Raw genomic sequence first — 55,348 nt, 5'->3', positions numbered from 1 at the left:
GTGAGGCCGTCCTCCCCGAGGAACTCCACCTCCCAGCCGCTGATCTCCTGGGCGAGCCGCGCGAAGGAGAGCTTCATGCCGCTGCCTTCGGGGCCCGGCTGGCCCTTCGTGAGCTGCTGGCGCAGCCGCTCGCCGGTGAGGCGGGCCACCTCGGAGTCGACCCACAGCCGCAGCAGCCGCTGGTGCATGTCGTGCGTGCGCAGTTCGGGCCGCTCGCGCCAGTCGGCGGCGGCGACGCCGATCATGCCGCCCTCACGGGGGATGCGGGCGCCGCCGATCGCCACGCGCTCGTTCATGAGGGTGGTCCGGGCAACCTTCCAGCCCTCCCCCACCGCGCCGAGCCGGTGCGCGTCGGGGATGCGGACGTCGGTCAGGAAGACCTCGTTGAACTCGGCCTCGCCGGTGATCTGGCGCAGCGGCCGGACGTCCACACCGGGGTCGGTCATGTCGCACACGAAGTACGTGATGCCGCGGTGCTTCGGGGCCTCGGGATCGGTACGGGCGATGAGGATCGCCCAGCGGGACTTGTGCGCGCCGGAGGTCCACACCTTCTGGCCGTTGACCACCCAGGAGTCGCCTTCCCGCACGGCACGGGTGGCGAGCGCCGCGAGGTCGGAGCCGGCGCCGGGCTCGCTGAAGAGCTGGCACCACACCTCCTCGCCGGTCCACAGGGGCTTGAGGAACCGCCGCTTCTGCTCCTCGGTGCCGAAGCCCAGGATGGTCGGCGCCGCCATGCCCAGGCCGATGCCGATCCGGCGCGGGTCGTTGTCGGGCGCGCCGGCCGCGGCCAGTTCGGCGTCGACGACGGCCTGGAGGGCACGGGGGGCGTCGAGACCGCCGAGCCCTTCGGGGAAGTGCACCCAGGCGAGCCCGGCGTCGAAGCGGGCGCGCAGGAAGTCCATGCGGTCGGTGGTGGCGGGCGGGTGTGCGGCGAGCAGCTCGGCGGTGCGCCGGCGCAGGTCATCGGCTCCCGTGCTCATCGACCCGCCGCCTCTCCGGGGACGACGACCAGGCGCCCTGTGGTGACGCCGTCGGCGACCCTCTGTACCGCGTCGGCCGCGCCCTCCAGAGGGACGCGGTCGCCGATGAGCGGCTTGATGACGCCCTGGGCCGCGAGCTTGGTCAGCTCTTCGTGGCAGGCGCCGATGGAGGCCGGGTCCTTGGTGTTGTACAGGCCCCAATGGAGGCCGACGATCGAGTAGTTCTTGACCAGCGCGTGGTTGAGGGCGGGGCTCGGGATGGTGCCGCCGGCGAAGCCGACGACGATGATGCGGCCCTCGAAGGCCACGCACTTGGCGGACTGGGCGTACGCGTCGCCGCCCACCGGGTCGTAGATCACGTCGGCGCCGCGGCCGCCGGTGGCTTCCTTCACGGTCTTGATGACGTCCTCGCTGCGCCGGTCGACGACCACGTCGCAGCCGAGTTCGCGGGCGACCGCCGCCTTCTCGGGGCCGCCGACGACGCCGATGACGCGGGCCCCGGCCGCCCGGCCGAGCTGGACGGCGGCGCTGCCGACGCCGCCCGCCGCCGCGTGCACCAGCAGCGTCTCGCCGGCCTGGAGGTGTGCGCGGCGGTGCAGCGCGAACCAGCCGGTCTGGTAGCCGATGTGCAGCGCTGCGGCCTCGGCGTCGTCCAGCGCGTCCGGCGCCGGCAGGACGGTCTTGGCGTCCACCACGGCCAGTTCCGCGAAGCCGCCGTCGGGCAGCGGCGGCTGGGCCAGTACCCGGGTGCCCTCGGCCACGCCGGCGCCCTCACCGGCGGCGAGCACCTCGCCGCAGATCTCCACACCGGGCGTGAAGGGCAGCGGCGGGCGCACCTGGTACTGGCCGCGGCACAGCAGGGCGTCGGGGAAGTTGACGTTCGCGGCCTTCACCTTGAGGAGCAGCTGCCCCGGCCCGGGCTGCGGGTCGGGGACCTCGTCCAGCCGCATCGCCTCTCGTGGCTCGCCGTTCGCGTGTACCCGCCATGCCTTCACTGAGCTTCCCCTCACCACGTCGGTCGGCCTCGGTGCCATCGGCATACTAAGCGGTCGGTATGGCTGAGGGAACAGGTGCCGGGGAGGCAATCGGGGCGGGCGGACCGCCCGCCCCGTAAGTGGCGCACCGGGCCGGTCAGCCCTTCAGGCGCCGCGCCTTGACCGTGTTGTCGGTGCGGACGGCCGGCTGCCCGTCCGGGGCGGTCTGGATGCGCTCGTGCTCCGCGCAGACCAGCACCTCCCACTCCCCCTCGGCCAGCCGGAGGTCGGCGAGCACCTCCTCGGGGCCGGGCAGGTGCACATCCGGATGGGCGTCGGTCTCCCACGGGGGCATGCCGGAGTGGCCGACCACGAGGAGCGTCCCGCCCGGCGCCACCGCGCCGGCGGCGGTCCGCAGCACCTCAGCACGCGGCAGCGGGCCGTAGGTGTGCAGGAAGTGGGAGGAGACCAGGTCGTAGCTGCCCTCGGGGAAGGTCTCGCCCAGGGTGTGGCGCTGCCAGTCGATCCGGTCCGCGACGCCGGCGGTGGCCGCGTGCCCGGCCGCGCGCTCCAGGGCGACGCCGGAGACGTCGACCGCCGTGACCTGCCAGCCCTGCCGGGCGAGCCAGATCGCGTCGCCGCCCTCGCCGCAGCCCACGTCCAGGGCCCGGCCCGGCGTCAACCCGGCCACCTCACGGACCAGCGCGGCGTTGGGCTCGCCGCTCCAGATCCGCTCGCTCTCGCCGTACCGGGCGTCCCAGAACTCCTCGTCCGAGATCTGCATTTCGGTCATCTGCGCATTCCTCCGTGATCGTGCCGGTGTGTCACTCACCGCTGCCGATCGTCCGGCGCCCGGCGCCGCTTGACAAAGTTTCTTGCCGAGGCAGCAAATAGCCGTATGCCGGACCACGACCTCGCACGCGTCCTGGCCGCCGTGGGCCCCGCCTACGGGCGCTGCGCCGGGAACGGGACACCGCCCTGGCCGCGCTGAGCGAGCGCACCGGCATCTCGCCCAGCACCCTCTCGCGCCTGGAGTCCGGGCAGCGCAAGCCCACCCTGGAGCTGGTGCTGCCGCTGGCGAGGGAGTACGGCGTGCGGCTGCACGAGCTGGTCGGCGCGCCGGCCACCGGCGACCCGCGCGTCCACCCGAGCCCCGTCACCCGGGACGGCCACGTCTTCGTGCCGCTCACCGGCCGGCTCGGCGGGCTGCGCACGTACAAGCGGATCCTGCCCGCCGGACGGTCCGGCACCGGGCGGCCGGCGCAGCGCGCCCATGAGTGCTACGGCTGGCTCTACGTGCTCTCCGGCACGCTGCGCCTGGCCCTGGCCGAGCACGACCTGCTCCTCGAGGCGGGCGAGGCGGCCGAGTTCGACACCCGCACACCGCACGGCTTCGAGAACGCGGGCCCGGTCCCGGTGGAGCTGCTGCACCTCTACGGCCCCCAGAGCGAGCGCATACGTACCCGCAACGAGCCCGCCGACGGCCCCTGAGCGGGCCGCCGCGCGCTCCTGGCCCCGTGCCGCGCGGACATGGCCGCAAGGCGCCCGGAGGGCCGTCGGCGCCGTGCCCATAATGCGCAGCAGGCCGGTCCGCGCACGGCCGGGTCGCCGCGTGCGAGGCCTGCCGCACCCGCGTCGGCCCGCGCTGTCGGAGGTGTCCGACCATGACGGCGAACAGCACCCTCCGTACGGCCCCGGCCGGACTCCGGATGCCCCTGGCACGGCGCGACCCTGCGCCGCGTCGTGATCCCGCAGGCGATGCGCGTCATCGTGCCGCCCACGGGCAACGAGGTCATCACCATGCTGAAGACGACCTCACTGGTGGCGGCGGTGCAGTACTACGAACTGCTGCGGTACGCGCAGGACATCGGGCAGCTCTCCGGCGCCCCCGTGGAGATGCTCTTCCTCGCCGCCGCCTGGTACCTGATCCCGACCTCGGTCCTCTCCGTAGGCCAGTTCTGCCTGGAGCGCCACTACGCGCGCGGCTCGTCGCACCGGCTCCCGGCCACCCCGTGGCAGAAGGTCAGGGCGCACGTCCGCACGCTCCGTCGCTGAATCCGGCCCGCCCCGGGAGCACGCGGCCGCACGGCCTCTCAGGTGCGGCCCTCGCGCTCCTGCGCGTCCTTCAGGGCGGCCGAGCGGGTGGCCCAGTCGGCGCGTACGACCCGGAAGCCGGCGGCCTCGACGGCATTGCAGACCAGTTCGTCGTCGTCCACGACCACGCGGACCTCGCGGCCCCGGGCGAGCTTGCGCAGCAGCTCCAGCTTGGTGTGGCGGGCCGGGCGGCGGTCACCGGAGGGGCGCATCCGGACGCGGCCCTCGGGGAGGCCGTGCCGGGCCAGCCACTCCAGGGTGTCGGCGCGGCACTTCTCGGGCCGCCCGGTGAGGTAGACGATCTCGCACTCGGCGGCGTTCTCCAGGACCAGCGCGATGCCCTCGGGCAGCGGCGGGTCGTCCGGTGCCGCGGCGAAGAAGCCCTCCCAGTCGCGCGGCCGCTGCTCCAGGAAGTGCTGCCGGTGCGCCGTGCCCGCCAGGGTGTTGTCCAGGTCGAAGACCGCCAGGGGCGCCTTACCCACGTGTCGTCCCGTCTTCCCCATGTGTCATCCCGTCACTGTGCTCGCGGGCGCCGCGGTGACGGCCGGCTCGCCGTGGGCCGTCACCCGGACGCGGCCGGTGCCGACGCCCTCGGCGAGTGACAGCCGATCGTAGATCACCTCGGCGCAGGCCGCCGTGTCCAGCTCCAGGACCGCGTCGGGCGCGGGGGCCGGTCCCTCCGCGTAGCCGCAGGCGTCCGTCACGCGTCCCTGTGCGGCCGCCTGCTCGTCCAGGGTGACGTGGAACGTCCCCTCGTCCAGCCGTACCTCCACGACCCGTACGGGCCCGTCCTCCGCCCGCCGGCCGGCGAAGTACCGGGCCAGCCGGGGCATGAGCGGTACGGCGAACCAATGCGCGCGCACCGCGTCGGTCGGCCGCGGCGCGCCGAGCTCGGGCGCGCCCCAGTCGGCCAGTGCGGTGAGGACGGGCAGCAGGGCCCGGCCGCGGTCGGTGAGTTCGTACACGAAGGCGGCGGCGGGCGGGTCGAGTCTGCGGCGGACGGCCAGGCCGTCGCGCTCCATGTCCTTCAGGCGCCCCGCGAGCATGTCCGTGCTGACGCCCGGCAGGTCGGCGTGCAGGTCGGTGTAGCGCCGGGCCCCGGCCAGCAGCTCCCGGACGATCAGCAGGGTCCAGCGGTCGCCCACGGAGTCCAGGGCGCGGGCGACGGAGCAGTACTGGTCATAACTTCGGCGCGGCATGATCCCCAGCATAGACAAGAAGTTGGACTTTCCAAGTGGCAGCTTGGTAAAACCAAGTCACTGCCACAGACGCGCCGCACCGCGGCGAGCGAGGGACCGGGAGGCCGCCGCATGGAGTTCAAGCAGTCGAACAAAATGGCCGACGTCTGCTACGAGATCCGCGGGCCGGTGATCGAGCACGCCGACGCGCTGGAGGAGGCCGGGCACAGCGTGCTGCGGCTGAACACCGGCAACCCCGCACTGTTCGGCTTCGAGGCGCCCGAGGAGATCCTGCAGGACATGCTGCGCAACCTGTCCCGCGCGCACGGCTACACGGAGTCCCGCGGCATCCTCCCGGCGCGCCGGGCCGTCGCCCAGCACTACCAGTCGCTGGGCCTCACCGAGGTCGGCGTGGACGACATCTACCTGGGCAACGGCGTCTCGGAGCTGGTCTCGATGGCGGTCCAGGCGCTGCTGGACGACGGCGACGAGGTGCTGATCCCGGCCCCGGACTTCCCGCTGTGGACCGCGGTGACCTCGCTCGCGGGCGGCAAGCCGGTGCACTACCTGTGCGACGAGTCCGCCGACTGGCTGCCGGACCTGGACGACATGGCCGCGAAGATCACCGACCGGACGCGGGCGCTGGTCATCATCAACCCGAACAACCCGACCGGCGCCGTCTACCCGCGCGAGCTGCTGGAGGGCATGCTCGACCTGGCCCGGCGGCACGGCCTGATGGTCTTCGCGGACGAGATCTACGACCGGATCCTGTACGACGACGAGGTGCACCACAACGCCGCGGCGCTCGCCCCCGACCTGGTCTGCCTCACCTTCAGCGGGCTGTCCAAGGCGTACCGCGTGGCCGGTTTCCGCTCCGGCTGGCTGGTGGTCACCGGCCCCAAGGAGCACGCCGCCGACTACCTGGAGGGGCTGGGCACGCTGGCCTCGATGCGGCTGTGCCCGAACGCCCCGGCGCAGTACGCCATTCAGGCGGCGCTCGGCGGCCGCCAGTCGATCAACGACCTGGTGCTGCCCGGCGGCCGGCTCCGCGAGCAGCGCGACCGGGCCTGGGAGCGGCTGAACGAGATCCCCGGCGTGTCGTGCGTGAAGCCCAAGGGCGCGCTGTACGCCTTCCCGCGCCTGGACCCGGCCGTGCACAAGATCCACGACGACGAGAAATTCGTCCTCGACCTGCTGCTTCGCGAAAAGATCCAGGTGGTGCAGGGCACCGGGTTCAACTGGCCGCGCCCCGACCACTTCCGTATCCTGACACTCCCGTACGCCGACGACCTCGACGCCGCCATCAGCCGCATCGGACGCTTCCTGGCGGGGTACCGGCAGTGAGAGACTCCCGTGCGGGCGCGCCGTCGTACACCGGCGCGACCGCAGGCGGGCCGTGCGCGGCTCGCGCTCCTCGGGCGCTGATGCGCCCTTGAGTGCGCCGCTCGCACCCGCTTAGGTGGGAGGCCTGCGTCCGGTCGTCCGGCCACGGAGGGAGTGAGGTCCATGTCCGCACACCACGCGGTCACGGAACAGGAACTGGCGGCGCATCTGCACGGCATATGTTTCAAGACCGGACCGCCGCGCCGCATCGGGGTCGAGATCGAATATCTCGTCCACGACTCCCGCAACCCCCGATGCCCCCTGCCCCGCGAGCGCGTACGCAGCGCGATGACCGCCCTGCACGCGCTTCCCCTGCACTCCGCCCTCACCTTCGAGCCGGGCGGGCAGCTGGAGCTGAGCTCGCTCCCCGCCGCCTCCCTCACCGAGTGCATCACCGCCGTCTCCGCCGACTTGGCGCTGGTCCGCACGGCCCTGCGCGCCATGGGTCTGAGCCTGGCCGGCCACGGCCACAATCCCTGGCACCCGCCGCACCGCATCCTCGACGAGCCCCGGTACGACGCCATGGAGGCGTACTTCGACCGCTGGGGGCCGGCCGGGCGGTCCATGATGTGCGGCACCGCCTCCGTACAGGTCTGCCTCGACGCCGGCCACGAAGAGCCCGGCCCGCTCGGCCACGGGCGGCGCTGGCGGCTGGCCCACCTCCTCGGCGCCGTGCTCACCGCGGCCTTCGCCAACTCACCCACCAGCGAGGGATGCCCGACCGGCTACCGCTCCACCCGCCAGGCCGTGTGGTCGCAGCTCGACCCGGCCCGCACCCTCGCGCCCACCGACGGCTCCGACCCGCGCGCCGCCTGGACCGCGTACGTCCTCGACGCGCCCGTCATGTGCCTGCGCACCCCGGGCGGCCCCTGGGACGCCCCCGAGGACCTGACCTTCCGCGACTGGGTGCGCACGGGCGTGCCCAGGGTGCCCACCCAGGAGGACTTCGACTACCACGTCACCACGCTCTTTCCCCCGGTCCGGCCGCGGGGCCACCTCGAACTCCGCATGATCGACGCGCAGCCGGGCGACGGCTGGATCGTCCCGCTCGCCGTGACGACGGCCCTGTTCGACGATCCCGAGGCCGCCGAGACCGCGTACCGCGCGGTCAAGCCGCTCGCCGAGACCGCCGGCGAGCGCCCCGCGCCGCGCAACCCCCTGTGGCGGCGCGCGGCCCGGCACGCGCTGACCGATCCGGAGCTGGCCGCCGCCGCGACGGCCTGCTTCGCCGCGGCCCGTGAGGCGCTGCCCCGGCTCGGTGCCGGGCCGGACGTCCTCGCCGCCGTGGAGGAGTTCACCGAGCGCTATGTCGCGCACGGCCGCTGCCCGGCCGACGACGTACTGGATGCGGCGTACGCGGCGCCCGAGTACGCCGCGCCGGACACCGAGAGCGCGGCGGCCCGACGCGCAGCCGACGCGCAGGAAGCGGCGCTCGCCGCGGAGTACGCACGCACCGTCGAGCGCATCCCAGGGAAGGACAGCCAGTGATCCACGATCCCGAAACGCTCCGGGACCGCGCGGCGTCGGCACTGCTCGCCGCGCGCGCCCGTACGCAGACGCTGACCACCTGTGTCGACGAGCCCGACCTGACCGCCCAGCACTCGCCCCTGATGTCGCCCCTGGTGTGGGACCTCGCCCACATAGGCAACCAGGAGGAGCAGTGGCTGATGCGGGCGGTGGGCGGCCTCGAAGCGCTGCGCCCGGAGATCGACTCGGTGTACGACGCGTTCGAGCACCCCCGGGCCGAGCGGCCCTCGCTGCCGCTGCTGGCCCCCGCCGAGGCGCACAGCTACGTCGCCGAGGTGCGCGGCCGGGTGCTGGACGTACTGGAGAAGACCCCGCTGCGCGGCGACCGGCTGGTGGAGCAGGCGTTCGCGTTCGGCATGGTCGCGCAGCACGAGCAGCAGCACGACGAGACGATGCTCATCACCCACCAGCTCCGGCGGGGCCCCGCGGCCCTCACCGCTCCCCCGCCGCCGGACACCTCCGGCGGCGTGACGGAGACCGAAGTGCTGGTGCCGGCCGGGCACTTCACGATGGGCACCTCCAGTGAGCCGTGGGCGCTGGACAACGAACGCCCCGCGCACCACCGCCTGCTGCCCGCCTTCCACCTCGACACGATGCCGGTGAGCAACGCGGCGTATCTGCGGTTCGTCGAGGACGGCGGCTATCGGGAGCCGCGCTGGTGGGCCCCCGAAGGCTGGCGGATGGTGTGCGAGAACAACCTCAAGGCGCCGCTGTTCTGGCGGCACGAGGGCGGCGAGTGGGTCCGCCGTTCCTTCGGTGTCACCGAGCCGGTCGCTCCTGAAGAACCGGTTCTGCATGTCAGCTGGTACGAGGCCGACGCCTACGCGCGCTGGGCCGGGCGGCGGCTGCCCTCGGAGGCCGAGTGGGAGAAGGCCGCCCGCTGGGACCCGCGTACCGGACGCAGCCGCCGCTACCCCTGGGGCAACGAGGACCCGGGCCCCGAGCACGCCAACCTCGGCCAGCGCCACCTGCGCCCCGCGCCCGTCGGCAGCTACCCCGAGGGCCGGTCACCGCTGGGCGTCCGGCAGCTCATCGGGGACGTGTGGGAGTGGACCTCGGGCGACTTCCTGCCCTACCCGGGCTTCCAGGCGTTCCCGTACCCCGAGTACTCCGAGGTGTTCTTCGGCGGCCCGTACAAGGTGCTGCGCGGCGGGTCGTTCGCGGTGGACCAGGTGGCCTGCCGCGGCACGTTCCGCAACTGGGACCACCCCGTCCGGCGGCAGATCTTCGCCGGCTTCCGCACCGCCCGCGACGCAGGCCCGGAGGAGGCGTGAGAGCGCCGGAAGCCGGGCGCGCCCCGGCCGCGCGCCGCGACCGTGCCCGGCGGTGGCGCTGATGTGCCGCCATCTCGCCTACGTCGGCCCCGAGGTGCCGCTCGGCGACGTCCTCACCGCGCCCGAGCACAGCCTGTACCGGCAGTCCTGGGCGCCGCGCCGGCAGCGGTACGGCACGGTCAACGCGGACGGCTTCGGCGTCGGCTGGTACGCCCCGGGAGACCCCGTACCGGCCCGGTACCGCCGCGCCGGGCCGATCTGGGCCGACGCCTGCCTGCCCGACCTCGCCAGGGTCGTCCGCAGCGGCGCCGTGCTCGCCGCCGTACGGGACGCCACGCTCGCCTGCCCGGACGGCGAGGCCGCCGCCGCGCCGTTCGCCGGCGGGCCCTGGCTGTTCAGCCACAACGGCGCGGTCAGCGGCTGGCCCGGCTCGCTGGGGCCGCTCGCTGCCGCGCTGCCCTCCGAAGCGCTGCTCGGCCTGGAGGCGCGCTGCGACGCGGCGTTCCTCTGGGCGCTGGTGAAGCACCGCCTGGAGCAGGGCGCCGACGCGTCCGAGGCGCTGTCCGGGACGGTGACCGAGGTGGCCGCCGCCGCGCCCGGCTCCCGGCTGAACCTGCTGCTCACCGACGGCGCCACGATCACCGCCACCACCTGGGGCGACACGCTCTTCCACCGCGCCCTCCCGGGCCCCGCGCCCGGCATGCTGATCGCCTCCGAACCCTCCGACGACACGGACGACTGGACCGAGGTCCCCGACCGCACCCTGCTGGCCGCCACGGCCGGCGATGTCCTGCTCACCCCGCTCAAGGAGCCCGCCGCGTGAGTCCCCTCGCCGTCACCCGCACGCTGCCCCTCGACGCCACCGCCGCCGCCCTCCGCACCGACGTCGCCCACGGCCTGACCGGCAGCCCGAAGACGCTGCCGCCCAAGTGGTTCTACGACGCCCGGGGCAGCGACCTCTTCGAGGACATCACCGCACTGCCCGAGTACTACCCGACCCGCGCCGAACGGGAGATCCTGGTCGCCCGTGCCGCGGACATCGCCGCCGCCACCGGCGCCCGCACCCTGATCGAGCTGGGCTCCGGCTCCTCGGAGAAGACGCGGGTCCTGCTGGACGCGCTCACCGAGCTGCACACCTACGTCCCCGTGGACGTGAGCGAGAGCGCGCTGGCCGCCGCCGGCGAGGCGCTGCTCTCCGAGCGTCCCGGGCTCACCGTGCACGGCCTCGTGGCCGACTTCCAGCACGGCCTGGGGCTGCCCGAGACCCCCGGCCCCCGGCTGCTGGCGTTCCTCGGCGGCACGATCGGCAACCTGCTGCCCGCCGAGCGGGCCGGCTTCCTGCGCTCCGTACGCGACCTGCTGGAGCCCGGGGACGCGCTGCTGCTCGGCACGGACCTGGTCAAGGACGAGGCGACGCTGGTGGCCGCCTACGACGACGGTCAGGGCGTCACCGCGGAGTTCAACAAGAACGTCCTCGCTGTCGTCAACCGCGAGCTCGCCGCCGACTTCGACCTGACGCAGTTCGCGCACCGGGCGGTGTGGAACGCCGAGCACGAGTGGATCGAGATGCGGCTGCGGTCCCTGAAGGAGCAGACCGTGAAGATCCCGGCGCTGGACCTCGCGGTGCACTTCGACGCGGGCGAGGAGATGCGTACGGAGGTCTCGGCGAAGTTCCGCGAGGAGGGCGTGCGCACGGAGCTGAAGGCCGCCGGGATGGAACTCCGGGAGTGGTGGACGGACGAGGCGGGCCGCTTCGCGCTGTCCCTCGCCGTACGGTGCCGGTAGCGCCGTACGGGGCCGGGTGCGGGCTTACGGGATGAGGCCGAGCTCCGGCACCGGGATGCGCTGCTGGGCGGCCTGGACGGCGGCGGCGTAGCGGGGGTCGGGGCGCAGGCCGTTCTCCCGCAGGCACGCCTCGGTGAACTTGATGACGTGCTCGTCCTTGTGCTCCACGGCGCGGGCGGTCAGCTCGGCGAACGGCGGGGCCTCGGCCCGCAGCGCGGTCTCCCGGGCGGTGGCCTCGCCCCGCCGCCCACCGGTGAAGGAGAGCAGCAGCGCCACGTGGAGCTGCCAGACGGCCGCCACCGTCGGCAGGTGCATGTCGCCCGGCAGGTGCGGCAGGACGAAGCGGACGGCGGCCGGCAGCGTCACGCCGTGCAGCAGCGGAATGGGGTAGATCTCGGTGTGCACGAGGTAGAGCCCGGCGAACTCCGCGGTCATGTCGCTCAGCAGCAGCTGCGGGTCCTTCGGGGCCACCGCCCGCAGCGCCTCGGCGTATCCGGGGATCGCGTCGATCCGGTGGAGCCGCTCCCGTGAGACGACCCGCGCCTCCGGCGGGTGCAGGGAGTCCGCCATCAGCTCACGGGGAAGCTCCGCGACGGCCTGCGCCAGGCCTGTCGTGCCCCGGAACTCGGCGCTCCCCGGAAGGCCGCGGTACCGGGCCGCCCAGTAGGCCAGCCCGCGCGCGAGTTCGGTGAGCTGCGCGGGGCCGGGCTTCGGGGTGCCGGACAGGCTCCGTACGGCGTGGGCCGTGCGGATCGCGCCGTGCGTGATGCCCGCCAGCAGGCCGGAGATGAGCCGCGGCCACCACTGGACGAGCACGTCGCGCCAGGGGGCACCGGCCAGTTCCCGGGCGAACAGCTGCTCCCAGTCCCCGGCGCGGGTGAAATCGCCGAGCGCGGCACGCCAGGAGCCTTCGTCCGACGCGTCCAGCGGGAAACGGGGTGCGGGCCGGTCGTGATGGGGTTTGGCCCGGTAGACCTCGACCCAGTTGCCGATTTCCGCGCCGTGGCCGAGGGTGGCCAGCACCTCCGCCGCCATCGGGCCGTGATTGACCAGTTCGTTGCGGTCGCCGCGCTCGAATCCCAGATCGTCCAGGCGCTCCAGCGCTTCATTCACGGCGTCGAAATAGGTGACCACGGTGCTCTCCGCTTCGTCTCGGGTGTCGGTGGTTTTCGGGTGCGGTCGGAAAAACGGCGGTCACGAGAACAGCGGAACGATTTCCCCGGTGAAGAGCTCCATGTTGCGTACCACCAGGTCGTCGGGCATTCCGGCGATGCTCGCCCAGAAGATGAGGTGTGCCACGGGCAGGTCCCGCGTCATCGTCCGGATTTCCGCCGCGGCCTGTTCCGGCGTCAGGACCCGCAGGAATTCGCGGAGTTCGGGGGACTCGGGGTCCGGCTCCAGCCACGGCAGCTCCGGCCGGTCGCTGCCCTCGGACCAGCCCCGCCGGTACGTGTTCTTCTGGTGGGCCAGGTGCGGCGCGATCCGTACCCAGGCGGCCTCGGGGTCGTCCGCCAGCACGAGGGGCACCAGGCCGCCGACGCGCGCCGTGCCGGCGTCGTGGCCACCCTCTTCGAGCCCGGCCGTGTACTCCGCGAACAGGGAGCGGGAGACGTGCAGATGCCCCATGCCGAGCCGGCCCGCCAGCCGCGCGCCGCGCGGCCCGTAGAACCCGCCCCACACCGGCACGTCCGCCTGGAGCGGCAGCGGTGTCACCGTCCGTTCGCGCCACAGCCGACGCACCTCCGCGACGGCCTCCCCGGCCCGGGTGACGCGACGCTCGTACGGAACGTCGAAGAGCTGGAATTCCGGGACCCGGTAACCGGCGCCGATGCCCAGCTCCAGGCGGCCCCCGCTGATCAGGTCGACGACCGCGGCTTCCTCCGCCAGCAGGGCCGGATGGCGCAGCGCGGGAATGACGACCGAGGTGCCGATCCGGGCCTGCCGGGTACGCGCCGCGGCCGCGGCGGCGAAGGTGAGCGGCTGCGGCAGATAACCGTCCTCGAAGCGGTGGTGCTCGGTGAACCACAGCCCGCCGATACCGAGCCGGTCGGCCTCCTCGCAGAATTCCAGCGTCCGCGCGTAATGGTCGGCCCATGGCCGTTCCCATTGCGCCGGATTACGCAGATCGAAAAGGAGCCCGATCCTCATCGTCGTTCTGTCCTTCCCGGAGACCGGCGCGCGCGGCACGGAATTACCGACAAATAGCCTCGGGTGTCCGGGAGTCGGCGTCAATATTTCCTGTGTCAGCTCTCCGCAGGGTTTGTCACGTCGACGTCAAATCGGCCGGACAAGGGTTACCGGGCCGCCCGTACCGGCAGGTGCTTGAGTCCGTTCTGGAAGTTGGAGACCAGCCGGACCGGCGGCCCGGCGATGTCGAGTCCGGGCAGCCGGTCCAGTACGTGCGTCAGCACGGCCCGCATCTGGACCCGGGCGAGATGCGACCCGAGGCAGAAGTGCGGGCCGAAACCGAAGCTGACGTGGTCGTTGGGGCGGCGGGCGACATCGAAGCGGTCGGGGTCGGTGAAGACGGTCTCGTCGCGGTTGGCGGAGGCGTGGTAGACCACGACCTTCTCACCGGACCTGATGCGCTGCCCGCCCAGTTCCACGTCCCGTACCGCGGTGCGCCGGAAGTTCATCACCGGCGGCCAGTAACGCAGCATCTCCTCGACGGCGGCGGGGATCAACTCCCGCTCCTCCTTCAGCCGTTCGAACTGGTCGCGATGACGCAGCAGTGTGCAGAGCCCGCCCGGAATGCCGTTGCGCAGCGTTTCGTTCCCGGCCACCGCGAAGAGGAAGAACATGTTCTCGAACTCCTCGCGGGTCAGACCGCCCTCCCGCATGTGGGCCATCACCGTGCCGGGGCGCGGGTGCGCGGAGAGCGCGTGCGCGTAGGCGAACATGTCGGCGAGCGCCTCGCGGGAGCGCGGGTTGACCGGCCGCCCGTCGGGGCGTACCGCGGTCCCGGGCCGGTGCCGGAGCGCGGCGCGCCCCATCGGGCTGAGCGTCGCGGGGTCCGCGGTGCTCAGCCCGGCGTACTCGCTGTCCTGGTAGCCGATGACGCGGCTCGACCAGTCGAACAGCAGCCGCCGGTCCTCGTCGGGCACGCCCATGACGTGTGCCAGCGTCCACACCGGCAGGTCGGCCGCGACCTCGACGAAGTCCGCCTCGCCCGCCTCGGCGACCTGCCCCACGAGCTGTGCCGCCCGGGCGTCGATGACGGCCTCCAACTCCCTCACGGCGCGGGGCGTGAAGGCCGCGGCGACGACCTTGCGGATGCGGGAATGGTCGGGCGGGTCCTGGTTGAGCATCATCGCCCGGACGAACGCGAGGTCCCGGGCGCTGTCGGGGTCCCGGATCTGGGTCGCACCCGCGTACGAGGAGAACACGTCCGGGGTACGCAGCACATGCTTCACGTCGGCGTGCCGGAGCACCGCCCAGTAGCCGGGCCCGGCCGGCCAGCCGCCCGTCCCGGGCTCCTCGATCCAGCAGACCGGGCTGGTCAGGCGCAGTTGGCGGAAGAGTGCGTAGGGAACGCCGGTGGCGTAGGTAGCGGGCGTGAACACCTCTGCAGCCGTCACGCACCCGACCGTAGGCTAATTCGCACTATCAGGGGAATCCCCCGTCCGGCAGGCTTGAGGTGCCGCGGGCTGCGCAATCTCCTGGCGTGTACGGATCGCATCGTGCGGGACTGGCCCTGGCCGTCGCCGCGTTCGTGGCAGGGGTGGGCTGGGCGCCGGCGGCGGCAGCGCACGGCGACAACTGTTCCTACGCCGGGACGAAGCCGCCGGTGACGACGCCGACCGGGGTGCCCGGCCTGCCCGACGGCTGGCACTGGCCCTGTACGTCGCCGACGCCCCGGCCGCCCGCGCCGAAGCCACCGCCGCCGAAGCCCGCGCCGCCCCCGCCGCGCCCCGCACCGCGGGAGCCGGCGCCGCCCCCGCCGGTCACCACGCCGCCCGCGCCGCCGCCCCCGAAGCCCGCGCCGCCGAGACCCGCACCACCCCGGCCGGCCCCGTCGAAGCCCCCGCCGACGAGCAAGGCGCCGAAGCCCTCGCCGTCCCTGACACCGCGGTCGTACGCCGTCAGCACCAGACCGCCGGCGAACGGCCGCTCGCTGGTCACCAACATGCTCCTGCTCACCGCTCCGGCCGTGCTCGCCGCCGCCGCGCTGCACCCCCGCGGATCGTCGGGCTCCGGCGGCCGCCGCTCCTGACCACGGGCCCGCCACCACTGTTGTTCCTCTGGAGGTTTTCGATGTCGGACTGGCTCGTGCTGGTCATCGCCATCGCCGCGACGTGCGGCGTGGTCCTGCTCGTCACCGTGCTGCACCAGCGGCGCATCGACGAGGAGGAGGACGATCCGACCGAGACGCCGGACGTCATGGAGTACATGACGATGATGGTCGGCGTGGTCTACGCGATCGTGCTGGGCCTGGCCATCGCGGGGGTGTGGGAGTCGCGCAGCGCCGCGGAGGACACGGTGCGCACGGAGGCGCAGGCGCTGCACGAGGTGAGCGCGCGGGCCCGGGCGTATCCGGAGCCGGTGCGCGACCGGATCCGGTCCGACGTGAGCGCCTACGCCTCGTACGTGGTGCACAAGGAATGGCCGGTGATGACCGAGAAGAGCGAGCTGACGCCCCGCGGGGACGCGCTGATGCTCAAGGTGCGCGCCAGTGTGTCCGACTACCACCCGCGCAGCGACTTCGAGAACCAGACCTACCAGCCGCTGGTGGACCAGGTGGCGGTGGCGGACGGCGCACGGTCGGCCCGGGGCCTGGGCGCCGGGCCGACGCTGCCGCCCGTGGTGTGGTTCGGCCTGCTCGCCGGCGCCGTGGTCACGGTCGGCCTGATGTTCACGCTGCAGATCCGGCGGTCGGGGCGGGAGCTCCTGATGGCGGGGGTCTTCACCGCCCTGATCGCCTTCCTGCTGTTTCTGGTGTGGGACTTCGACGATCCGTGGCTGCGCAGCGCCGACGCGATCCAGCCCCTGAAGGATCTGTTGCCCTCGTCCGGAGGCTGACCCTCAGGTGGCGGAGCCCGCCGCGGCCCCGGTCACCAGATCGGGGCCCCAGCGGCGCAGCGCCTCGTCCAGGTCGAGCGGGAGGACGCGGGCGCCGCCGTGCTCCGGGCCCGGCCAGTCCTCGCGCGGCACCCGCCACATCACCTCGAACTCGATGCCGTCGGGGTCCTTGGCGTACAGGGATTTGGAGACGAGGTGGTCGCTGGCGCCGACGAGCGCGCCGGCGGCCCGCAGCCGCTCGGCGGTCCCGGCCAGCTCGCCGAGGGTGCCGACCTCCCAGGCCAGGTGGTACAGGCCCGCGCGGCCGGACTCGGGGCCCGGTGCCTGGTCGCCGACGGCGAAGAGGCCGAGGTCGTGGTCGTTCCGGGTGTCCTGGGCCCGCAGGAAGGCGGCGCGCCCGGGGATCTCGGTGTCCACGGTGAAGCCGAGGACGTCGGTGTAGAAGGCGACGGAGCGCGGCAGCTCGCGCACGTAGAGGACCGCGTGGTTCAAGCGGCGTACGGGCATGGGGAACCTCCCTGGGATGTCACTTGCGCAGCAGCAGGACGACGAAGGCCACGATCAGGCCGAGGGCGACGGCGGCGATGCCGTAGGCGGCACGGTCGCGGCGCAGACCGGGCAGCAGCCGGTCGACGGCCCAGCGGCCGGGGCCGGTGAGGGTGAGCGCGGCGGCGGCCGCGGTCAGCAGCAGCTCGTACTCGATGCCCTTCGGGGCGAAGAAGCCGCCGCCCCACTTCACGGCGAGCGCGTTGACCATCGTGCCGAGGACGGCGGCGCCGGCGAGCGGGGTGAGCAGGCCGAGCGCGAGGCCCAGGCCGCCGAGGGTCTCGCTGAGCCCGGCGACCACGGCCATGGCCTTGCCGGAGGGGTAGCCGCTCATGGTGAAGAACTGGCCGGTGCCGTCCAGCCCCGGCCCTCCGAACCAGGCGAAGAGCTTCTGCGAGCCGTGCGCCGCCATGGTGAGGCCGACGGCGAGCCGGAGCACCAGCAGGCCCAGGTCGTGGGCGGGCGAGGGCGTGGACGCACCGGTTCGGTCGGCGGTCGCGGCGGGGGACGTCATACAGGCTCTCCCTGTCGGATCGGAAGTACTTGAAAGTTCAAGCCACACTCTGACCATACACAGTGCTTGAAACCTGTACAACGCACAGCCGCCCGCCGCGACGCCCTTCCGTCACATCTCAGCCACGCGGCGTCACCGTGCCGAGCACGCCCGGCAGCGGGTACCAGTCGGCGGTCAGCACACTGGCGTGCGCCTTGGCCAGCAGCGCCACCCGGTCCTTGGCCTGCTGCTCGGTCGGCTCGGTGCCGTCGATCTCCGGGGCCACCTTGTGCGCGTCCGTCATGATCACGAGGTAGTGGCGGGTGTCGTACCAGGCGGTGTCGATGCCACCCGTGTAGGCCGAAGCGTCCCCGTCGAAGACCACGAACCAGGGGCGCAGCGCGGCGTCGGTGTAGCGGGAGCGCGGGTCGCCGGCCTCGGCGCCGTGCACCGCGGGGAAGGCGGTGGCGGAGGCCAGCTTCCCCTGGCCGGCCAGGGTGCGCAGATGGGTGGCGTACTCCCGGTCGGTCCAGAGCTTGTCGGCCGGATTCCCCTCCTCGACCGTGCCGGGTATCAGCTCGATCAGGAACTTGCCGGCGAGCGCCGACCGCTCCGGCCAGCCGTCGGCCCGTACCGCCTCGTCCAGCGTCGCGTGGTCGCCGATCAGGTCGCCCGGCCCGAAGGCGGCGTCCCCCAGCTTCTCGCGCACCAGCGAGTCGAACTCGTCCGGTCCCCGGCCGCCCTTGTCGTTGAAGCCGTCCTTCAGCTCCATCTTGAGCAGCACGGGACGGTGGCCGGGGTGCGCGTCGTGCCAGGCCCGCAGGTCGGCGAGGCAGCCGCCGAGGTCCTGGTTGCGGGACTTGGTGCGCAGCTCAGCCGGCGTCCTGGCGTTCTCGCAGTTGTTGTCGTTGCCGAGCGGGTTGCCGTGCGAGACCCGCCAGGACTTCCCCAGCCCGTTGGTCCACACGTCCAGTTCCAGCAGCCCGGCGCCGGAGTCGAGCGCGTCCGCGAAGTAGGGGTACTTGTCCTTCTCGTACGCGTTGTGCACGCCCACCGATGTGGTCGTGTCGTACGTCGTGTTCGCCGCCTCCGCGGTACCGGTGGCGGCCGGCCAGACCACCGCGGCCGCCACCAGTGCCGCTCCCGCCACACCCGCCACCATCGTCCCCGTACGCCGATGTGCGCCCATGTGCCCCTGCTTTCTCGTTGGTCAGTCGATCAGGCGGCAGCGTACGGGACTTGGGATACGCGGGGGACGCCTCGAACGGACGTCCGTCGCCCCGTTCCCAGGCGTTCCACGGCCGTCTACGATGGCGCCATGGCCGGCAGAAGAGCAGCGGCGGCGCCCACCCTCGCCGCCGGCATTCTCACGGGCACGGTCGCGCTGTACATGGCGCTCGTCGCCTTCGGTAACATCACCGACTTCGGCACCAACCAGGCGTTCGTCCAGCACGTCCTGGCGATGGACACGACCTTCAAGGACCCCGACCTCATGTGGCGGGCCATCACGTCGCCCCGGCTCCAGAACGCCGCCTACCTCGCGATCATCGTGTGGGAGACGGCCGCCGCTGCCGTGCTGGTCCTGGCCACCGTGTTGTGGGCGATGCGCCGTGAGCGGGCCCGACGGCTCAGCACCCTCGGGCTGCTGATGGTCGTGCTGCTCTTCGGCGCCGGTTTCCTCGCCATCGGCGGTGAGTGGTTCGCGATGTGGCAGTCCAAGGACTGGAACGGGCTGGAGGCCGCCACCCGGAACGTCCTCCTCGCGGGCGTGGCCCTGCTGTTCGTGCAGTCCACCTCGCCGGGCGGCGGGCGGAAACCCACCGGCACCTGAAGCCCCCGTGGAATAGCCGCGCCGGCCCTCCGGTTGCCGCCCGTATGCGAGTTATCGGAGTGGAAGAATTCGGCGGGCCCGACGCGCTTCGGGTCCTGGACGCGCCGGAGCCGCAGCCCGGCCCCGGCGAGGTGCGCATCCGGGTGCACGCCGTGGCGGTGAACCCCACGGACACACTGCTGCGGTCCGGCGCGCACGCGCAGCGGCTCACGGACCGCGAGCCGCCCTACGTGCCGGGCATGGACGCGGCCGGGGTGATCGACCTGCTCGGCCCGGACACCGGCGACCGGCTCGCCGTGGGGCAGCGGGTGGTGGCCCTGGTGGTACCCACCGGCCCGCGCGGCGGCACGTACGCGGACAAGATCGTGGTGCCCGCCGCCTCGGTGGTGCCGGCGCCGGAGGGTACGGACTTCGCCGCCGCTGCCACCCTCCTGATGAACGCGCTGACCGCCCGGCTAGCCCTCGACGAGCTGGCGCTCTCGCCCGGTGACACGCTCGCCGTGACCGGCGCGGCGGGCGCCCTCGGCGGGTACGCGATCCAGCTGGCGAAGGCCGACGGCCTGCGGGTGATCGCCGACGCCAAGCCGGCCGACGAGAAGCTGGTACGTGAGCTGGGCGCCGACGAGGTCGTGCCGCGCGGCGACGAGGTGGCACAGCGCATCCGGAAGCTGGTGCCGGACGGTGTGCCGGGGCTCGTGGACGGGTCGTTGCAGGGTGAGAAGCTGTTCGGCGCCGTCGCCGACGGGGGCCGGCTGACGGTGTTCCGCGGCTGGTCGGGCGGCGCGGAGCGGGGCATCGAGGTACGCCCCGTGCTGGTCTCGGACGCCGCCACGGACACCGAGCGCCTGGACCGGCTGCGCCGCCAGGCCGAGGAGGGCGTCCTCACGCTGCGCGTCGCGGAGGTCTTCCCCGCCGAGCAGGCGGCCGACGCACACCGGCTGCTGGAGGCCGGCGGCGTGCGCGGACGCCCGGTGATCGAATTCTCCTGATGCACCGTCAGGGACCCCGCTCGCCGCGCCGGGCGAGCGGGGCTCCGGTCACCACTCGATCCGGTACGACGTGAGCCAGTCGGCGGCGCCGGCCTCGCTGCGGCGGGCGCGGTGCGGGAGCACCGTGTCGCGGACGACACGGCGTACGGGCCCCACCGCGGTCCGCCGGGCCATGTGCGCGCTGGCCGCGACCACCTTCTCCACACGCTCGCGGCGCAGCTCCTCGTACGCCTTGAAGGCACGGCGGTTGCCGGCCTGGTCGCGCAGCGACTTGGCCAGCACGATGCTGTCCTCGATGGCCATCGACGCGCCCTGGGCGGCGTTCGGCGCGGCGGCGTGCGCGGCGTCCCCGATGATCACCATCGTCTCGGTCCACCAGCGCGGAGTGGAGGCGATGTCATAGGAGTTGGAGCCGATGATGGTCTCGCCGGTGGACCGGATGATGTCGGCGGCCGGGGTGTTGTCCTCGTCGAAGAGGCCGGCGAGCCGGTGTCGCCAGTGGTCGGGGGTGGACGCGGCGAGGTCCTCCCGGGAGAGTTCGGGGCCCGGCGCGTTGGCGAACCACCAGGTCTCGCCGTCGGGTGCGCGGGTGCAGCCGAAGAACGCCTTCTTGCCGAAAATCATGTGGTACGTGCCGTGTTCGGGCGCGTTCTTCGCGTCGCGGGTGTAGCCGCAGACGGTGTTCTGGCCGGTGTAGCGGGGCCGGGCGGCGGCCGGATCGATGAGCTTGCGGGTGACGGAGTGGATGCCGTCGGCGCCGATGAGCAGGTCGCCCTCGGCGCGGGTGCCGTCGGAGAAGGTGGCGACGATCCGGCCGTTCTCCACCGTCTCGGCGGCCACCAGCCGCTTCCCGTGCTGGACGGCGATGCCGCGGCGGGTCGCCTCGTCGTGCAGCACCCGGTACAGGGTGGCGCGGCGCATCGTCCGGGGGCCCGCTCCGTCCGGCGCCGCGCTCTCCGCCCCGTCGGCGTCCTGGCGGTCGGCCCCGGTCATCGGGCGCTCGCCCAGCCGCTTGCCCGTGTAACTGAGGAATTCCACCCGGCCGGCCGGGAAGGAGTTCTCGATCACTGGCCCGTCGGCGTCGATGACGCGCAGCGCCGCCAGACCGTTCTCGAAGACGACGAGAAAGGCCCCGACGTCGTCGGCGCCGCTCGCGTACGCCTCGAAGACCTCCGATTCGATGCCGGCTTTCTGCAGGGCCATCGCGGTCACCGCTCCCGCGATGCCACCACCGATGATCAGGGCGTGGGTCATGACGCTCCAAGGTCGGACGGCCGGTCTCCGGGGCGCGGGTCGTGACGCCCCGGCGGCGGGTGCGGCCCCCTCGGCGCCTGTGTCCGAGGGAGCCGCACCCGTCGCACGGGTCCACCTTGGCGCGCCGGGCGCGCCGGGGCCAGAGCGGGAACGGGCATGTCTGCGCACTTCTCGTCGTACGCGTGGCGGTCCCCGCCGTCCCCGTCAGCCCCCGCGCGCCCCCGGGGGGTCAGCCCGCCGCGTACACGTCCTCGATGTAGCGGCCCTCGGTGGTCAGCCCGGTGAGCCAGGCCTCGGCCTCCTCGGCGGTGCCGCCCCCGAACCGCACGTACAGCTCCCGGAAGGCGGTGCGTACGCCCGGTGCCATACGGCTGCCGTCGCCGCAGACGTACACCCGGGCGCCCGACTCCAGCAGCCGCCAGACCTCCTCGCCGTCGGCGGCGATGCGGTGCTGGACGAACCGGCGGCCGTCCTCGGGCCGTTCACTGAAGGCGGGGCGCACCCCGACGGCGCCGGCCGTCTCCGCGGCGCGCAGCTCGTCGGCGTGCAGGAAGTCCGCGTCGGGCGCGTCGCAGCCGAAGAACAGCAGCGCCGGGGCGAGCGGTCCGGCGGCCGCCGTGCGGTCGGCGACGGCGCCGCGGAAGGGCGCCAGGCCGGTGCCGGCCGCCACCATGATCACCGGCGTGGGATCGGCCGGATCGATACGGAAGGCGTCCCGGCACGGCTGCACGCGGGCGAGCACCGTGTCCCCCGCCTTGAGGGTGTGCAGGTGGCTCGAACCGGTACCACCGGGCAGCAGCGAGACCATCAGGTCGGCGTGGCGGCCGTCCGCCGCCGGCGAGGAGGAGACGGAGTAGTGCCGGGTCCGCATGGGCGGCAGCAGGTCCAGCACCACCGGCCACGGCAGCGCGCCGCGCAGCGCCGGGTACGCCTCGATCAGCTCCAGCGTCGTACGGGTGTCGTCGTCGCCGGGCGCTTCGAGGGCCGCGCGCTCGGGCGGGCAGGGGTTGTGCGCGGCGAGCAGCGCGCGCTGCTCGGCCGTGGGGCGGGCGTTCAACTCCAGGTGGTAGGTCAGGAGTTCGTGCACCGTCAGCGGACGGTCGACGGGCAGTGCGTTCCGCCCCGCGCCCGGCTGCCGGATGCTGAGGACGGCCGCCGGGTCCACGCCGAGCGCCTGCGCGGCGCGGGCGACCCGCTCCGGCGCGTTGGCGGGCAGCACGCTCAGGTGGTCGGCGGTGCGGTAGGTGACGCCCTCGGGGAGGGCGAGGCGCAGGAACCGCTTCTTGCGCGGGTAGCCCTCGGCGGTCAGGTCGTACGCCTCGGTGACGGTCATGGCGGTCAGGCCGTGCCGGGCGGCGAGCGCGTCCAGCGGACCGCCGGTGATCTCGGTGACGGTGCACGCGGCCTCTTCGGGCGCCGCGGCGGTGCCGATGCTGGCCGGGTCGCCGTACCGGGTGAGCAGTTCGGTGCGGAGCGCGGTGGTGAAGTCCTTGACCGTGCCGGCCATGTCGCCGGAGGCGTCGGCCTCGGCGCGCGGCAGCAGCCGGTCGCCGCCGAGCGCGGCCAGCCGGTCGTCCAGGAGGGTGGGCACGCGCTGGTAGGTGGCGGCCCAGTTGCGGTCGCCGACGCCGAGGACCGCGTACGGAACGCCGTCGGCGGCGCCCTCGTGCGCGTCCTCCAGCCACGCCACGAAGGCGGCCGCGTCATCGGTCGGGCGGCCGTTGTAGGACGCCGCCACGACGACCACGGGGCGGTCGGCGGGCAGTCCGCCGGCGTACGTGTCCAGCGGCGCGACCTCGGTGGCGCAGCCCAGGGACGCGCCCTCGTCGGCCAGCCGCTCGGCGAAGTCCTTGCAGGTGCCGTAGTTGGTGCCGTGCAGGAGCAGCAGGCCGGTGTCCTGGTGGACGCGGGTGGGCAGCCCGTCGTCGGTGACGGGGCCCTCGTCCGCGGCGCCGGTGCCGGGCAGGACGGCGAGCGCCGCCCGGTCGGCCGCGCGGTCAGCCGCGTTGCGCTCGGCGAGCCGGAGCGTGAACCCGTCCGGCTTCAGCGTCAGCGTCTCCTTGATGCTCAGCGCGTAGTCGCCGTGGTCGTCAAAGCGGTACCGGTGCACCAGGAGGGCCAGCAGCATGGTCGCCTCGTGCAGCGCGAACTGCCGCCCGATACAGGCACGTTCGCCGGTACCGAAGGGCTTGTACGCGTGCGGGGAGCGGGCCGCCTCCGCCTCCGGCGAGAACCGCGCCGGGTCGAACAGCTCGGGGTTGTCGCCCCACACCGGGTCACGGTGGAGCATCGGGGTGAGGACCGTGAAGATCTCCCCCGCCTTGACGGCGTACCGGCCGCCGAGCACGGTGTCGGCCTTCGCGCGCCGGCTGAACGCGGCCGCGGTGGGCCACAGCCGCAGCGCCTCGTTGAGCACCTGGCGGGTGAAGGCCAGCTTGCCGATGTCCTCGAAGGACGGGTCCGGGTCCGCCGCGTCACCGAACAGCTCGTCGGCCTCGCGGCGCGCCAGCCGCAGCGCGACGGGGTCCTTGAGCAGGTGGTACAGCGCGAAGGAGAGCGCGCCGGAGGTGGTCTCGTGGCCGGCGATCAGGAAGGTGATGACCTGGTTGCGGATGTTCGCCGGGTCCAGCGTGGTGCCGTCCTCCGGGTGCGCCGCGCCGAGCATGAGGCCCAGCAGGTCGTCAGCGGTAGGGGTCTCCCCGGCGGAGCCGGGGGAAGTGTCCCCGGAGGCGGTGCGCGCGCTGATCACCTCGTCCACGACGGACGCGAGGTAGTCGGCGTCGGCGCGGAACGCCTCGTCCTTCTCGGAGTAGTCCACACCGGGCTTGCGTGCCAGCCGGGTCATGCTCCATTCGAGGCAGCGCACCATCGCGTCCACGAAGGGGTGCGGCTGCTCCCGCCCGAAGGACTCGAAGTCGAAGCCGAATCCGGCGAGTCCGATGGTGTCCAGCGTCATCCGGGTCATGTCGTCCGGCACGTCCACCGGCGCGCCGTCGGCGATCCGCAGGTCCCAGCTCGCCATCAGCCGGCGGGCGACCGCGAGCATCGCCGGGTGGTAGGTGCGCATCGAGCCCAGCGCGAAGGCGGGCATCAGGATGTCGTGCGCCTTGGCCCAGTTGGGCTCGTCGTTGTAGGCGGTGAAGAGGCCGTCGGCGGCGAACTCCCGTACGTTCTCCAGCGCCGGCCCGATGGCCTTCTCGAAGCGCGTCTCGTCGGCCAGCTCCGTCACCAGGTCGACGGAGGTGACGAAGGTGGCGTCCCGGCCGTGCAGCCGGCGCCGGAAGACCGGTCCGTGCGCGCGGGCGAGGCCCATGGCCCGCTGGAGGGGGGTACGGGAGAGACCGGCGGCCGTGATGTCCACCACGGGGATGCCGTCGTCGCCGAGGGTGACGGTGTCGGCGCTCTGCAGCTGCGTGTCGCTCATGACTCCACAGTGACCGGCCCGGTGTGCCGCGCTCCCCGCGGTAACTGCATGATTGTGCAGTGTTTTCTTCCGTACGGGTCTTGCGGCCCGGGCGAAGATGATCATTGCGGCGCGGCGGCCCGGCCGGCCGCGGAGCGGAACGGGACCGATGGACGCACGAGACGAGAGGGACGGGTGCCACCGGCCGATGGGCGACGACCTCTTCGCGCACCCGGGGGTGCCGGGCCCGGCGGCCGCGCCCTGGCACAACTACTTCCTCATCCTGCTGGACCGGATGCCGCTGCCGGTGGCGGTGTGCCGCGCCGACGGCGAGGTGCTGATCGCCAACCCGGCGATGGCCTCGGTCTGGGGCACCACCCGCGGCCAGCTGCGCGGCCGCAACCTCCTGGACCACTTCCGCCCCCGGGCGATCTCGCAGGTCGGCCGGCTCGTGGAGGCCGTACGGACGGGCCGCCGCTCCCGCTACCCCGTCGAGGTCCGCTGGCGCGAGGGCGCGGCCGGGCCCGAGCGCGAGGGGATGCTCACCCTGGACCCGGTCGGCGACCCCTCCGACGAGCCGCCGGCCCTGCTCGCCATCCTCCGCGTCCACGAATCCCGTCCAGCGCCGCCGCCGTCCGCGCAGGTCAGCCCCGTCGAGTCCCGCATCCTCGCGCTCGCGGCGGCCGGCGCGACCACCGCGGCCATCGGCAAGGACCTCGGCCTGACCGTCGACGGCGTCAACTACCACCTCACCCGCCTGACCCGCCGCTACCGCGTCCCCAACCGCACCGCCCTGATCGCCCGCGCCTACACCCTCGGCCTCCTCTCCCCCACCGCCTGGCCGCCGGCCCCGGCCGAGGACGAGGACGGCTGAGAGCCGCCGGGCGGGCCGCTACGACGACCGCGGCGCCCGCCTCCCGTACGGTTGCCGGACGCCGGGCTGGACGCCGGTGACCGCGCCGGGACCGACGCGCGGCCGCCGCGTCCACCCGCGGCTCGGCCCTCCCGCCGAGCCGGCCCGGGCACCCCGCGCATCGCACCCCGCTGTCCAGCGGCGGCCGGACGGGCGGCGTCGGGCGGCGTGACCGGCCGTGTCGCGGGGCGTCGCGAGCCCGGCGGAATCGACCCGAATCGGACCCTGCCGGGCCGCGCGGGGGCGAGTAGCGTCGGGCGCCCTTCTTCCCGTACGGAGGGTGCGGACCCATGGCCGACACCGTGAGTTACGTGCAGTACGAGACGTACGAAGGCGGCAGCCCCGAAGCGGAGCGACTGGTCTTCGAGAAGCTGGCGCGCGACCTGATGCGCGTCCAGCTGCGCAACAAGGGCAGCGGCGGGACGCACGGCGTCCGGCGTGCCTTTCATGCCAAGGGCGTGCTCGGCGTGGAGAACGCCCGGCTGCGGTTCAACGACGATCTGCCACCCGCGCTGGCCCAGGGATTCGCCCAGCCCGGAGCCGAATACCGCGCGCTCGTACGGCTTTCCAACGCCAGCGGCATACCGCAGTCCGACGTCTCGCCCGACCTGCGCGGCATCGCCGTACGGGTGGAGGTGTCACCGGAGGAGACCCACGACCTGCTGGGGACCAACTTCCCGGTGAGCCATGCCCGCGACGCCCGCGAGTTCGTGGCCTTCGCCAAGGCCATGGCGGGCGCCAGGACACCCCTGCAGAAGGCGTTCGGGCTGCTGGTGAAGCTCCCGCTGGCGGTCGGCTGGGCCACCGCCACCCGGATGCGCCGCAACGTGCAGGCCGCCGCCCGCCACACGGTCGGCTCGCTGGCCCGCGAGACGTACTGGAGCCGCGGCTCGTGCCTGTGGGGCGACGCCGGGCCGGTGCGCTACCAGCTGCGGCCCGCGCCCGGCGGCGCGCCCGCGCCCCGCCCGGACCGGCACGACCCCGACCACCTGCGGCACGAGCTGGCCGAGCGGCTGGCCGCCGCCGACGTCGAATTCGACCTGTGCGTACAGCGGTTCGTGGACGAGAAGCGCACCCCCGTCGAGGACGGCGCCACGGACTGGCGCGAGTCGGACGCGCCCGTCGTCCCGGTGGCCCGGCTCACCGTGCCGCGCCAGGACATCACCACGGCCGAGGCCGCCTCCGCCGCCCGCCGCATCGAGCAGCTGGCGTTCAACCCGTGGCACACCACGGAGGACTTCCGCCCGCTGGGCAACCTGAACCGGGCCAGGAAGGCCGCGTACCAGGCGAGTGCGGCACACCGCCTCGGCACCCGCTTCCGGACCGACGAACCGCTGCGCAACAGCCTGCTCGGCCGGCCCCTGCGGGCGGTGTTCACCGCGCTCAACCGCTACGTGCCCTGGCACCGGCTGCCGCTGAACGCCGGTCTGCTCAACCTGGTCGCGCTGCGCCAGGTGCTGCGCCGCCGCAACCTCATCGACACCGAGATCCCCGAGGCGCCGCCGAAGGCGGTTCCGGTACCGGAGACGGTGGACGAGCGCGCCCGCACGGCCCGCTCGTACGACGGCTCGCACACCGACCTGTCGGCGCCCCGGATGGGCGCGGCGGGCTCGACCTTCGGCCGCAACCTCAAGCCGGTCTACCGCCCCGACCTCTTCGACACCCCGAACCCCGTCACGGTCGCCCGCGAGCTGCTGCACCGCCGCTCGTTCCAGCCCGCCTCCTCGCTGAACATCCTGGCCGCGGCCTGGATCCAGTTCCAGGTGCACGACTGGGTCGACCACCGGCGCTACGCGCTCGCCGAGCGCTCGGTGGAGGTGCCGCTGCCGCCCGGCAGCAGCTGGTACAACACCCCCGGCGGCCCGGCCGAGAACGTCATGCGGATCGCCGAGAACAAGGGGCTGGAGCGCCCCGGCAAGCCGCCGATCCTCTTCACCAACACCACCTCGCCGTGGTGGGACGGCTCCGAGGTCTACGGCGGCGACGAGCGCACCGCGCGCAGCCTGCGCGAGCCCGACGGCGCGAAGCTGCGCCTGGAGGACGGCCATCTGCCGATGGGGTCCAACGGGATCCCGCTGACCGGCTTCGCCGACAACTGGTGGCTGGGCCTGTCGGTCATGCACACGCTCTTCGCGCGCGAGCACAACGCGGTCTGCGACGCGCTGCACAAGGAGTACCCGAAGATGACCGCCGAGCAGGTCTACCAGACCGCCCGGCTCGTCGTCTCCGCGCTCATCGCCAAGATCCACACGGTCGAGTGGACGCCCGCCATCCTGGCGACGAAGTCCATCGACATCGCACTGCGCACCAACTGGGACGGCCCGCCGAACAACTGGCTGCAGAAGCTGGGGCTGTGGCTGGTCGAGTCGCACTCGCTGACCGGCATCCCGAAGACCCTCCCCGAGCACCACGACGTGCCGTACTCGCTGACCGAGGACTTCGTCACCGTCTACCGGATGCACCCGCTGCTCCCGGACGACTACGAGCTGCGCGAGCACCACTTCGGGCAGCGCCTGGAAGCCCTGACCTTCAACGACCTGCAGGGCGGCGCGGCCGAGTCGCTGGCCCGCAAGACAGGGCTGACGGACTCGCTGTACTCGCTCGGCATCGCGCACCCGGGCGCGATCACCCTGCACAACTACCCGCGCGCGCTGACCCACTTCGAGCGGGACGGCGAGATCCTCGACCTGTCGGTCGCGGACATCGTCCGGACGCGGCGGCGCGGGGTGCCGCGGTACAACGACTTCCGGGCCGGGCTGCACAAGCCGCGGGTCACCCGGTTCGACCAGATCTCCGCCGACCCGGACACGGCCGCGCTGCTGAAGGACGTGTACCGGAACGTCGACGAGGTCGACACCGTGGTCGGACTGTTCGCGGAGAACCCGCCGGAGGGCTTCGGATTCAGCGACACCGCCTTCCGCGTCTTCATCCTGATGGCGAGCCGGCGGATCCAGTCCGACCGGTTCCTGACCGTGGACTTCCGGCCGGAGATCTACACGCCGCTGGGCATGGACTGGGTGGCGCGCGGCGGGATGAACTCCGTCATCCTGCGGCACTGCCCGGAGCTCGCGGCGATGCTGCCCCGCGACGCCAGTGCGTTCGCGCCCTGGCGGCCGGTGCTTCCGGTGCGCGGCAACGGCGCGGGGTCGTGAGGGACCGCCGCCGGGCCGCGTACGCGGGGTGAGCGATCTTGTGATGCCCCACGGGATCGCTCCGGGGCGCGGGCGTTAACCTCCTCCCTGTGGAGGAGAAGACGCCCGCGCCCTTCGAGCGCGGTACGGACGGCCCCAAGGTCATCGTCGTCGGCATCGACGGCTCGCAGTCGTCGTGGCGGGCCGCCTCGTACGCGGCCGGGCTGGCCCGCCGGCAGAGCTCGAAGCTGGTCCTGGTGTACGTCCAGCCGGTGCTCGCGGCCGGCGCCGCGCTCGGCGCCCCGGTGGCACCCACGACGGACGAGATAGCCGAAGAGCTGATGGCCGAGATCCGCGCCTCCACCGAGCGCCTCCAGGGCATCTACGACCTCCGCTGGGAGTTCCACGTCGTGCGCGGCGACCCGTACGGCGCGATGCTCCGGATGGCTGACGATCTGAAGGCCGACGCGGTGGTGGTCGGCGCGTCGGAGTCCGCGGGTCACCGCATCATGGGCTCGGTCGCGGTACGTCTGGTGAAGGCGGGCCGCTGGCCGGTCACGGTCGTCCCGTAGCGCCCCTCGTTCGGGAGGCGGACCGCGGCGGGCGGGTGCACTGTAGGAGGAACTGCCCGACACGCCCACTCGCACAGCCACCGCGATGCCGCCGGGAACCGACACGCCGACGAGGGAGTCTGCCGTGACCGACCGGACCTACCGTGTGACAGAGATCGTGGGCACGTCCCACGAGACCGTGGACGCCGCCATTCGCAACGGTGTACGGCGCGCGTCGCAGACGCTGCGCAATATGGACTGGTTCGAAGTAACTCAAGTGCGCGGTCACATCGTCGACGGCGAGATCGAGCACTACCAGGTCGGCCTCAAGGTCGGCTTCCGGCTGGAGGACGCGGACTGATCCGGGCGGCCGGTCCCGGGGCCGGTTGCAGGAGCGGGTTTCGGGTCACCGCCCCCCGTACGGGGAGTGGCCCTCCGAGTCGCCTTCCGTAAGCGCCGGATAAGGGCCATGATGATCCGCCGTCGGACCGACGAGAGGACATCGCATGGGCCTGCGTGCGGGACAGGGCGTACTACGCCGCAAACCGATCGAAATGATCCAGGAGACCGAGGGCGGCAAGGGCGAACAGCTCACCCGCTCCCTCGGTCTCTGGCAACTGACGGCCATCGGCGTCGGCGGCATCATCGGCGCCGGCATCTTCACGCTGGCGGGCACCGTCGCGAACGAGAAGGCCGGCCCCGCCGTCCTGATCTCGTTCCTCATCGCGGGCATCGCGAGCGCGGCGGCCGCGTTCTCCTACGCGGAGTTCGCCGGGATGATCCCGAAGGCGGGCTCCGCGTACACCTACGGGTACGCGGTCCTCGGCGAGCTGGCGGGCTGGTTCATCGGCTGGGACCTGCTGCTGGAGTACACCGCGATCGTCGCCGTGGTGGCGATCGGCATCTCCGGCTACTTCAGCTTTCTGCTGGGTGAGCTGGGGGTGGAGCTGCCCGCCTGGATGCTGGGCGCGCCGGGCTCCGGGGAGGGGCACCGGGTCGACCTCTTCGCCGCGATCCTCTGCCTCCTGATCGCGTACCTCCTCACCCTCGGCATCAAGAACGCCGCGCGCTTCGAGACGATCGTCGTCGGGCTGAAGGTCCTCGTCGTCCTGGTCGTCATCGGCGTCGGCTTCTTCCACATCAAGACCGGGAACTACACGCCGTTCTTCCCGCACGGCCTCAGCGGTGCGTTCGCCGGCGCGGCCACGGTCTTCTTCGCCGTCTTCGGCTACGACGCCATGTCGACGGCGGCCGAGGAGTCCAAGGACGCCCAGCGCCACATGCCCAAGGCGATCCTGTACTCGCTGCTGATCTCGATGGTGCTGTACGTCCTCGCCTGCCTGGTGCTGACCGGCATGCAGAACTACACGAAGATCGACCCGGAGAGCGGCTTCTCGACCGCCTTCAAGTCGGTCGGCCTGAGCAGCCTGGCGGACGTGATCGCGGTCGGCGCGATCATCGGCATCCTCACCGTCATGTTCACGTTCATGCTCGGCGTGACCCGTGTCTGGTTCTCCATGAGCCGCGACGGCCTGCTCCCCAAGTGGTTCGCCAAGACGCACCCCACCCGCCACGTCCCCACCCGCGTCACCTGGATCGTGGGCGCGGCGTCGGCACTGATCGCAGGGTTCCTGCCGATCCGCGAGGCGGCCGAACTGACCAACATCGGCATCCTGCTGGCCTTCGTCGTCGTCTGCATCGCCGTCATCGTGCTCCGCTACAAGCGCCCCGAACTCCCCCGCGGGTTCAAGTGCCCGGCCGTCCCGCTCGTTCCGGCCATAGGAGTCGTCTTCTCCATCTGGCTGATCACCTTCCTGGAGTGGCAGACCTGGCTCCGTTTCGCCGGCTGGTTCGTCATCGGCCTGATCATCTACTTCGCCTACTCCTACCGCCGTTCGGAGCTGGCCAAGGCGAACCGGGAGATCGACGACCTGGAGGACCGCGAAGGGCGGCTGTGAGCCCGCCCACCCCCTGCCGGACAGGAAAAACGCGTACGCCCGCCGGGGACGACTCCGGCGGGCGTACGCGTACAGGGGGCAGCGGCCCTTCCGGGCGCTGGAGGGGTCAGGCCTTCTGGAGGGCGGTCCAGAACTCGTCGAAGGACATCAGGCCGTCGCTGTTGGTGTCGCGGGCCTTGATGACGGCCTCGGCGACCGGGCCGGTGACGTAGGGGTCACCCATCTCGGCCATCGCATGCTTGAACTCCTCGGCCGTGACCATTCCGTCGCCGTTCTGGTCGAAACGTGCGAACGTCGCCTTGGCCTGCTCGATGTCTGCCACGGGGTGCCCCCTTCGTGCGGTGCTGTCGTCGTGCCGTCCGGGAGCCCCGGCCGACCCGGGTACATTAACCGACCGTCACACGCGGCCGAGCGCCCGGGCGAGGTAAGGCGCCGTGCGGCTGCCCTCCGCCGCCGCGACCTCGGCCGGCGTACCGGCCGCCACGACACGCCCGCCGTCCGCGCCACCGCCGGGGCCGAGGTCGATGACGTGGTCGGCCCCCGCGACCACGCCCATGTCGTGTTCCACGACGACCACCGTGTTGCCGGCGTCCACCAGCCCGTGCAACTGGCGCAGCAGCACCTCGGTGTCGGCCGGATGCAGCCCCGTGGTGGGCTCGTCCAGCAGGTAGAGCGTGTGCCCGCGGCGGGTGCGCTGCAGCTCAGCCGCGAGCTTGATGCGCTGCGCCTCACCGCCGGACAGCTCGGTCGCGGGCTGGCCGAGCCGCAGGTAGCCCAGGCCGACGTCCTGGAGCGTGCGCAGGCTGCGGGCCGCCGCGGGCACCTCCGCGAGGAAGTCCGCCGCGGCGTCCACGGTCATCTCCAGCACCTCGGCGATGTTCCGTCCGCGGTAGGTGATCTCCAGCGTCTCGGGGTTGTAGCGGGCGCCGTGGCAGGCCGTGCACGGCGCGTACGTACCCGGCAGGAAGAGGAGTTCGACGGCGACGAACCCCTCGCCCTGGCAGGTCTCACACCGCCCTGCGGCCACGTTGAAGGAGAAGCGGCCCGCCTTGTACCCGCGCGCCCGCGCCTCGTCGGTGGCCGCGAAGACCTTCCGTACGGCGTCGAACAGGCCGGTGTACGTGGCGAGGTTGGAGCGCGGGGTGCGGCCGATGGGCTTCTGGTCGACGCGTACCAGACGGTCGACGGCTTCCAGGCCCTCGGCGGCGGCCGGTTCGGCGAGGGGCCGCGCCTCGTCGCCGCTCTCCTCGGCGCCCGCGTCCGGCCGCTCCCCCGCCGCGTCCCCGCCCAGCCGCTCCCGTACCGCGTCCGCGAGCACCCGGGTGACGAGGGTGGACTTGCCCGACCCCGAGACGCCGGTGACGGCCGTGAAGACCCCGAGGGGGAACTCCGCTTCCAGGCCCCGCAGGTTGTGGAGCGTGATCCCGGACAGCCGGACCGCGCCGGCGGGCTTCCGCGGCTCGCGAGCCCCGGCGCCGTCCGGCCCGTCGAAGAGGAAGCGGCGGGTGAGGGAATCGTCCACCGTCGCCAGGCCGTCCACCGGCCCGCTGTGCAGCACCCGTCCGCCGTGCTCCCCCGCCCGCGGGCCGACGTCCACGAGCCAGTCGGCTCGGCGGACCACGTCCATGTCGTGCTCGACGACGAAGAGGGAGTTCCCCGCGTCCTTCAGCCGGTGCAGGACGGTGAGCAGCGCCTCGGTGTCGGCCGGGTGCAGGCCGGCGGAGGGCTCGTCCAGGACGTAGACCACGCCGAAGAGGCCGGAGCGGAGCTGGGTGGCCAGCCGCAGGCGTTGGAGTTCGCCCGCGGAGAGGGTGGGCGAGGGGCGGTCCATGCCGAGGTAGCCGAGGCCGAGTTCGGTGAGTACCTCGATACGGGCGACGAGGTCGCGCGCGAGGGTGCCCGCCACGCTCTCCTCGTCCGTGCCCTCGGCCGTCGGCCGCAGCAGCGCGGCGAGCGCCGAGAGCGGCATGCCCGCCAGCGCGGCGATGTCGTGGCCCGCGAAGGTGACGGCCAGCGCCTCCGGCCGCAGCCGACGGCCCCCGCACGCCGGGCAGTCCTCGGAGACCAGGAACCGCTCGACGCGCCGGCGCTGCGTCTCGCTCTGCGAGTCGGAGAACGTGTGCAGCACGTAGTGACGGGCGCTCTGGTACTGGCCCTTGTACGGCCGCTGGATGCGCCCGGCCTCGCGTTCCGGGTGCACGGTGACGACCGGCCGCTCCTCGGTGAACAGGATCCAGTCCCGGTCCCGCTGCGGCAGGTCGCGCCAGGGCCGGTCGATGTCGTACCCGAGGGTGGCGACGATGTCGCGGAGGTTCTTGCCGAGCCACGCGCCGGGCCAGGCGGCGATGGCGCCCTCCCGGACGGAGAGCGCGGGGTCGGGGACGAGGGAGTCCTCGGTGACCCGGTGGACGCGGCCCAGCCCGTGGCACTCGGGGCAGGCGCCGGCCGCGGTGTTGGGCGAGAAGGCGTCGGAGTCCAGCCGCCCGGTGCTGTCCGCCGGGTAGTCGCCGGCGCGCGAGAACAGCATGCGCAGGCTGTTGGAGAGCGTGGTGACGGTGCCGACGGAGGAGCGCGAGGTGGGGGCCGAACGGCGCTGCTCCAGGGCGACGGCCGGCGGCAGGCCGGTGATCTCCTCGACCCGGGGCGCGCCGACCTGGTGGATCAGCCGCCGGGCGTACGGCGCGACCGACTCGAAGTACCGGCGCTGCGCCTCGGCGTAGAGGGTGCCGAAGGCGAGCGAGGACTTGCCGCTGCCCGAGACGCCGGTGAAGACGCAGAAGGCGTCGCGCGGGATGGCCACGTCGACGGCGCGGAGGTTGTGCTCACGGGCGCCGCGCACCCGTACGTACGAATCGGTCATGCCCTCCATGATCGGGGACGCCGGCCGGTGGGTCGCGGTGCACCGGCCGGCGTCCCCCGTCTCACTCCGCGCCGAGGGCGGTGCGCAGGGCCGCGTGGGCCTCCTCCCACGGCCCCGGGGTGGCTATCACCGCGCGCAGCCCGCGGATCTGCCGGGGCGGCAGTCCAGCGGCGAGCACGCCGGTGGCCAGCCCGTCCCGGCCGTAGAGCGCGGCCACCTGGCGCTGCTCCTTGTCCAGGAGGACCGTCTCGGTCCGGTCGGCGCCCGCGAGCACCCCGTACGCCTGGAGCTTCATCCCGTACTGGTCGGACCAGAAGTACGGGACCGGCGTGAACGGGCGGCGCTCGTCCTCGGTGGTACCCAGCTCGGCGAGCAGGTTGCGGGCCGCGGCCATGGCCTGCTCGGTGGCGTTCATCCGGTGCTCGATCCGCAGGTGGCGGCCGTGCCCCGGGTGGTACCAGCGGGCCACGTCACCGGCGGCGTAGATCCCCGGTGCCGCGGCGCAGAACTCGTCGCAGCGCAGCCCGTCGGCGGTGTCCAGCGCCGCGTCGGCCCGCAGCCAGTCCACCGCCGGCTCGGAGCCGATGGCGAGCAGGACGGTGTCGGCGGCCGGCGCGCTGCCGTCGGTCAGCCGTACGCCGGTGACGTGCCCGTCCGCGGTCTCGACCGCCTCCAGACCGCCGGTCAGCATCCGTACGCCGTGCCGCTCGTGCTCGGCGGCGAGCAGCGTGCCCGTGCCGTCGCCGACGAGGCGGTGCATGGGCAGCGGGTCGCGGCCGACGAGCGTGACCTCGTGGCCCAGCTCGCGGGCGACCGCTGCGGCCTCGCAGCCCAGGACGCCGTTGCCCGCGACGACCAGCCGCCGCGGCGCCCCGGACAGCCAGGTCTGCAGCCCGAGGGCGTCGTCCAGCGTGCGCAGCGTGTGGACGCCTGCCACGTCGGCCAGGCCCGGCAGGGTGCGGGCCCGGACGCCGGTGGCGACGATCACGCCGGCGCACTCCAGCCGCTCGCCGTCGGCGAGGGTCACGGTGCGCGTCGCGGCATCCAGGGCCGTGGCCCGGGTGCCGAGCCGGAGGTCCAGGTCCAGGGTGTCGAGCTGGACCTCCGTACGCAGCCCCAGCCGGTCGGCCTGCCAGTCGCCGGAGAGCAGCTGCTTGGACAGCGGGGGCCGGTCGTAGGGCAGGTGCGGCTCGTCGCCGATCAGGGTCAGCGTGCCGGTCCAGCCGCCCCGGCGCAGGGCCTCGACGGCGGCGAGGCCGGCCGCCGAGGCGCCGACGACGGCGATGCGTCCGTCGGTCATGCGCCGACCTGGATGGCGGCGGCGGGGCAGATGGCGGCGGCCTCGTGGACCGCGGCGTGCTGCTCGGCGGGCGGCTGGGCGTCCAGCAGGACGACGACGCCGTCCTCGTCACGCTGGTCGAAGACCTCGGGGGCGACCAGGACGCACTGGCCGGCGGCGCAGCACTTGTCTTCGTCAAGGGTGATGTTCATGGCTTCTTGCTCCTGTGGGGGTTCCTGCGGAATTCCGTTGGGTGGTGGGGTACGGATCTACCAGGTGACGGGCAGTTCGTGACACCCGTAGATCGCCATGTCCGTGCGGAAGGGGATGGTCTCGATCGGCACGGCGGGCCGCATCGTCGGGAAGCGGCGGAGCAGGGTCGCGAGGACGACCTGGAGCTCGACGCGGGCCAGGGCCTGGCCGAGGCACTGGTGGATGCCGTAGCCGAACGCGACGTGGTGCTGGGAGTTGGGGCGGCAGACGTCGAGCGTGTCGGGGTTCTCGAAGGTCTCCGCGTCGCGGTTGGCGGACGGCACGGCGACGACGACGCCCTCGCCGGCACGGATGAGCTGGCCGCCGATCTCGATGTCCGCGGTGGCGGCGCGGCGCGGGCCGTTGCGGATGATGCTGTGGAAGCGCAGCAGCTCCTCGACGGCGCCGCGGATGAGCGAGGGGTCCTCGCGCAGCTGCTGCGCGGTACCCGGCTCACCCATCATGCTCAGCGCGGTCAGGCCGATCATGTTGGCGGTGGTCTCGTGCCCGGCGACCAGCAGCAGGGCCGCGAAGCCGATGACGTCGTCGTGGCTGATCTCCCCGGCCTGCTGCTGCTCGACGATCAGCCGGCTGAGGATGTCGTCGCCCGGGTCCGCCTCCTTGGCGGTGACCAGGCGGTCCAGGTACGCGCGCAGCTCCTCGCGGGCGGCGTCGGCCTCCGCCTTGGGGATGGTGCGGGAGAGCAGCTTGCCGGTGAGTCCCTGGAAGAGCGCGTGGTCCTCGTAGGGGACGCCGAGCAGCAGGCTGATGACGAGGGAGGGCACCGGGAGGGCGAGCGCCTCGACGAGGTCGACCGACTCCTCGCCGTTCAGCCTGGCGGTCTGCATCGCGTCGCACAGTTCGTCGGTGATCCGCTGGATCTCCGGGCGCAGCGCCTCGACCTTCTTGACCATGAACTCGCGGGTGACCATCCGGCGGAGCCGGGTGTGCTCCGGCGGGTCCATGCGGATGAAGCCGCGGTTCTCCGTGGTGGCGCCGCCGGTCATGCCGCTGAGCGGGTAGCCCGGGGTGAGGGTGTCGGAGCTGAACCGGGTGTCGCCGAGGATCGCGCGGATGTCCGCGTACCGGGTGACGAGCCAGGCCCAGCTGCCGTCGGGCAGCGAGATCTTCTTGATCGGCTCCTCGATCCGCATCCGGCCGAACTCGGCGGGCGGATCGAAGGGACAGCCGGTGGGGGGCTCCACGGGCAGCGGGGCATGGGGGGAAGTGACGGTCATGTCGCTCCTTGCGGACACGCGGACGGTGGCGCCGCACTCGGACGCTCGCCTAACACCCGTAAACTTACACCCGTAAAAGCCAGGCAAACGGACCGGGGCCCCCGTCAACTCCCTTCCGGGCAACGGGTACGCTGGTGGTGGTTGCCAAATACAACCTTGCGACCGCGACTCCCCGTAAAAGGGGGCATTGCCCCCCCGTCACTGGATGTTGCGGTACCGGTCCTGCCGGTTCATCGCGACCACGATGTCGCTCGGTGACTGCACTCCGGCGAAGTTCGCCTCGTGCTCCTGGCCCAGAACCGCGAACAGGGCGGCCACCGCTTCCTTCGTCTTGGCCAGCGCCTGCTCCCGCGCGTCCGGGATCCGGTCACTGTCACCGATGAGCCCGATCAGGGTCAGCTCCCAGTCACCCAGGGTTTCGGCGATCAGGATGTCCTGGGCCCGGTAGGTTCCCCATCTGTCACGCCACCCCCAGAACGTCCCCAGGGCGGCGATCACGGCGATCGACACGCTGACGGTGGCCTGCAGGCCGACCTCGTTCTGCGTCTGCGGGTAGACGAACAGCAGCGGCAGCATCACGCCGAGGATCACTTCGATCCCCCCGAAGAGGCGATACCAGAAAACGGAAGCCCGTGCGAAGAAACGCGACCGCTTGTGGTGCGTCACCAAGAGGCGTCTGACGACGTAGTGGCACTCCGGGAAGTGATCCTCGATCTTCGGGTGCCACGCGTACAACGCGTCTGTCCTGTTCCGCGCCCACAGCCTCGGCATCGCGCCCCCGCCCCCGTGCTCAGCCTTGCCAGGAGGATAGCGTCACAAGGGCCACTTCCACCCTGCTCGTTCTCCGGGTCGACCCCGGCCGGGACGGGCGCCCGCAGCCCGAAGCGGAACGGCGGATCGGATGGCCGGAGGGACGCCGTCAGCGCTCCAGCAGCAGGGTGAGGATGTCGTCGACGAAGCGGTGCAGGCGTTCGGGGTTCTTTGCGGCGGGGAGTACCTGCCAGAGCATGACCCGGCCGTGGACCGCCGACCACAGGACGTACGGTGCCTCGTCCCGCGAGCAGCGGATCCGCCAGCCGGCTTCCTCGCACGCCGTCAGCGCGTCGTGCAGGCCGCGCACCAGGAGGCCCGCCGGGTGCTGCGCCAGCCGCTCGGGGCCGACCGGGGACTGCCGGGTCTCGTAGAGCAGCCGGTACTTCGCCGGGTGGTCGATGGCGTACCGGCAGTACGCACGCAAGCGCGCCCGCAGCCGCGCCACCGGGTCCCCCTCCGGGACCAGAGCGCCGGCCGCTGCCATGTCCTCGACCAGCCGCTCGTAGCTGACCTGCATCGTCGCCCAGACCAGCTCGGTCTTGTCGGCGAAGTGCCGGTAGATGCTGGGGGCCGCGACGCCCGCCTCACGGGCCACGGCGCGGAGCGACAGCGCGTCCTCGCTGCCGACCTGCTCCAGCAGCCGCTCGGTGGCGGTCAGCAGCTCAGCGCGCAGCCGGTCACCCTGGCCGCGCGGGTTCCTGGGCCGTGCGGCCGCGCTCTCCGTCATCGCCGTGCGCCTCTTTCTCGTCTGGCGGGCCTCAAGAGTTTCACACTCGTGCCCCTGTTCCCGCCGCACGGCCACGCGCGGCCGCCGGGAGCCGCTACCGTGCGCCCATGCCCGAGCCCCCACGCGCCGACGGCGCCACCCCCGCCGGCACCGGCACCGCCGACCGGCGGCCCGATCTCCTGCCACCGGACCTCCTCCCTCCCGACCTGTTCCCGCCCGGCCTCCCGGTGGCCGAGACCATGGCGCGGCACGCTTCCGGCCGTGCCTGGCTGGCCCGGCTGCCGCAGCTGGTCGGCGAGGCCGCGGAACGCTGGGGGCTGCGCCTGTCGGCACCGTTCGACGGCGGCAGCTGCTCCTGGGTGGCACCCGTGCGACTGCCGGACGGCGGCCGGGCCGTCCTGAAGGTGACCTGGCCGCACCGGGAGGCGGCGGGCGAGGCCGCCGCGCTGCGTGCCTGGGGCGGCCACGGCGCGGTACGGCTGCTCGACCACGACCCGGAGCGCCACGCGCTGCTCCTCGAACGCTGCGTACCGGGTACGACGCTGCTTGACGCGGTGCCGGAGGCCGACGGGCGCGCCGCTCCCCCGGACACCGCGCTCTCCCCCGAGGAAGGGCTCGACAGGGCCGCCGACGTACTGGACGCCCTGTGGCGCGCGCCGCGGCCCCCGGAGGGCGAGCTGGAGTCCGTGGCGGCGGTCTGTGCGGAGTGGTCGGACCTGGTGCGGGAACGCGCGGACCGGCTCCGGCCGCCGTACGACCCCGGCCTGGTGGCGCTCGGCGCGTCGCTGCTGCGGGAGCTGCCCGCCTCGGCCCGCCGCGAGGTCGTCGTGCACGGCGACTTCAACCCCGGCAACGTGCTGGCCACCGGCGGCCCCGGCGGCTGGGCCGCCATCGACCCCAAGCCGATGGCAGGCGATCCGGGGTACGACCCCTGGCCCTTGCTGACGCAGCTGGACGACCCCTTCGCGCACGACTCGCCCGCCGACGTGCTGCGCGCCCGGCTGCGCCTGCTGGCCGACCGGCTCGGCGAGCCCGCCGAGCGGATCGCCGCCTGGGGCGTGGCCCGCTCCGTGGAGAGTGCCCTGTGGGCCGCGGCGCACGACGACGTGGCAGGCGGTGCCGAGGAGTTGGCGGAGGCCCGGGTGCTGGCGGAGGTCGCCGGGCTGTGACCCCGCCGTGTACGACGCCGCAAGGCCACCGGCTCCTCTATGGTGGTGGCGCATGAGGCGTGAGCGACCCATGGTGACAACGGTCTGGGACGAGGCGACACCCGGTGCCCCACGCGTCGTCATGGTGTACGGCCCGCTGGCCCCGGGCACCGAAGTCTTCGCCGGGCAGCGCATGTTGGCGGAACTGTTCCGGCTGGAACTGGTCGGCCCGGCGGCCGACGGCATCGGCGTCGACCCTTCCGGTATCGCGGAACTCCTCGACCAGGGCGCCCACTTGGTCGGCCACTGCACCGGTGCCACGGTGGCCCTGCACGTCGCGGCGGCCGCCCCGCAGGCCGTCCGCTCCCTGACGCTGCTCGAACCGTGCGCCCTGCGGGCGACGGCGGGCCGGCTCGCCGCGTACGGGGAGCCCGCCGCCGACACCCCCGGCCTCCGCCCCGCCGCGCTGCTCACCGCCGACTGGCCCAAGCTGATCGTCAACGGCGCGCCCGGCCGCCCCTACGACGACCGCCGCGGCTGTCCGCACCCGACGCCGCCCGGCTACGGCGAGCAGGTCGCCGACGCGATCGGCGCCCGCCACCTCCGGGTAGAGGACGCGGGCCACGCCCCGCAACGCGACCGCCCCGGCCGGGTGAACACCGCACTCAGGCGGCTGTGGCAGGGGTGAGGGGCCCTGGAACCGCTTCCGGTCAGTCGCCGTTCAGAGCCGCGGACCGGACGGCTGCCGCCGTGCGCGTCGCGTCGTAGCCGACCGGGACCCCCGGCACGAGCACGACGTCCGCCTCGATGTGCCGGGTGCGCAGCGGCAGGATCTCCTGGTACTCGGGCGAGTCGTACCACGCGCGAGCCTGCTCCAGGTCGGGGAACTCGACGAGGATCGCGTACCCGGGCCAGGTGCCCTCGCGGACCTCGGGCTTGACGCCGTGCACGAGGAAACGGCCGCCGAAGGGGACGAACGTCCCCTGGATGCGCTCGATGTAGGACAGCACGTCCTCGTGCCGGCTGTCATTCTTCAGGTGGGCCACGGCGTATGCGCTCATGTCGGTCCCCTCTCCCCGTCGAGTGGCGCCGGCCGCCCGTGCGGCCCGCGCTGACCCCTAGATTTGCAGGACGGGGTCAGCGCGTCGATGACCTCTGAGGTCATGGACCGCACACAGCGGGGCTCAGCCCGCCCGCAGCGCCGCCAGCTGCTCCTCGAACGGCACGACGTCCTCGAACTCGTCGGAGCCGCCGCCGTCCTCGGCCACGGGCGCCGTGCCCGCGCCGCCGCGCACCAGCCCGGCCAGCTCCCCCGCGGCCCGTTCGATGCGCTCCATGAGCGCGCCGCCGGGGCCGTTGCCGCCCGCGCCCCAGTCCTCGGACGCCGCGTACACCGCGGTCGGCACGACCACCGCGCGCAGGTACGCGAAGAGCGGGCGCAGCGCGTGCTCCAGGGCCAGCGAGTGCCGGGCCGTGCCGCCGGTCGCCGCGATCAGCACGGGCTTGCCGGTGAGCGCGGTGTTGTCGATGACGTCGAAGAACGACTTGAACAGTCCGCTGTAGGAGGCGGTGAAGATCGGCGTGACGGCGATGACGCCGTCCGCCGCCGTCACCGCCTCGATCGCCTCGCCCAGCGCCGGCGAGGGGAAGCCGGTCACCATGTTGTGGGCGATGTCGGTGGCGAGGTCGCGCAGTTCGATGACGCGGACCTCCACCGGACGGGCGGTGCCGTCCGCCGTCCGCTCCCGGGTGGCCTCGGCCAGCCGGTCGGCGAGCAGGCGGGTGGACGAGGGCACGCCCAGTCCGGCCGAGACGGCCACGATCGTCAGGGGCTTCATTCCGCCACCTCCTCCAGGGCCGCGGCGTCGCGCTCGGCGACACGGGCGGCGTGCGTGGGACCCTCCGGCACCTCGGCCGGGCGGTCCTTGGCGAACTCCTTGCGCAGCACGGGCACGACCTCTTCGCCGAGCATGTCCAGCTGCTCCAGGACGGTCTTCAGGGGCAGGCCCGCGTGGTCCATCAGGAACAGCTGCCGCTGGTAGTCGCCGAAGTAGTCACGGAATTCGAGGGTCTTCTCGATGACCTGCTGCGGGCTGCCGACGGTCAGCGGGGTCTGCTCGGTGAACTCCTCCAGGGAGGGGCCGTGCCCGTAGACCGGCGCGTTGTCGAAGTACGGGCGGAACTCGCGGACCGCGTCCTGGGAGTTCTTCCGCATGAACACCTGACCGCCGAGCCCCACCATCGCCTGCTCCGGCGTGCCGTGGCCGTACTGCGCGTAGCGGTGGCGGTAGAGCCGGATCAGCTGCTGGAAGTGGTGCTTGGGCCAGAAGATGTTGTTGGCGAAGAAGCCGTCGCCGTAGTACGCGGCCTGTTCGGCGATCTCCGGGCTGCGGATGGAGCCGTGCCACACGAAGGGCGGTACGCCGTCCAGCGGGCGGGGCGTCGAGGTGAAGCCCTGCAGCGGGGTGCGGAACTTGCCCTCCCAGTCGACCACGTCCTCGCGCCACAGCCTGTGCAGCAGGGCGTAGTTCTCGATGGCGAGCGGGATGCCCTGGCGGATGTCCTGGCCGAACCAGGGGTAGACAGGGCCGGTGTTGCCGCGGCCCATCATCACGTCCACCCGGCCCTCGGCGAGGTGCTGGAGCATCGCGAAGTCCTCGGCGATCTTCACCGGGTCGTTGGTGGTGATCAGCGTGGTGGAGGTGGAGAGGATCAGCCGCTCGGTGCGGGCCGCGATGTAGCCGAGCATGGTGGTCGGCGAGGACGGCACGAAGGGCGGGTTGTGGTGCTCGCCGGTGGCGAAGACGTCCAGGCCGACCTCCTCGGCCTTGAGCGCGATGGCGAGCATCGCCTTGATCCGCTCGTGTTCGGTCGGCGTCCGGCCCGTCGTGGGGTCGGTGGTGACGTCTCCGACCGTGAAGATCCCGAACTGCATGCTGCCCGCCTCCGTACGTTGCTGCGGTCACTGAACCGTAGTAGTTGAATCGTGAACTATACCCGCCCAACAGTGCCGGTCCCGCACCTATTCCACACCCCTGCGCGCCATCCCGCCCGGCGGCGGGCCGCCGGTAGAAGTAACACCGATTTCGTGAAGTTCACGTCTTGATTTGAGAACTTCACATGTGCTTTTGTTCTAAGCATCATGAACGACGTGATTCCTGACCTCCGCCGCCCCGTCGTAGGTGTCTCGCTGAAGCTCTACTTCGGTCTCGCCGAGACCCGGAAGTGGCTCGCGGACGTCGCCGCGCTCGCCGGTACCGCGGGGCTCGGCGCACGCGCCGTCGACCTCTTCGTCCTCCCCTCCTTCCCGGCCCTGGCCGACGCCCGCGAGCTGCTGGCCGGCACCGGGGTCGCCTTCGGCGCGCAGGACGTGCACTGGGCGGAGTCCGGGCCGTGGACCGGTGAGGTCTCCGCGGGGATGCTCACCGAGGCCGGTGCCACGTACGTCGAGGTGGGGCACGCCGAGCGGCGCGCGCACTTCGGCGAGACCGACGACGTCGTACGGGCCAAGACCCGCGCCGCCACCGCCGCCGGCCTGGTCCCCGTCGTCTGCGCGGGCGAGCGGGACGGCGCCGACCTGGGCGCCGCGGTCGAGGAGACGCTCGGGCAGGTACGGGCCGCGCTCGCGGGCGCCGTGCCGGGCAGCGAGGTCGTCATCGCCTACGAGCCGGTCTGGGCGATCGGCGCCACCGACCCCGCGCCCGCCGAGCACGTCCTGACCATGGCCGCCGCGATCCGTGCCTGCCTGGACGAGCACGACGTGCGCGGCCGGCTGATCTACGGCGGCACCGCCGGGCCCGGCACGTACGAGCGGCTCTCCGCCGGCCCCGTCGACGGCCTCTTCCTCGGCCGGCTCGCCCACGACACCGAGGGCCTGCGCCGCGTCCTCGACGAGATCGCCCCCGTCTGAACACTCCCAGGGAGACCACCATGACCTACCGCATCGCCATCGGCTGCGACGACGCGGCCTTCGAGATGAAGGACGCGATCATCGCGCACCTCAAGGGTCTCGGCTACCCGGTCACGGACCTGAGCGCGACCCCGGACGAGGACTACCCGGACGTGGCCGAGCGGGTCGCGCGCAGCGTCGCACGCGGCGAGCACGAGCGCGCCGTCCTGGTCTGCGGTACGGGCATCGGCATGGCCATCGCCGCCAACAAGGTGCCCGGCATCCGCGCCGCGCAGATCCCGGACAGCTACAGCGCCGAGCGGGCCCGCAAGTCCAACGACGCGCAGATCGCCTGCTTCGGCAGCCGCACCATGGGCGTGCACGCCGCGCTGGTGTGCCTGGACCACTGGCTGGTCTCGGACTTCGCCGGCGGCGGCTCGGCACCCAAGGTGGAGAAGATCAAGCAGGTCGAGACCCGCAACCTGGTCGCCTGAGCCGCCCCGCCCCCTCCCGAAAGGTGGAAGCACCATGCGCGCAGTAGTCATCGAGGAACCGAACAAGCTGTCCGTGACCACCGTGCCCGACCCGACGCCCGGCCGCGGCGAGGTCGTCGTCAAGGTCACCGCCGCCGGGCTGTGCGGTACGGACGTGCACATGCTGGCGGGCGAGTTCGGGCCGACGAAGTACCCGGTGATCCCCGGGCACGAGTTCTCTGGCGAGATCGTCGCCGTGGGCGAGGGCGTCACCGCCTTCGCCGAGGGCGACAAGATCGCCGCCGACCCGGCGATCTACTGCGGCGCCTGTCACTTCTGTGCCATCGGCCGCGGCAACCTCTGCGAGCGGTGGGGCACGATCGGCATCACCGTGGACGGCGCGGCCGCCGAGTACGTGAAGGTCCCCGCGAAGAACTGCTACCGGCTCCCCGAGACCGTCGAGCTGCGGCACGCGCCGCTCATCGAGCCGCTGTCGACGATCGTGCGCGGCTTCGACATCGTCGACCCCAAGCTGGGCGACCACTTCCTGATCTACGGCGCGGGCACCATGGGCCTGCTCTACATGCAGGTCGCACAGCGCGCCGGGGCCGGCTCGGTGTCCGTCGTGGACATCAACGCCGACCGGCTCACGGTGGCGAAGAAGCTGGGCGCCGACCACGTCGCCACCAGCGCCGACGAGCTGGAGAGCCGGCTGGGCTGGCAGGTCGTCACGGACTGCACCGGCAACGTCAAGGCCATCGAGGACGGGCTGACCCGGCCGATCCGCGGCGGCACGTTCCAGCAGTTCGGCTGCGCGCCCGACCAGGAGATGGCGCAGTTCTCGCCGTTCCGGATCTACAACGACGAGATCCGCATCGTCGGTTCGATGGCGATCCTGCACAGCTACGGGCGCGCGGTGGAGCTGCTGGGCAAGGGCGTCATCGACTCCGAGACGATGATCACCCACCAGTTCGCACTGGACGAGTACGCCGAGGCGCTGGAGACCTTCAAGCGCGGCACGGGCCGCAAGCTGCAGATCGTCCCCGACAAGGCCGCCGCCTGACGCCTCGTCGGCGATGCCCCCGGGCGGGGCGAAACCAGTGGCCTCCGTTGCCCCGCCCGGCCAGAATGACGGGATGCGCCGCATCGTGGTTCTCGACGCCCCGTCCAACCTCGGCCTCCGCCCGCCCGCCGAGGGCACCGTGCCCGGCTGTTACAAGCTGGCGGGCGCGCTGCGCGAACAGCGGCTGGTGCAGCGGCTCGGCGCGTACGAGGGCGGCGTCGTCGTGCCGCCCCGCTACGACCGCGGCGGCTGGCAACCGGGCGACGGCGTCTTCAACGCCGCCGCGCTCGCCACGTACACCCGCAAGCTCGCCGACCGCATCGAACACCACGTCCGGGCCGGGGACTTCCCGGTCGTGCTGGGCGGCGACTGCTCCATCCAGCTCGGCGCCTCGCTCGCCCTCCGCCGCATCGGCCGGTACGGCATCGCCGTGCTCGACGGGTCGGCGGACTTCCGGCACCCGGGGAACGCCGACCACGTCGGCGCGGCCGGCGGCGAGGAGCTGGCCCTCGCGACCGGCCGCGGCCAGCCGGACCTGACGGACCTCGAAGGACTGCGGCCCTACCTCAAGGACGAGGACGTACGGGTGCTCGGCATCCGCGACTACGACACCGAGCGGGCCGAACTCGCCGAGCTGAAGATCATGAACGCGACGGTGGGCGAGATCCGCGAGTGGGGCGCCGAGGAGATCGCGGGCGCGGTCCTGCAGACCCTCGAAGCCCCCGTCACCGAGGGCTTCTGGGTGCATCTGGACGCGGACGTGCTGGACCCGTCCGTGATGCCCGCCGTCGACAGCCCCGACGACGGCGGTCTGCTGCCCGGCGAACTCGCCACGCTGCTGCGCACCTTCGTACGGTCGGAGCGGTGCGTCGGCCTCAACCTCACCATCTACGACCCGGATCTCGACCCGGACGGCTCCGGCGCCGCCCTGCTCGCCGGTCTCCTCGAAGAGGCACTCGCGCCCCGCTGACCGGCGCGGGGCCGAGGCTCAGCCCGCCAGTGCCGCCAGTTCGCAGCCCGCGTGCAGGAAGGCGCCCACCCCGAAGTCGGCCGTGGTGTCCGGGCCGACCGGCCGGCTCGACTCGGGGCGGTCGCCGACGCCCTGGACGTAGCCGAGGAAGCCGTCGGCGTGCACCGCCGTCGTGGTCAGCCCGTGCCAGCCGCGGGCCGCCACCGGGAGGTACTGCGTGCGCGGGACGAGCCGGGCGCGGACCGCGTAGGCGGTGGCGTACACGAAGAAGGACGTGCCGCTGGTCTCGGGGCCCGGAAGGTGCGCGGGGTCGGCCAGGTTCACGTTCCAGAACCCGTCGGCGCGCTGGACACCGCGCAGCGCGGCCAGCTCCCGTACCAGGGTGGTGCGGTACTCCGGTACGTGCCGCGCCCCTGCGGGCAACGTCTTGAGGGTCTTCACGTGGCCGCCGGCCACCCAGCCGTTGCCGCGCGACCACACGACCGGCTTCCCGTCCGGCGAGAGGATGCCGCCCGGGAGGAAGCGCTTGTCGCGGTACCAGAGGCCGGAGTCCGGGTCGTACAGGCCGGGGCCGCCCTCCGCCGACTTGGTGTGCGTGTAGAGCGCGTACAGCTTGTCCCAGTAGGCGGGTTCGGTACGCAGCCTGCCTGTTCGGGCGAACGGCGGCATCGCCATGTGCAGTGCGTCGTCCCACCACCAGTCGTCGTTCTTCTCCGGCCGGTCGGTGAAGACCATCCGGTGCAGCGACTCCTCGATGGCCGCGATCTTGCTCTGTTCGGGCTCCAGTTCGTACAGGTCGAGGTAGGCCTGCCCGGCGCAGTGGTCGTCGGCGTGCCGGGTGGTGACGCCGCTGTGCAGCGCGTAGTCGTGGCCCTCGGCCCAGCCGCGCGCGTAGTCGAGGTACCGCGCTTCACGGGTGAGCCGGTACAGGTCCATCAGCCCGCCGAAGAACGTGGCGCGGGCCCACTGGTTGTCGCCGGGGTCGGCGTGCGCGCCGATCCAGTGGTCGGCGACCCGGCGCAGCACGGCGACGATCTCGTCTCTGGAGGGGAGCCCGCCGGGCGGGGCGCCTGCCGTCGCCGCGCGGGCGGTCGTGGAGAGCGCCGGTACGGCGGCGAGTGCGGCGCCGGCGGCGAGCAGTCCCCGCCGCCCCAGGTGCCGTCCGGAGTGCCCGCGGTGTGTCATGCCTACGCCCTTTCCGCCGACGGAAGCCACGCGAGTCACGCACGTGAAGGGAGTTCACTGATGTGGCGCACAGAATGGCACGCCAACTCCCGTCGGCGGAAGGGGACTTGTCCTCAGATCTTCGTGTCGTGCCCTTCCCAGTAGGGCTCCCGCAGCCGGCGCTTGAAGAGCTTGCCGGACGGGTCCCTGGGCAGTGCCGCCTCGAAGACCACGGTCCTGGGGATCTTGTACTTGGCCAGCCGGGCCCCCACGTGGGCGCGGACGTCGGCCGCGGTGAGCCCCGCGGCGGGGTCGGCCTGCACGTGCGCGGCCAGCGCCTCCCCGTACTCGGCGTCCGGGATGCCGAACACCGCGGCGTCCCGGACGCCGTCGAGCGAGAGCAGACAGCCCTCGATCTCCGCCGGATAGATGTTGACCCCGCCGGAGATGACCATGTCGTTGAGTCGGTCGCTGAGGTAGAGGTAGCCGTCCTCGTCGAGGTGGCCGATGTCGCCGATGGTGACGTACCCGGGGAGGGCGGCGGACTCCATGGCGGTGCGCTTGGCGGGGTCGCCGAGGTAGGTGAAGCGCGGCCAGGTGTCGGCCGGTCTGAGGTAGATCTCGCCGGTCTCGCCGGGCGGCAGCACCCGGCCGTCGGGCCCGAGCACGGCCACCCCGCAGGTGCCCTCCGCGTGCCCGACCGTGCCGGGGTGGGCCAGCCACTGTTCGCTGTCGCACCAGGTCACGGCGCCGGTCTCGCTGCCGCCGTAGTACTCGCGGAGGATCGGCCCGAGCCAGTCGATCATCGCGTGCTTGACGTGCGGCGGACAGGGGGCGGCGGCGTGCACGACCGAGGTGAGCGAGGACAGGTCGTACCGCTCGCGGACCTCCTTCGGCAGCCGGAGCAGGCGCACCAGCATGGTCGGGACGACCTGCACCTGCTCGACGCGGTGGGCCTCGATCAGGCGCAGGAACTCCTCGGCGTCGAAGCGCGGCATGAGGGTGATGTCCAGGCCGCAGGCGACCGCGAGGACCGCGTGCTGGCTGGGCGAGGCGTGGTACAGCGGCGCCGGGATCATGGTGCGGCCGCCGGGCCGCACGGCGAAGTAGGAGAGGAAGCTCGCCACCGCCTCGGGCAGCGCAGCGGCCGCCACGGGCTCGCGCAGTACGCCCTTGGGACGGCCCGTGGTGCCGGAGCTGTAGATCACGGTGGAGGGGCGGTCGGGCTCCGGGTCGGCCAGCGGCGCGTGACCGGCCAGCCAGTCGTCCAGGACCGGATGCGCGCCGCTGACCGGGGGCGCGTCGAAGCCGCAGGCAGCGGCGACCCCCTCCGGGACGGGTGCCTCGATGACGTGCACACCGGCCGGGAGGTGGGCGGTGACGGCGGGCAGCATGTCGGAGTGGACGAAGACGGCGCGGCTGCCGCTGTCGGCGAGGACGTGCGCCAGGTCGTCGTGGCGGAAGTGCCAGTTCACGGGCACCGCAGAGATGCCCGCCCGGGCGGCCCCCGTGGTGACTTCGAGATAGGCCGGTTCGTTGCGCATTACCACCGCGATCCGGTCACCCGGCGGGATCCCGAGGGCCCGCAGCCCGGTCGCGATGCGGGCTGCGCGGTCCTGGAAGACGGGGTAGGGGCGTTCGTGGCCGGCGGAGCGGATGGCGGCGGGTGCGGACGGGAGATCCATGCAGCCTCCAATAATGTTCGGCTCGCGCACATCAAACCGGCCGCACCGGGGATTGACCAGAGTGCTCACGGCAGAACAGCCGCACCACTGACGATGCGTCAGAGCGACGGGAGCGTACGGGAGGGCGCGCAGGGGGCGCGTCGGAGCGGCGCCGCCGTGTGCCCCCGCTCCTATGCTGAGGAGCCATGGAGTCCAACGACATTCTCCGCCGCCACGGCGAGGCCATCGACCTCTTCGGGGACCGCGTCCACACCGTGCGCGACGACCAGTGGGACGCCCCGACGCCGTGCGCGGACTGGACGGTGCGCGACCTGGTGAACCACCTCACCGCCGAGCAGCTGTGGGTGCCGCGGCTGGTGCGGGACGGGGCCACGATGGAGGAGGTCGGCGACGAGTTCGACGGCGACGTGCTCGGGGACGATCCGGTGGCGACCTGGGACCGGGCCGCGGTCGCGGCGGTCGCGGCGTTCACCGAGCCCGGCGCCCTGGACCGGGAGGTGCACCTCTCGTACGGCACCAGCGGCGCCGCCCCGTACTGCAGCCAGATGACGATGGACGCGGTGGTGCACGCCTGGGATCTGTCACGGGCGATCGGCGCGTCCGAGGAGCTGCCGGGTGAGCTGGTGGGCCAGGCGCTGCGCGAGGTGGAGCCCTACGCGAAGGAGCTGAGCAGCTCGGGGCTGTTCGCGCCGGCGATCGAGCCGCCGCCGGGGGCCGATGACCTCACCCGGCTGCTCTGCCTGCTGGGCCGCCGTCCGTAGGCAGCGGCCGCAGCGGCGTTCCGGCGCGGTCGGCGGCGGAACGGTGTGCCGTCGGCCGGCCGGTGATCCGGCCGGCCCGGTGCGTCAGTCGATGCCGCGGAAGATGTGCTGCTCGGTCGCGGACTCGTCCTCGCAGCCGGCCAGGTGGACCGGGGCGCAGCGGCTCCAGACCTCCAGGTTGCGGACCTCCCTGATGCGCCCCTGGCGCTCGCCCTGCTTCGGTCGGGGCTGCTTGCTGATCGTCTGTTCCGGTGCCACCACGCACTCCTTAGCCAACGGGATGAGGTACTGACGCGGTGGCGCCGTTTGTCACAACCGGGAGTTCGGCCATGGTTCGTGGCGCATCCCGCGACGGGCCGAGGATGTCGGCATCTCCCAGACAGGACGTCCGTCACCGCTCAGCCTAACGACATGAGTGCCCCGCCGCGCGGCAATTACCGTCGATAGGGTTACAGGACGGAGAAACCGCCCCCGTACGGCCCGTTTCAGCCACGTCGGCGAGGGACGGCAACCATGTCGCGGAGTCCCGGGCTCCGCCCGTCGGCAACACGGGCGCCACACGGTGGGCAGCGGACACGCACCGATGCTACGGATAGGCATGTGGAGTGGTTCCCGGCACCGGAGTACTGGCTGGGCCGGCTGGTCTTCCAGCGGGCCCTGGCCGCGCTGTACGTGATCGCGTTCGTCTCGGCCGCGTTGCAGTTCAGGGCGCTGATCGGGGAGCGCGGGATGACGCCGGTCCCGGACTTCGTGCGCCGGGTGCCGTTCCGCAAGGCCCCCTCGGTGTTCCACTGGCGCTTCTCCGACCGCTTCTTCGCGGGCTGGGCCTGGGCGGGCGCGCTGCTGTCGGCGGCCGTCCTGGCGGGCGCGGCGGACGCCGTGCCGCTGTGGGCGTCGATGGTGTGGTGGACCGTGCTGTGGGCCATGTACCTCTCGATCGTCAACGTGGGCCAGACCTGGTACGGCTTCGGCTGGGAGACCATGCTCCTGGAGACCGGCGCGCTGGCGGTCTTCCTGGGCAACGCGCGCACCGCGCCGCCCGTCCTGGTGCTGTGGCTGCTGCGCTGGCTGCTGTTCCGGCTGGAGTTCGGCGCCGGGCTGATCAAGATGCGCGGCGACCCGTGCTGGCGGGACCTGACCTGCCTGGACTACCACCACGAGACGCAGCCGATGCCGGGCCCGCTGAGCTGGTTCTTCCACCACCTGCCGAAGCCGGTGCACCGGGTGGAGACGGCCGCGAACCACGTGGCCCAGCTGCTCGCCCCCGTACTCCTCTTCACCCCGCAGCCGGTGGCCACCTGGGCGGCGCTGACGATGATCGTCACCCAGCTGTGGCTGGTGCTCTCGGGCAACTTCGCCTGGCTGAACTGGCTGACGATCGTGATCGCCGTGTCGGTCGTGGACGCCTCCGCGGTGGGCCTGGGCGGCCTCGTCGGCCCGCCGGCCGGCCTCGCGCCGCCCCCGCTCTGGTACGAGGTGCTGGTCATCGCGGCGACCGTTGCCGTCCTCGCGCTCAGCTACCGCCCGGCCCGCAACCTGCTCTCCCGCCAGCAGCGGATGAACACCTCGTACGAGCCGCTGCACCTGGTCAACTCGTACGGCGCCTTCGGGTCCGTCACCCGCGTCCGGCACGAGGTGGTCGTCGAGGGCACGGCGGACGAGGTGATCACCGATGCCACCGAGTGGCGGGAGTACGACTTCAAGGGCAAGCCGGGGGACGTGCGCCGGATGCCGCGCCCGTTCGCCCCGTACCACCTGCGGCTGGACTGGCTGATGTGGTTCGCGGCGCTGTCGCCGGGCTACGCGAGCCGCTGGTTCGGCGGCTTCCTCGAACGGTTGCTCGAAAATGACCGGGACACGGTGCGGCTGCTGCGCCGGAACCCCTTCCCGGACGCGCCGCCCCGCCACGTACGCGCCCGGTTCTACCGCTACCGCTTCACGACCTGGCGGGAACTGCGGGAGACCGGAGCGTGGTGGCACCGGGAGCCGGTACGGCAGTTCTTTCCGCCGACAGCTCTGCGCGGAAGGACCTGACCATGTCCCGGGCGTGCCGCAGCCCGATCCGGGTGACCTCGCGCTCGACGTCGTCCAGCTCGGCGGCCACCTCGTCGTACGGCCATCCCAGGTGCGCCCGGGACTTCACCAGCCCCAGCCGCGAGAGCGCCGTGCCCCGCGGCTCGGACATCGACCGGAACTCCGCCAGCGCGCCGCTGTAGACCACGGCGGCCTCCTCGTACCGCCCGGCCCGGTACAGCACGTTGCCGCGCATCTTGCGGTTGTAGGCCAGCGCCCCCGCGAGGTTCAGCTCCCGGCAGAGGGCCTCGCCCCGGCCGAGCAGCCGCAGCGCCTCCTCGGTCTCCCCCAGCACGGACCGCACGTCGGCCACGCCCCGCAGCGACCAGGCCAGCCCCCGCCAGTCCTCGGCCTGCTCGGCGACCTGCGCCGACTCCTCGAACAGCGCGAGGGCCTTCGCGTATCCGCCGGTGTTGCGGTGCATCTGCGCGATCCCCGACATCGCCCACACCATGTGCCGCGCCTCACCGTGCGCCCTGGCCTGCGCCAGCAGCTCTTCATGCAGCTCGGCGACGGCCTCGTAGTCCCCCTGTATGCGGCCGGTCTCGGCGAGCCCGGCCAGCGCGTAGCCGTGCGCGAGGCGGTCGCCGCTCGGTTCGGCGAACGCGACGGCCGCCGCGAGCAGCCGGCGCGCGAGCGCGAGCCGTCCGCACTGGCGGGCGAGCGTGCCGCCGCTCCACAGCGCCCACGCCATGCTGCCGGGGTCCCCCGCGGTGCGCGCGCTCCGGTAGCTGGCCCGCCACGCGGCCTCGGCCTCGGCCACCCTCCCGAGCCGCCGTCCGGCCTCCGCCTCGGCGAGCGCGGCCCGCGCGGCGTCCCCCGGCCCCACGGCCGCGCCCCGTGCGCGCCGCGCGGCGACGAGCACGTCCTCGTACGAGGAGTTGACACTCAACTCCGCCCCCAGCTCCCCTTGATACTCCGGAGCGAATGCCTTCCCGTACATCCCGAGTCCTCCTGGTCACGTGCGTCGGTCAGGCATCGACGCTATGTGCCGAGGAAGCCCCGGGACGTCACTCCACCTGCGGTTATCCCGGTCGCTCTCGGGATGTACGGCCGCGCTGCCGATCAACCTGGAGATGTACGGGGCGTCCCCTAAGGGGAGGAGCCGCAGGGGGGCAGCCGTCGCCGCGGTGGCCATATGGGCCTGTGGTAGCTTGCCGGAGCCAGTCGTACCTTGCATGTGCATGTGCACGTGTATGGGTCAGGGAATCCGGTGCGAATCCGGAACTGAGGCGCAGCGGTGAGGGTGACGGGCGGGGCATCGGCACTGGACGGCGTACGCGGTCCGGGAAGGCGTTCCGTCCGGGTGAGCCCGAGTCCGCCCGGAGCTGAGCCCGACTCCGACCGGAGCTGAGTCCGCCGGGACGGGGTACGCGGCCGCCATGAGGAGTGGCATCGCCGTCGGTACATGTTCGTGGACGGACCGGGCGCTGGTGCGGAGTGGGTGGTACCCGCCCGGCCGGCGGGACCCGGAGGGCCGGCTGCGGCACTACGCCGAGCAGTTCCCCGTCGTGGAGGTCGACGCCACGTACTACGCACTGCCCAGCGCCCGGAACAGCGCGCTGTGGGCGGAGCGCACCCCGGACGGCTTCCGTTTCGACGTGAAGGCGTTCTCCCTGCTGACCGGGCACCCGACACCGCCGCGGTCGCTCCCGCCCGACCTGCGTCCCGCCGCGGCGCGGACGGGCGACGTACGCGACACCGACCCGGCACTGCTGGACGAGGTGTGGGCGCGGTTCGGGCAGGCCCTGGAACCACTGCGGAAAGCCGACCGCCTCGGCACGCTCCTCTTCCAGTTCCCGCCGTGGTGCGCGCCCGGCGCCCGCTGGGAGGCGTTCCTCACCCGCTGCCGGGAACGCACCCAAGGGTGGCCCGTGGCCGTCGAGTTCCGGCACCCGGGCTGGTGGCAGGGGGACCGCGAGGAACGCACCACGGCGCTCCTCACCGACCTGGGCATGGCGGCCGTGGCCGTGGACATGACCCAGACGCTGCCCCGCTCCGTACCGCCGGTCGCCCCGGTCACCTCGCCGCACACGGCGGTGGTCCGCTTCCACGGCCGCAGCGCCTCGTGGGGCCGCGGCAGCAAGGAGGACCGCTTCCGGTACGCGTACGGGCCGTCGGAGCTGACGGAGTGGGTGCCACGCATCCGGCACATGGCGGACCGGGCCGAGCACGTCCACGTCCTCTTCAACAACTGCTGCGGGGACGCGGCGGTACACGCGGCGGAACGTATGCGGGAGCTGCTGACCGGCCAGGGCGACTGAGGCCCACGGACTGCGGGCCCGGAGCTTCCGCGCGAGGAGCAGCGAGATACGTTCCCCTCATGCTTACGGTTGCCGTGCTCGCGCTGCCTCGGGTGGTTCCGTTCGATCTGTCGACGCCGGTCGAGGTTTTTCAGCGTGCGCGGCTGGCGGACGGGCGGCCCGGGTACCGGGTGCGGGTCTGTGCCGAGGAGGCGGAGGTGGACGCGGGGACGTTCACGTTGCGGGCGCCGTGGGGGCTGGAGGGGCTGGCGGGCGCGGACACCGTCATCGTGCCCGGTACCGCCGATGTCACGGCACCGATCGGCCCCGCCGTGCGGGCCGCGCTGCGACAGGCCGCCGACCGCGGTGCCCGGATCGCCTCGATCTGCTCGGGCACTTTCCCGCTGGCGGCGACCGGGCTCCTCGACGGGCTGCGGGCCACCACCCACTGGGTCGCCGCCGATCTGCTGGCCGCCACGCATCCGGACATCGAGGTCGACCCGAACGTGCTGTACGTCGACAACGGGCAGTTCCTCACCTCCGCCGGCGCCGCGGCGGGGCTGGACATGTGTCTGCACATGATCCGGCGGGATCATGGTTCCGCGGTGGCCGCCGACGCCGCCCGGCTGTCGGTGATGCCGCTGGAACGCGAGGGCGGGCAGGCGCAGTTCATCGTCCACGACCGGGTGCCCGCACCGGAGGGGTCGGTGCTGGAGCCGGTACTGGACTGGCTCCAGGACAACCTCGCCCGCCCGCTGACGCTGGACGACATCGCCGGCCGCGCCGGGGTCAGCACCCGTACGCTCATCCGCCGCTTCCGGGAGCAGACGGGGACCACCCCGCTGCAGTGGCTGCACCGTGCCCGCATCCGGCGGGCCCAGCACCTGCTGGAGACCACCCGGCAGCCGGTCGAGCGCATCGGCCGCGAGGTCGGCTTCGGCTCGCCCACCGCCTTCCGCGACCGTTTCAAACGCACCACCGGCGTCAGCCCGCACACCTACCGCCGTACCTTCGGCGGAACCGCCGGGCCGGAGGCGAACGGCGAGGATTGGGTGAACGGGCGTGCGATGGCGTAGAGTGAAACCACCGACGCGGGGTGGAGCAGCTCGGTAGCTCGCTGGGCTCATAACCCAGAGGTCGCAGGTTCAAATCCTGTCCCCGCTACTCATCTTCCGGCCCCTCGGCACTTGCCGAGGGGCCGGAAGCGTTTGGGCGGCGTCGTCAGGCCGCTGCGCCGCGGCCCGCGAGGAGCCGGTACGCGGCGGACCGGAGCCGGATCGTGAAAAGCCGTACGGAGTTCACGCCGCCGCACGCTCCGGTCCGGCCTCGATGCGGTCGGCGATCTGGCGGCAGGTGCGCGAGATGATCCGGGAGACGTGCATCTGGGAGAGGCCCAGCTGCTCGGCTATCCGGCTCTGCGTCAGGTC

Annotated in this window: 52 protein-coding genes, 1 tRNA gene, 2 pseudogenes and 1 riboswitch (2 of these 56 cut by a window edge); of the genes and pseudogenes, 26 read left to right on the top strand and 29 right to left on the bottom strand. The window is 72.9% G+C overall.

Annotation, left to right across the window (positions count from 1 at the left end):
* The 3 genes from ABZ840_RS20195 to ABZ840_RS20185 all read right to left on the bottom strand — a co-directional run.
* On the bottom strand, positions 1-980 hold the 5' portion of the coding sequence (locus ABZ840_RS20195) for an acyl-CoA dehydrogenase family protein (protein WP_361561403.1). 205 nt of this gene lie to the left of the window's left edge; only the first 980 of its 1,185 coding nucleotides appear in the window; the start codon lies at positions 978-980; its stop codon lies off the left edge, out of view.
* The gene (locus tag ABZ840_RS20190) at positions 977-1,975 is read right to left on the bottom strand and encodes an NADPH:quinone oxidoreductase family protein (RefSeq protein WP_361561402.1); all 999 of its coding nucleotides are present in this window, start codon (positions 1,973-1,975) and stop codon (positions 977-979) included. Before ABZ840_RS20190 ends, ABZ840_RS20195 begins: the two co-directional genes overlap by 4 nt.
* A 136-nt stretch (positions 1,976-2,111) precedes the next feature.
* The gene (locus ABZ840_RS20185; protein ID WP_361561401.1) at positions 2,112-2,747 is read right to left on the bottom strand and encodes a class I SAM-dependent methyltransferase; all 636 of its coding nucleotides are present in this window, start codon (positions 2,745-2,747) and stop codon (positions 2,112-2,114) included.
* A 105-nt stretch (positions 2,748-2,852) separates the two neighbouring features.
* Between ABZ840_RS20185 and ABZ840_RS20180 the strand changes: the two are divergent.
* Both ABZ840_RS20180 and ABZ840_RS20175 read left to right on the top strand, forming a co-directional pair.
* A pseudogene (locus ABZ840_RS20180) lies at positions 2,853-3,445 on the top strand (XRE family transcriptional regulator).
* A 237-nt stretch (positions 3,446-3,682) separates the two neighbouring features.
* Positions 3,683-4,009: pseudogene (locus ABZ840_RS20175) on the top strand (amino acid ABC transporter permease); the annotation flags it as partial.
* A 38-nt stretch (positions 4,010-4,047) separates the two neighbouring features.
* Here ABZ840_RS20175 and ABZ840_RS20170 read toward each other — a convergent pair.
* Both ABZ840_RS20170 and ABZ840_RS20165 read right to left on the bottom strand, forming a co-directional pair.
* Positions 4,048-4,530: a hypothetical protein gene (locus ABZ840_RS20170; RefSeq protein ID WP_361561400.1), complete on the bottom strand. Its 483-nt coding sequence runs from the start codon at positions 4,528-4,530 to the stop codon at positions 4,048-4,050.
* A 24-nt stretch (positions 4,531-4,554) separates the two neighbouring features.
* Positions 4,555-5,250, bottom strand: coding sequence for a helix-turn-helix domain-containing protein (locus ABZ840_RS20165; protein ID WP_361561446.1), 696 nt, complete (start codon positions 5,248-5,250; stop codon positions 4,555-4,557).
* Between the two features lie 108 nt (positions 5,251-5,358).
* Here ABZ840_RS20165 and ABZ840_RS20160 point away from each other — a divergent pair, with 108 nt between their 5' ends.
* From ABZ840_RS20160 to egtD, 5 genes are all read left to right on the top strand, one after another.
* Positions 5,359-6,570 (top strand): pyridoxal phosphate-dependent aminotransferase, encoded by a 1,212-nt coding sequence (locus tag ABZ840_RS20160; RefSeq protein WP_361561399.1) that lies wholly within the window; start codon positions 5,359-5,361, stop codon positions 6,568-6,570.
* A gap of 162 nt (positions 6,571-6,732) precedes the next feature.
* Positions 6,733-8,097 (top strand): ergothioneine biosynthesis glutamate--cysteine ligase EgtA, encoded by a 1,365-nt coding sequence (gene egtA / locus ABZ840_RS20155; RefSeq protein WP_361561398.1) that lies wholly within the window; start codon positions 6,733-6,735, stop codon positions 8,095-8,097.
* Positions 8,094-9,410, top strand: coding sequence for an ergothioneine biosynthesis protein EgtB (gene egtB, locus ABZ840_RS20150; protein ID WP_361561397.1), 1,317 nt, complete (start codon positions 8,094-8,096; stop codon positions 9,408-9,410). Before egtA ends, egtB begins: the two co-directional genes overlap by 4 nt.
* A gap of 61 nt (positions 9,411-9,471) precedes the next feature.
* The gene (gene egtC / locus ABZ840_RS20145) at positions 9,472-10,233 is read left to right on the top strand and encodes an ergothioneine biosynthesis protein EgtC (protein ID WP_361561445.1); all 762 of its coding nucleotides are present in this window, start codon (positions 9,472-9,474) and stop codon (positions 10,231-10,233) included.
* Positions 10,230-11,195, top strand: a complete 966-nt coding sequence (gene egtD / locus ABZ840_RS20140; RefSeq protein WP_361561396.1) for an L-histidine N(alpha)-methyltransferase — start codon at positions 10,230-10,232, stop codon at positions 11,193-11,195. Before egtC ends, egtD begins: the two co-directional genes overlap by 4 nt.
* A gap of 24 nt (positions 11,196-11,219) precedes the next feature.
* Here the strand turns inward: egtD and ABZ840_RS20135 are convergent, their stop codons facing one another.
* The 4 genes from ABZ840_RS20135 to ABZ840_RS20120 all read right to left on the bottom strand — a co-directional run bounded on the left by ABZ840_RS20135 (position 11,220) and on the right by ABZ840_RS20120 (position 15,317).
* On the bottom strand, positions 11,220-12,329 hold the full coding sequence (locus tag ABZ840_RS20135; protein ID WP_361561395.1) for a questin oxidase family protein: 1,110 nt from the start codon (positions 12,327-12,329) through the stop codon (positions 11,220-11,222).
* A 60-nt stretch (positions 12,330-12,389) separates the two neighbouring features.
* Positions 12,390-13,343: an LLM class flavin-dependent oxidoreductase gene (locus ABZ840_RS20130; RefSeq protein ID WP_361561394.1), complete on the bottom strand. Its 954-nt coding sequence runs from the start codon at positions 13,341-13,343 to the stop codon at positions 12,390-12,392.
* Positions 13,344-13,489: 146 nt separating this feature from the next.
* Positions 13,490-14,773 (bottom strand): cytochrome P450, encoded by a 1,284-nt coding sequence (locus tag ABZ840_RS20125; RefSeq protein ID WP_361561393.1) that lies wholly within the window; start codon positions 14,771-14,773, stop codon positions 13,490-13,492.
* 187 nt (positions 14,774-14,960) lie between these two features.
* Positions 14,961-15,317, bottom strand: coding sequence for a hypothetical protein (locus ABZ840_RS20120; RefSeq protein WP_361561392.1), 357 nt, complete (start codon positions 15,315-15,317; stop codon positions 14,961-14,963).
* A 132-nt stretch (positions 15,318-15,449) separates the two neighbouring features.
* Between ABZ840_RS20120 and ABZ840_RS20115 the strand changes: the two genes are divergently transcribed.
* Positions 15,450-16,214: a hypothetical protein gene (locus ABZ840_RS20115; protein WP_361561391.1), complete on the top strand. Its 765-nt coding sequence runs from the start codon at positions 15,450-15,452 to the stop codon at positions 16,212-16,214.
* Positions 16,215-16,217: 3 nt separating this feature from the next.
* Here the strand turns inward: ABZ840_RS20115 and ABZ840_RS20110 are convergent, their stop codons facing one another.
* The 3 genes from ABZ840_RS20110 to ABZ840_RS20100 form a co-directional block, all read right to left on the bottom strand.
* Entirely contained in the window at positions 16,218-16,721 is a 504-nt protein-coding gene (locus tag ABZ840_RS20110) for a VOC family protein (RefSeq protein ID WP_361561390.1), read from the bottom strand.
* A 19-nt stretch (positions 16,722-16,740) separates the two neighbouring features.
* Positions 16,741-17,274: a DoxX family protein gene (locus ABZ840_RS20105; RefSeq protein WP_361561389.1), complete on the bottom strand. Its 534-nt coding sequence runs from the start codon at positions 17,272-17,274 to the stop codon at positions 16,741-16,743.
* A gap of 118 nt (positions 17,275-17,392) precedes the next feature.
* The gene (locus tag ABZ840_RS20100) at positions 17,393-18,442 is read right to left on the bottom strand and encodes a phosphatidylinositol-specific phospholipase C domain-containing protein (protein ID WP_361561388.1); all 1,050 of its coding nucleotides are present in this window, start codon (positions 18,440-18,442) and stop codon (positions 17,393-17,395) included.
* 129 nt (positions 18,443-18,571) lie between these two features.
* Here ABZ840_RS20100 and ABZ840_RS20095 point away from each other — a divergent pair, with 129 nt between their 5' ends.
* Positions 18,572-19,084, top strand: coding sequence for a DUF2165 domain-containing protein (locus ABZ840_RS20095; protein WP_361561387.1), 513 nt, complete (start codon positions 18,572-18,574; stop codon positions 19,082-19,084).
* A gap of 44 nt (positions 19,085-19,128) precedes the next feature.
* Positions 19,129-20,073 carry an NADP-dependent oxidoreductase gene (locus ABZ840_RS20090; RefSeq protein ID WP_361561386.1) on the top strand — a complete coding sequence of 315 codons (945 nt, stop codon included), beginning with the start codon at positions 19,129-19,131 and terminating at the stop codon, positions 20,071-20,073.
* Between the two features lie 48 nt (positions 20,074-20,121).
* Here the strand turns inward: ABZ840_RS20090 and ABZ840_RS20085 are convergent, their stop codons facing one another.
* Together ABZ840_RS20085 and ABZ840_RS20080 are read right to left on the bottom strand one after the other, a co-directional pair.
* Complete coding sequence (locus ABZ840_RS20085; protein ID WP_361561385.1) at positions 20,122-21,327, bottom strand: FAD-dependent monooxygenase; 1,206 nt, start codon at positions 21,325-21,327, stop codon at positions 20,122-20,124.
* A gap of 229 nt (positions 21,328-21,556) precedes the next feature.
* Complete coding sequence (locus ABZ840_RS20080; protein WP_361561384.1) at positions 21,557-24,751, bottom strand: cytochrome P450; 3,195 nt, start codon at positions 24,749-24,751, stop codon at positions 21,557-21,559.
* Positions 24,752-24,938: 187 nt separating this feature from the next.
* Here ABZ840_RS20080 and ABZ840_RS20075 point away from each other — a divergent pair, with 187 nt between their 5' ends.
* The 5 genes from ABZ840_RS20075 to ABZ840_RS20055 all read left to right on the top strand — a co-directional run bounded on the left by ABZ840_RS20075 (position 24,939) and on the right by ABZ840_RS20055 (position 31,283).
* The gene (locus ABZ840_RS20075) at positions 24,939-25,604 is read left to right on the top strand and encodes a PAS domain-containing protein (protein WP_361561444.1); all 666 of its coding nucleotides are present in this window, start codon (positions 24,939-24,941) and stop codon (positions 25,602-25,604) included.
* Between the two features lie 329 nt (positions 25,605-25,933).
* Positions 25,934-28,795 (top strand): peroxidase family protein, encoded by a 2,862-nt coding sequence (locus tag ABZ840_RS20070; RefSeq protein ID WP_361561383.1) that lies wholly within the window; start codon positions 25,934-25,936, stop codon positions 28,793-28,795.
* An 89-nt stretch (positions 28,796-28,884) separates the two neighbouring features.
* A complete protein-coding gene (locus tag ABZ840_RS20065; RefSeq protein ID WP_361561382.1) occupies positions 28,885-29,346 on the top strand; it encodes a universal stress protein in 462 nt (153 codons plus the stop codon).
* A gap of 124 nt (positions 29,347-29,470) precedes the next feature.
* Positions 29,471-29,686, top strand: coding sequence for a dodecin (locus ABZ840_RS20060; protein ID WP_361561381.1), 216 nt, complete (start codon positions 29,471-29,473; stop codon positions 29,684-29,686).
* Between the two features lie 145 nt (positions 29,687-29,831).
* Positions 29,832-31,283, top strand: coding sequence for an amino acid permease (locus ABZ840_RS20055; protein WP_361561380.1), 1,452 nt, complete (start codon positions 29,832-29,834; stop codon positions 31,281-31,283).
* 106 nt (positions 31,284-31,389) lie between these two features.
* On the opposite strand, the gene ABZ840_RS20050 is transcribed toward ABZ840_RS20055, so the two are convergent.
* From ABZ840_RS20050 to ABZ840_RS20020, 7 genes are all read right to left on the bottom strand, one after another.
* Positions 31,390-31,605: an EF-hand domain-containing protein gene (locus ABZ840_RS20050; protein ID WP_361561379.1), complete on the bottom strand. Its 216-nt coding sequence runs from the start codon at positions 31,603-31,605 to the stop codon at positions 31,390-31,392.
* A gap of 75 nt (positions 31,606-31,680) precedes the next feature.
* Positions 31,681-34,143 carry an excinuclease ABC subunit UvrA gene (uvrA, locus tag ABZ840_RS20045; RefSeq protein ID WP_361561378.1) on the bottom strand — a complete coding sequence of 821 codons (2,463 nt, stop codon included), beginning with the start codon at positions 34,141-34,143 and terminating at the stop codon, positions 31,681-31,683.
* Between the two features lie 61 nt (positions 34,144-34,204).
* Positions 34,205-35,443: an FAD-dependent oxidoreductase gene (locus ABZ840_RS20040; protein WP_361561377.1), complete on the bottom strand. Its 1,239-nt coding sequence runs from the start codon at positions 35,441-35,443 to the stop codon at positions 34,205-34,207.
* Positions 35,440-35,634: a ferredoxin gene (locus ABZ840_RS20035; protein WP_361561376.1), complete on the bottom strand. Its 195-nt coding sequence runs from the start codon at positions 35,632-35,634 to the stop codon at positions 35,440-35,442. Before ABZ840_RS20035 ends, ABZ840_RS20040 begins: the two co-directional genes overlap by 4 nt.
* Positions 35,635-35,691: 57 nt before the next feature.
* On the bottom strand, positions 35,692-36,912 hold the full coding sequence (locus ABZ840_RS20030; RefSeq protein WP_361561375.1) for a cytochrome P450: 1,221 nt from the start codon (positions 36,910-36,912) through the stop codon (positions 35,692-35,694).
* Positions 36,913-37,110: 198 nt separating this feature from the next.
* The gene (locus tag ABZ840_RS20025) at positions 37,111-37,578 is read right to left on the bottom strand and encodes a hypothetical protein (protein ID WP_361561374.1); all 468 of its coding nucleotides are present in this window, start codon (positions 37,576-37,578) and stop codon (positions 37,111-37,113) included.
* A gap of 253 nt (positions 37,579-37,831) precedes the next feature.
* Entirely contained in the window at positions 37,832-38,452 is a 621-nt protein-coding gene (locus tag ABZ840_RS20020; protein WP_361561373.1) for a TetR/AcrR family transcriptional regulator, read from the bottom strand.
* 107 nt (positions 38,453-38,559) lie between these two features.
* On the opposite strand from ABZ840_RS20020, the gene ABZ840_RS20015 reads away from it, so the two are divergent.
* Positions 38,560-39,621, top strand: a complete 1,062-nt coding sequence (locus tag ABZ840_RS20015; protein ID WP_361561372.1) for an aminoglycoside phosphotransferase family protein — start codon at positions 38,560-38,562, stop codon at positions 39,619-39,621.
* A 52-nt stretch (positions 39,622-39,673) separates the two neighbouring features.
* Positions 39,674-40,288, top strand: a complete 615-nt coding sequence (locus tag ABZ840_RS20010) for an alpha/beta hydrolase (RefSeq protein ID WP_361561371.1) — start codon at positions 39,674-39,676, stop codon at positions 40,286-40,288.
* A 22-nt stretch (positions 40,289-40,310) separates the two neighbouring features.
* Here the strand turns inward: ABZ840_RS20010 and ABZ840_RS20005 are convergent, their stop codons facing one another.
* The 3 genes from ABZ840_RS20005 to ABZ840_RS19995 form a co-directional block, all read right to left on the bottom strand.
* Positions 40,311-40,661, bottom strand: coding sequence for a DUF1330 domain-containing protein (locus tag ABZ840_RS20005; RefSeq protein WP_361561370.1), 351 nt, complete (start codon positions 40,659-40,661; stop codon positions 40,311-40,313).
* A gap of 123 nt (positions 40,662-40,784) precedes the next feature.
* The gene (locus tag ABZ840_RS20000) at positions 40,785-41,438 is read right to left on the bottom strand and encodes an FMN reductase (RefSeq protein ID WP_361561369.1); all 654 of its coding nucleotides are present in this window, start codon (positions 41,436-41,438) and stop codon (positions 40,785-40,787) included.
* Positions 41,435-42,535, bottom strand: coding sequence for an LLM class flavin-dependent oxidoreductase (locus ABZ840_RS19995; protein WP_361561368.1), 1,101 nt, complete (start codon positions 42,533-42,535; stop codon positions 41,435-41,437). Before ABZ840_RS19995 ends, ABZ840_RS20000 begins: the two co-directional genes overlap by 4 nt.
* Before the next feature lie 216 nt (positions 42,536-42,751).
* On the opposite strand from ABZ840_RS19995, the gene ABZ840_RS19990 reads away from it, so the two are divergent.
* The 4 genes from ABZ840_RS19990 (at position 42,752) to ABZ840_RS19975 (ending at position 45,995) form a co-directional block, all read left to right on the top strand.
* Positions 42,752-43,510, top strand: a complete 759-nt coding sequence (locus ABZ840_RS19990; RefSeq protein ID WP_361561367.1) for a triose-phosphate isomerase family protein — start codon at positions 42,752-42,754, stop codon at positions 43,508-43,510.
* A gap of 20 nt (positions 43,511-43,530) precedes the next feature.
* Positions 43,531-43,983 (top strand): RpiB/LacA/LacB family sugar-phosphate isomerase, encoded by a 453-nt coding sequence (locus ABZ840_RS19985; RefSeq protein WP_361561366.1) that lies wholly within the window; start codon positions 43,531-43,533, stop codon positions 43,981-43,983.
* Positions 43,984-44,017: 34 nt separating this feature from the next.
* Positions 44,018-45,025 (top strand): zinc-dependent alcohol dehydrogenase family protein, encoded by a 1,008-nt coding sequence (locus ABZ840_RS19980; RefSeq protein WP_361561365.1) that lies wholly within the window; start codon positions 44,018-44,020, stop codon positions 45,023-45,025.
* Positions 45,026-45,098: 73 nt separating this feature from the next.
* Positions 45,099-45,995, top strand: a complete 897-nt coding sequence (locus ABZ840_RS19975; RefSeq protein WP_361561364.1) for an arginase family protein — start codon at positions 45,099-45,101, stop codon at positions 45,993-45,995.
* An 18-nt stretch (positions 45,996-46,013) separates the two neighbouring features.
* On the opposite strand, the gene ABZ840_RS19970 is transcribed toward ABZ840_RS19975, so the two are convergent.
* Complete coding sequence (locus ABZ840_RS19970; protein WP_361561363.1) at positions 46,014-47,180, bottom strand: glycoside hydrolase family 88 protein; 1,167 nt, start codon at positions 47,178-47,180, stop codon at positions 46,014-46,016.
* A gap of 113 nt (positions 47,181-47,293) precedes the next feature.
* Positions 47,294-48,844, bottom strand: a complete 1,551-nt coding sequence (locus tag ABZ840_RS19965) for an AMP-binding protein (protein WP_361561362.1) — start codon at positions 48,842-48,844, stop codon at positions 47,294-47,296.
* Positions 48,845-49,029: 185 nt separating this feature from the next.
* On the opposite strand from ABZ840_RS19965, the gene ABZ840_RS19960 reads away from it, so the two are divergent.
* On the top strand, positions 49,030-49,605 hold the full coding sequence (locus ABZ840_RS19960; protein WP_361561361.1) for a TIGR03086 family metal-binding protein: 576 nt from the start codon (positions 49,030-49,032) through the stop codon (positions 49,603-49,605).
* Positions 49,606-49,689: 84 nt separating this feature from the next.
* On the opposite strand, the gene ABZ840_RS19955 is transcribed toward ABZ840_RS19960, so the two are convergent.
* On the bottom strand, positions 49,690-49,863 hold the full coding sequence (locus tag ABZ840_RS19955) for a hypothetical protein (protein ID WP_181138496.1): 174 nt from the start codon (positions 49,861-49,863) through the stop codon (positions 49,690-49,692).
* Positions 49,864-50,205: 342 nt separating this feature from the next.
* Here ABZ840_RS19955 and ABZ840_RS19950 point away from each other — a divergent pair, with 342 nt between their 5' ends.
* Complete coding sequence (locus tag ABZ840_RS19950; protein WP_361561360.1) at positions 50,206-51,639, top strand: lipase maturation factor family protein; 1,434 nt, start codon at positions 50,206-50,208, stop codon at positions 51,637-51,639.
* Here ABZ840_RS19950 and ABZ840_RS19945 read toward each other — a convergent pair.
* Entirely contained in the window at positions 51,542-52,621 is a 1,080-nt protein-coding gene (locus ABZ840_RS19945) for a tetratricopeptide repeat protein (RefSeq protein WP_361561359.1), read from the bottom strand. The genes ABZ840_RS19950 and ABZ840_RS19945 overlap by 98 nt on opposite strands.
* A gap of 261 nt (positions 52,622-52,882) precedes the next feature.
* A riboswitch (cobalamin riboswitch) is annotated at positions 52,883-53,001 on the top strand.
* Between the two features lie 59 nt (positions 53,002-53,060).
* On the opposite strand from ABZ840_RS19945, the gene ABZ840_RS19940 reads away from it, so the two are divergent.
* The 3 genes from ABZ840_RS19940 to ABZ840_RS19930 all read left to right on the top strand — a co-directional run bounded on the left by ABZ840_RS19940 (position 53,061) and on the right by ABZ840_RS19930 (position 55,085).
* Positions 53,061-53,942, top strand: coding sequence for a DUF72 domain-containing protein (locus tag ABZ840_RS19940; RefSeq protein ID WP_361561358.1), 882 nt, complete (start codon positions 53,061-53,063; stop codon positions 53,940-53,942).
* 59 nt (positions 53,943-54,001) lie between these two features.
* Positions 54,002-54,997: a helix-turn-helix domain-containing protein gene (locus tag ABZ840_RS19935; protein WP_361561357.1), complete on the top strand. Its 996-nt coding sequence runs from the start codon at positions 54,002-54,004 to the stop codon at positions 54,995-54,997.
* Between the two features lie 14 nt (positions 54,998-55,011).
* Positions 55,012-55,085 (top strand) — tRNA-Met (locus ABZ840_RS19930).
* A gap of 134 nt (positions 55,086-55,219) precedes the next feature.
* Here the strand turns inward: ABZ840_RS19930 and ABZ840_RS19925 are convergent.
* Positions 55,220-55,348 carry the end of a SigB/SigF/SigG family RNA polymerase sigma factor gene (locus tag ABZ840_RS19925; RefSeq protein WP_361561443.1) on the bottom strand. Its footprint extends 714 nt past the window's final position, so the window shows 129 of its 843 coding nt (coding positions 715-843); its start codon lies beyond the right edge, outside the window; the stop codon is at positions 55,220-55,222.

This window comes from Streptomyces sp. NPDC047117 (assembly GCF_040643545.1).
Lineage (GTDB): Bacteria > Actinomycetota > Actinomycetes > Streptomycetales > Streptomycetaceae > Streptomyces.
This window is presented reverse-complemented; position numbering and strand designations above follow the sequence as displayed.

Bases quoted from the DNA above. Each gene is read 5' to 3' on its own strand.
- ABZ840_RS19960 (WP_361561361.1), top strand. From the start codon at position 49,030: ATGGAGTCCAACGACATTCTCCGCCGCCACGGCGAGGCCATCGACCTC.
- ABZ840_RS19975 (WP_361561364.1), top strand. From the start codon at position 45,099: ATGCGCCGCATCGTGGTTCTCGACGCCCCGTCCAACCTCGGCCTCCGC.
- ABZ840_RS19985 (WP_361561366.1), top strand. From the start codon at position 43,531: ATGACCTACCGCATCGCCATCGGCTGCGACGACGCGGCCTTCGAGATG.
- ABZ840_RS19970 (WP_361561363.1), bottom strand. From the start codon at position 47,180: ATGACACACCGCGGGCACTCCGGACGGCACCTGGGGCGGCGGGGACTG.
- ABZ840_RS20020 (WP_361561373.1), bottom strand. From the start codon at position 38,452: ATGACGGAGAGCGCGGCCGCACGGCCCAGGAACCCGCGCGGCCAGGGT.
- ABZ840_RS20080 (WP_361561384.1), bottom strand. From the start codon at position 24,751: ATGAGCGACACGCAGCTGCAGAGCGCCGACACCGTCACCCTCGGCGAC.
- ABZ840_RS20085 (WP_361561385.1), bottom strand. From the start codon at position 21,327: ATGACCCACGCCCTGATCATCGGTGGTGGCATCGCGGGAGCGGTGACC.
- ABZ840_RS19995 (WP_361561368.1), bottom strand. From the start codon at position 42,535: ATGCAGTTCGGGATCTTCACGGTCGGAGACGTCACCACCGACCCCACG.
- ABZ840_RS20130 (WP_361561394.1), bottom strand. From the start codon at position 13,343: ATGAGGATCGGGCTCCTTTTCGATCTGCGTAATCCGGCGCAATGGGAA.
- ABZ840_RS20095 (WP_361561387.1), top strand. From the start codon at position 18,572: ATGGCCGGCAGAAGAGCAGCGGCGGCGCCCACCCTCGCCGCCGGCATT.
- ABZ840_RS20090 (WP_361561386.1), top strand. From the start codon at position 19,129: ATGCGAGTTATCGGAGTGGAAGAATTCGGCGGGCCCGACGCGCTTCGG.
- egtC (WP_361561445.1), top strand. From the start codon at position 9,472: ATGTGCCGCCATCTCGCCTACGTCGGCCCCGAGGTGCCGCTCGGCGAC.
- ABZ840_RS20005 (WP_361561370.1), bottom strand. From the start codon at position 40,661: ATGAGCGCATACGCCGTGGCCCACCTGAAGAATGACAGCCGGCACGAG.
- ABZ840_RS20100 (WP_361561388.1), bottom strand. From the start codon at position 18,442: ATGGGCGCACATCGGCGTACGGGGACGATGGTGGCGGGTGTGGCGGGA.
- ABZ840_RS19945 (WP_361561359.1), bottom strand. From the start codon at position 52,621: ATGTACGGGAAGGCATTCGCTCCGGAGTATCAAGGGGAGCTGGGGGCG.
- ABZ840_RS20015 (WP_361561372.1), top strand. From the start codon at position 38,560: ATGCCCGAGCCCCCACGCGCCGACGGCGCCACCCCCGCCGGCACCGGC.
- ABZ840_RS20105 (WP_361561389.1), bottom strand. From the start codon at position 17,274: ATGACGTCCCCCGCCGCGACCGCCGACCGAACCGGTGCGTCCACGCCC.
- ABZ840_RS20115 (WP_361561391.1), top strand. From the start codon at position 15,450: ATGTCGGACTGGCTCGTGCTGGTCATCGCCATCGCCGCGACGTGCGGC.
- ABZ840_RS20040 (WP_361561377.1), bottom strand. From the start codon at position 35,443: ATGACCGACGGACGCATCGCCGTCGTCGGCGCCTCGGCGGCCGGCCTC.
- ABZ840_RS20055 (WP_361561380.1), top strand. From the start codon at position 29,832: ATGGGCCTGCGTGCGGGACAGGGCGTACTACGCCGCAAACCGATCGAA.
- ABZ840_RS20160 (WP_361561399.1), top strand. From the start codon at position 5,359: ATGGAGTTCAAGCAGTCGAACAAAATGGCCGACGTCTGCTACGAGATC.
- ABZ840_RS19965 (WP_361561362.1), bottom strand. From the start codon at position 48,844: ATGGATCTCCCGTCCGCACCCGCCGCCATCCGCTCCGCCGGCCACGAA.
- uvrA (WP_361561378.1), bottom strand. From the start codon at position 34,143: ATGACCGATTCGTACGTACGGGTGCGCGGCGCCCGTGAGCACAACCTC.
- ABZ840_RS19980 (WP_361561365.1), top strand. From the start codon at position 44,018: ATGCGCGCAGTAGTCATCGAGGAACCGAACAAGCTGTCCGTGACCACC.
- ABZ840_RS20010 (WP_361561371.1), top strand. From the start codon at position 39,674: ATGAGGCGTGAGCGACCCATGGTGACAACGGTCTGGGACGAGGCGACA.
- ABZ840_RS20030 (WP_361561375.1), bottom strand. From the start codon at position 36,912: ATGACCGTCACTTCCCCCCATGCCCCGCTGCCCGTGGAGCCCCCCACC.
- egtA (WP_361561398.1), top strand. From the start codon at position 6,733: ATGTCCGCACACCACGCGGTCACGGAACAGGAACTGGCGGCGCATCTG.
- ABZ840_RS20035 (WP_361561376.1), bottom strand. From the start codon at position 35,634: ATGAACATCACCCTTGACGAAGACAAGTGCTGCGCCGCCGGCCAGTGC.
- ABZ840_RS19935 (WP_361561357.1), top strand. From the start codon at position 54,002: ATGCTTACGGTTGCCGTGCTCGCGCTGCCTCGGGTGGTTCCGTTCGAT.
- ABZ840_RS20075 (WP_361561444.1), top strand. From the start codon at position 24,939: ATGGGCGACGACCTCTTCGCGCACCCGGGGGTGCCGGGCCCGGCGGCC.
- ABZ840_RS20185 (WP_361561401.1), bottom strand. From the start codon at position 2,747: ATGACCGAAATGCAGATCTCGGACGAGGAGTTCTGGGACGCCCGGTAC.
- ABZ840_RS20070 (WP_361561383.1), top strand. From the start codon at position 25,934: ATGGCCGACACCGTGAGTTACGTGCAGTACGAGACGTACGAAGGCGGC.
- ABZ840_RS20000 (WP_361561369.1), bottom strand. From the start codon at position 41,438: ATGAAGCCCCTGACGATCGTGGCCGTCTCGGCCGGACTGGGCGTGCCC.
- ABZ840_RS19940 (WP_361561358.1), top strand. From the start codon at position 53,061: ATGAGGAGTGGCATCGCCGTCGGTACATGTTCGTGGACGGACCGGGCG.
- ABZ840_RS20110 (WP_361561390.1), bottom strand. From the start codon at position 16,721: ATGCCCGTACGCCGCTTGAACCACGCGGTCCTCTACGTGCGCGAGCTG.